The sequence below is a fragment of the Psychrobacter sp. MF31 genome (assembly GCF_012847335.1).
In the GTDB taxonomy this organism is placed as follows: Bacteria; Pseudomonadota; Gammaproteobacteria; order Pseudomonadales; family Moraxellaceae; genus Psychrobacter.
Genome location: NZ_JABBDX010000004.1, coordinates 57672 through 115342, shown reverse-complemented (window position 1 = coordinate 115342; position 57671 = coordinate 57672). Strand labels below are relative to the sequence as shown.

Annotated in this window: 50 protein-coding genes (1 of these 50 only partly in view); 37 read left to right on the top strand and 13 right to left on the bottom strand. The window is 45.6% G+C overall.

The window, feature by feature from the left end; all coding sequences use genetic code 11:
• Positions 1-94: 94 nt before the first annotated feature.
• Together HF322_RS06810 and HF322_RS06805 are read left to right on the top strand one after the other, a co-directional pair.
• Positions 95-610, top strand: coding sequence for a type IV secretion protein Rhs (locus tag HF322_RS06810; protein WP_169392662.1), 516 nt, complete (start codon positions 95-97; stop codon positions 608-610).
• Between the two features lie 30 nt (positions 611-640).
• On the top strand, positions 641-1510 hold the full coding sequence (locus HF322_RS06805; RefSeq protein WP_169392661.1) for a hypothetical protein: 870 nt from the start codon (positions 641-643) through the stop codon (positions 1508-1510).
• Positions 1511-1608: 98 nt separating this feature from the next.
• Here HF322_RS06805 and gltA read toward each other — a convergent pair whose 3' ends face one another.
• Positions 1609-2889: a citrate synthase gene (gene gltA / locus HF322_RS06800; protein ID WP_169392660.1), complete on the bottom strand. Its 1281-nt coding sequence runs from the start codon at positions 2887-2889 to the stop codon at positions 1609-1611.
• A gap of 1005 nt (positions 2890-3894) precedes the next feature.
• On the opposite strand from gltA, the gene sdhC reads away from it, so the two are divergent.
• From sdhC to HF322_RS06735, 13 genes are all read left to right on the top strand, one after another.
• Positions 3895-4284, top strand: a complete 390-nt coding sequence (gene sdhC, locus HF322_RS06795) for a succinate dehydrogenase, cytochrome b556 subunit (protein ID WP_169392659.1) — start codon at positions 3895-3897, stop codon at positions 4282-4284.
• Between the two features lie 2 nt (positions 4285-4286).
• On the top strand, positions 4287-4691 hold the full coding sequence (gene sdhD, locus HF322_RS06790; protein ID WP_169392803.1) for a succinate dehydrogenase, hydrophobic membrane anchor protein: 405 nt from the start codon (positions 4287-4289) through the stop codon (positions 4689-4691).
• Between the two features lie 82 nt (positions 4692-4773).
• On the top strand, positions 4774-6624 hold the full coding sequence (gene sdhA / locus HF322_RS06785) for a succinate dehydrogenase flavoprotein subunit (RefSeq protein ID WP_169392658.1): 1851 nt from the start codon (positions 4774-4776) through the stop codon (positions 6622-6624).
• A gap of 139 nt (positions 6625-6763) precedes the next feature.
• The gene (locus tag HF322_RS06780) at positions 6764-7474 is read left to right on the top strand and encodes a succinate dehydrogenase iron-sulfur subunit (RefSeq protein ID WP_169392657.1); all 711 of its coding nucleotides are present in this window, start codon (positions 6764-6766) and stop codon (positions 7472-7474) included.
• Between the two features lie 792 nt (positions 7475-8266).
• Positions 8267-11113, top strand: a complete 2847-nt coding sequence (locus HF322_RS06775) for a 2-oxoglutarate dehydrogenase E1 component (RefSeq protein ID WP_169392656.1) — start codon at positions 8267-8269, stop codon at positions 11111-11113.
• Between the two features lie 132 nt (positions 11114-11245).
• The gene (gene odhB / locus HF322_RS06770; RefSeq protein ID WP_169392655.1) at positions 11246-12487 is read left to right on the top strand and encodes a 2-oxoglutarate dehydrogenase complex dihydrolipoyllysine-residue succinyltransferase; all 1242 of its coding nucleotides are present in this window, start codon (positions 11246-11248) and stop codon (positions 12485-12487) included.
• 136 nt (positions 12488-12623) lie between these two features.
• On the top strand, positions 12624-14075 hold the full coding sequence (gene lpdA / locus HF322_RS06765; protein ID WP_169392654.1) for a dihydrolipoyl dehydrogenase: 1452 nt from the start codon (positions 12624-12626) through the stop codon (positions 14073-14075).
• A gap of 126 nt (positions 14076-14201) precedes the next feature.
• On the top strand, positions 14202-15371 hold the full coding sequence (gene sucC, locus HF322_RS06760; protein WP_169392653.1) for an ADP-forming succinate--CoA ligase subunit beta: 1170 nt from the start codon (positions 14202-14204) through the stop codon (positions 15369-15371).
• Positions 15372-15468: 97 nt separating this feature from the next.
• On the top strand, positions 15469-16347 hold the full coding sequence (sucD, locus tag HF322_RS06755) for a succinate--CoA ligase subunit alpha (protein ID WP_169392652.1): 879 nt from the start codon (positions 15469-15471) through the stop codon (positions 16345-16347).
• A 126-nt stretch (positions 16348-16473) separates the two neighbouring features.
• Positions 16474-17523 carry a UDP-glucose 4-epimerase GalE gene (gene galE / locus HF322_RS06750; protein ID WP_188211235.1) on the top strand — a complete coding sequence of 350 codons (1050 nt, stop codon included), beginning with the start codon at positions 16474-16476 and terminating at the stop codon, positions 17521-17523.
• A gap of 54 nt (positions 17524-17577) precedes the next feature.
• A complete protein-coding gene (locus HF322_RS06745) occupies positions 17578-18465 on the top strand; it encodes a UTP--glucose-1-phosphate uridylyltransferase (protein ID WP_188211234.1) in 888 nt (295 codons plus the stop codon).
• Positions 18462-20132, top strand: a complete 1671-nt coding sequence (gene pgi / locus HF322_RS06740; RefSeq protein WP_375138532.1) for a glucose-6-phosphate isomerase — start codon at positions 18462-18464, stop codon at positions 20130-20132. Before HF322_RS06745 ends, pgi begins: the two co-directional genes overlap by 4 nt.
• 42 nt (positions 20133-20174) lie before the next feature.
• Positions 20175-21530: a UDP-glucose/GDP-mannose dehydrogenase family protein gene (locus HF322_RS06735; protein ID WP_169392648.1), complete on the top strand. Its 1356-nt coding sequence runs from the start codon at positions 20175-20177 to the stop codon at positions 21528-21530.
• Positions 21531-21612: 82 nt separating this feature from the next.
• Here the strand turns inward: HF322_RS06735 and HF322_RS06730 are convergent, their stop codons facing one another.
• Entirely contained in the window at positions 21613-23100 is a 1488-nt protein-coding gene (locus HF322_RS06730) for a phosphomannomutase CpsG (RefSeq protein ID WP_169392647.1), read from the bottom strand.
• 141 nt (positions 23101-23241) lie between these two features.
• On the opposite strand from HF322_RS06730, the gene mazG reads away from it, so the two are divergent.
• The 8 genes from mazG (at position 23242) to yjgA (ending at position 30491) form a co-directional block, all read left to right on the top strand.
• Positions 23242-24132, top strand: coding sequence for a nucleoside triphosphate pyrophosphohydrolase (gene mazG, locus HF322_RS06725; protein ID WP_169392646.1), 891 nt, complete (start codon positions 23242-23244; stop codon positions 24130-24132).
• Positions 24133-24208: 76 nt separating this feature from the next.
• Positions 24209-24508 carry a ComEA family DNA-binding protein gene (locus HF322_RS06720; protein WP_223193208.1) on the top strand — a complete coding sequence of 100 codons (300 nt, stop codon included), beginning with the start codon at positions 24209-24211 and terminating at the stop codon, positions 24506-24508.
• A 172-nt stretch (positions 24509-24680) separates the two neighbouring features.
• Positions 24681-26699: a polynucleotide adenylyltransferase PcnB gene (gene pcnB / locus HF322_RS06715; RefSeq protein ID WP_169392644.1), complete on the top strand. Its 2019-nt coding sequence runs from the start codon at positions 24681-24683 to the stop codon at positions 26697-26699.
• On the top strand, positions 26696-27241 hold the full coding sequence (folK, locus tag HF322_RS06710) for a 2-amino-4-hydroxy-6-hydroxymethyldihydropteridine diphosphokinase (RefSeq protein WP_169392643.1): 546 nt from the start codon (positions 26696-26698) through the stop codon (positions 27239-27241). Before pcnB ends, folK begins: the two co-directional genes overlap by 4 nt.
• Entirely contained in the window at positions 27238-28047 is an 810-nt protein-coding gene (gene panB, locus HF322_RS06705) for a 3-methyl-2-oxobutanoate hydroxymethyltransferase (RefSeq protein ID WP_169392642.1), read from the top strand. Before folK ends, panB begins: the two co-directional genes overlap by 4 nt.
• A gap of 35 nt (positions 28048-28082) precedes the next feature.
• The gene (panC, locus tag HF322_RS06700) at positions 28083-28967 is read left to right on the top strand and encodes a pantoate--beta-alanine ligase (protein WP_169392641.1); all 885 of its coding nucleotides are present in this window, start codon (positions 28083-28085) and stop codon (positions 28965-28967) included.
• 35 nt (positions 28968-29002) lie between these two features.
• Complete coding sequence (gene rapZ / locus HF322_RS06695) at positions 29003-29941, top strand: RNase adapter RapZ (protein ID WP_223193207.1); 939 nt, start codon at positions 29003-29005, stop codon at positions 29939-29941.
• 40 nt (positions 29942-29981) lie between these two features.
• Entirely contained in the window at positions 29982-30491 is a 510-nt protein-coding gene (gene yjgA / locus HF322_RS06690) for a ribosome biogenesis factor YjgA (protein ID WP_169392639.1), read from the top strand.
• A 129-nt stretch (positions 30492-30620) separates the two neighbouring features.
• On the opposite strand, the gene HF322_RS06685 is transcribed toward yjgA, so the two are convergent.
• Positions 30621-31241: a thiol:disulfide interchange protein DsbA/DsbL gene (locus HF322_RS06685; RefSeq protein WP_169392638.1), complete on the bottom strand. Its 621-nt coding sequence runs from the start codon at positions 31239-31241 to the stop codon at positions 30621-30623.
• A 374-nt stretch (positions 31242-31615) separates the two neighbouring features.
• Here HF322_RS06685 and ubiG point away from each other — a divergent pair, with 374 nt between their 5' ends.
• The 4 genes from ubiG (at position 31616) to HF322_RS06665 (ending at position 34454) form a co-directional block, all read left to right on the top strand.
• Positions 31616-32446 (top strand): bifunctional 2-polyprenyl-6-hydroxyphenol methylase/3-demethylubiquinol 3-O-methyltransferase UbiG, encoded by an 831-nt coding sequence (ubiG, locus tag HF322_RS06680; RefSeq protein WP_169392637.1) that lies wholly within the window; start codon positions 31616-31618, stop codon positions 32444-32446.
• A gap of 94 nt (positions 32447-32540) precedes the next feature.
• Positions 32541-33254: an HAD family hydrolase gene (locus HF322_RS06675; RefSeq protein ID WP_169392802.1), complete on the top strand. Its 714-nt coding sequence runs from the start codon at positions 32541-32543 to the stop codon at positions 33252-33254.
• Between the two features lie 71 nt (positions 33255-33325).
• Positions 33326-34114 (top strand): YciK family oxidoreductase, encoded by a 789-nt coding sequence (locus tag HF322_RS06670; RefSeq protein ID WP_169392636.1) that lies wholly within the window; start codon positions 33326-33328, stop codon positions 34112-34114.
• 73 nt (positions 34115-34187) lie between these two features.
• Positions 34188-34454: a DksA/TraR family C4-type zinc finger protein gene (locus tag HF322_RS06665; RefSeq protein WP_169392635.1), complete on the top strand. Its 267-nt coding sequence runs from the start codon at positions 34188-34190 to the stop codon at positions 34452-34454.
• 98 nt (positions 34455-34552) lie between these two features.
• On the opposite strand, the gene ompR is transcribed toward HF322_RS06665, so the two are convergent.
• Entirely contained in the window at positions 34553-35347 is a 795-nt protein-coding gene (ompR, locus tag HF322_RS06660; RefSeq protein WP_308811485.1) for a two-component system response regulator OmpR, read from the bottom strand.
• 334 nt (positions 35348-35681) lie between these two features.
• Between ompR and HF322_RS06655 the strand changes: the two genes are divergently transcribed.
• On the top strand, positions 35682-38183 hold the full coding sequence (locus tag HF322_RS06655) for a Tex family protein (protein WP_169392634.1): 2502 nt from the start codon (positions 35682-35684) through the stop codon (positions 38181-38183).
• Positions 38184-38299: 116 nt separating this feature from the next.
• Here the strand turns inward: HF322_RS06655 and HF322_RS06650 are convergent, their stop codons facing one another.
• Positions 38300-39148, bottom strand: coding sequence for a hypothetical protein (locus tag HF322_RS06650; RefSeq protein WP_169392633.1), 849 nt, complete (start codon positions 39146-39148; stop codon positions 38300-38302).
• A gap of 313 nt (positions 39149-39461) precedes the next feature.
• On the bottom strand, positions 39462-40892 hold the full coding sequence (locus HF322_RS06645; RefSeq protein WP_169392632.1) for a trans-acting enoyl reductase family protein: 1431 nt from the start codon (positions 40890-40892) through the stop codon (positions 39462-39464).
• 366 nt (positions 40893-41258) lie between these two features.
• Here HF322_RS06645 and HF322_RS06640 point away from each other — a divergent pair, with 366 nt between their 5' ends.
• Positions 41259-41414, top strand: coding sequence for a DUF1328 domain-containing protein (locus HF322_RS06640; RefSeq protein ID WP_169392631.1), 156 nt, complete (start codon positions 41259-41261; stop codon positions 41412-41414).
• A gap of 175 nt (positions 41415-41589) precedes the next feature.
• Here the strand turns inward: HF322_RS06640 and HF322_RS06635 are convergent, their stop codons facing one another.
• Positions 41590-41883, bottom strand: coding sequence for a 4a-hydroxytetrahydrobiopterin dehydratase (locus HF322_RS06635; protein ID WP_169392630.1), 294 nt, complete (start codon positions 41881-41883; stop codon positions 41590-41592).
• Between the two features lie 233 nt (positions 41884-42116).
• Positions 42117-42398: a GNAT family N-acetyltransferase gene (locus HF322_RS06630; protein ID WP_169392629.1), complete on the bottom strand. Its 282-nt coding sequence runs from the start codon at positions 42396-42398 to the stop codon at positions 42117-42119.
• 312 nt (positions 42399-42710) lie between these two features.
• Here HF322_RS06630 and ettA point away from each other — a divergent pair, with 312 nt between their 5' ends.
• Positions 42711-44372: an energy-dependent translational throttle protein EttA gene (gene ettA / locus HF322_RS06625; RefSeq protein ID WP_169392628.1), complete on the top strand. Its 1662-nt coding sequence runs from the start codon at positions 42711-42713 to the stop codon at positions 44370-44372.
• An 83-nt stretch (positions 44373-44455) separates the two neighbouring features.
• Here ettA and plsB read toward each other — a convergent pair whose 3' ends face one another.
• On the bottom strand, positions 44456-47125 hold the full coding sequence (plsB, locus tag HF322_RS06620; protein WP_223193224.1) for a glycerol-3-phosphate 1-O-acyltransferase PlsB: 2670 nt from the start codon (positions 47123-47125) through the stop codon (positions 44456-44458).
• A 201-nt stretch (positions 47126-47326) separates the two neighbouring features.
• Here plsB and ybaK point away from each other — a divergent pair, with 201 nt between their 5' ends.
• Positions 47327-47800 (top strand): Cys-tRNA(Pro) deacylase, encoded by a 474-nt coding sequence (gene ybaK / locus HF322_RS06615; protein WP_169392627.1) that lies wholly within the window; start codon positions 47327-47329, stop codon positions 47798-47800.
• A 40-nt stretch (positions 47801-47840) separates the two neighbouring features.
• Complete coding sequence (locus tag HF322_RS06610) at positions 47841-48245, top strand: 5-carboxymethyl-2-hydroxymuconate Delta-isomerase (RefSeq protein WP_169392626.1); 405 nt, start codon at positions 47841-47843, stop codon at positions 48243-48245.
• A 19-nt stretch (positions 48246-48264) separates the two neighbouring features.
• On the opposite strand, the gene HF322_RS06605 is transcribed toward HF322_RS06610, so the two are convergent.
• Entirely contained in the window at positions 48265-48720 is a 456-nt protein-coding gene (locus HF322_RS06605) for a hypothetical protein (RefSeq protein WP_223193206.1), read from the bottom strand.
• A gap of 244 nt (positions 48721-48964) precedes the next feature.
• On the bottom strand, positions 48965-50785 hold the full coding sequence (locus tag HF322_RS06600) for an acyl-CoA dehydrogenase C-terminal domain-containing protein (protein WP_169392624.1): 1821 nt from the start codon (positions 50783-50785) through the stop codon (positions 48965-48967).
• Between the two features lie 305 nt (positions 50786-51090).
• Here HF322_RS06600 and HF322_RS06595 point away from each other — a divergent pair, with 305 nt between their 5' ends.
• Complete coding sequence (locus tag HF322_RS06595) at positions 51091-52173, top strand: FUSC family protein (protein WP_169392623.1); 1083 nt, start codon at positions 51091-51093, stop codon at positions 52171-52173.
• Positions 52174-52180: 7 nt separating this feature from the next.
• On the opposite strand, the gene aroE is transcribed toward HF322_RS06595, so the two are convergent.
• Positions 52181-53008 (bottom strand): shikimate dehydrogenase, encoded by an 828-nt coding sequence (gene aroE / locus HF322_RS06590; protein ID WP_169392622.1) that lies wholly within the window; start codon positions 53006-53008, stop codon positions 52181-52183.
• Between the two features lie 229 nt (positions 53009-53237).
• On the opposite strand from aroE, the gene HF322_RS06585 reads away from it, so the two are divergent.
• The 4 genes from HF322_RS06585 to tmk all read left to right on the top strand — a co-directional run bounded on the left by HF322_RS06585 (position 53238) and on the right by tmk (position 56890).
• A complete protein-coding gene (locus tag HF322_RS06585) occupies positions 53238-53903 on the top strand; it encodes a hypothetical protein (protein ID WP_169392621.1) in 666 nt (221 codons plus the stop codon).
• Between the two features lie 21 nt (positions 53904-53924).
• Positions 53925-54815 (top strand): aminotransferase class IV, encoded by an 891-nt coding sequence (locus tag HF322_RS06580; RefSeq protein WP_169392620.1) that lies wholly within the window; start codon positions 53925-53927, stop codon positions 54813-54815.
• 123 nt (positions 54816-54938) lie between these two features.
• Complete coding sequence (mltG, locus tag HF322_RS06575; protein ID WP_169392619.1) at positions 54939-56195, top strand: endolytic transglycosylase MltG; 1257 nt, start codon at positions 54939-54941, stop codon at positions 56193-56195.
• 44 nt (positions 56196-56239) lie between these two features.
• Complete coding sequence (gene tmk, locus HF322_RS06570) at positions 56240-56890, top strand: dTMP kinase (protein ID WP_169392618.1); 651 nt, start codon at positions 56240-56242, stop codon at positions 56888-56890.
• A 55-nt stretch (positions 56891-56945) separates the two neighbouring features.
• Here the strand turns inward: tmk and HF322_RS06565 are convergent, their stop codons facing one another.
• Positions 56946-57671, bottom strand: the 3' end of a protein-coding gene (locus HF322_RS06565; RefSeq protein WP_169392617.1) for a sodium:proton antiporter. It continues 1176 nt past the right edge of the window; only the last 726 of its 1902 coding nucleotides appear in the window; its start codon lies beyond the right edge, outside the window — the gene reads right to left on this strand; the stop codon is at positions 56946-56948.

Genomic DNA, 57671 nt, shown 5'->3' with positions numbered 1-57671 from the left:
ACTTGAGACTTAGCAGCGACCAACTTAAGCCATTATCAATGGGGGCTTATTGCCTCAACCTCAAGGGCATCACAGACAAGGTAAATAACCAAAAATGAGCTTTGATTATCTGCGCCGCTTTAAATTGCAACTGTGCTCGTTAACGCACCAAGCATTGTCGCGACCTTTAACCCTTGGTGAAAAAAAGCTTGCCGCCTTTGTGTTTGGTGACAGTATAAAATTAGAGGATATCCGCATCAAAACGGCATGGTGGGTGCTCAAAAATTATGCGGTCAGTCCCAATGGCAATATTTATTTTAATCCAAACGACTATTTGAGCGATTTTAGTAACGCAAGCCTCTCTCACCAAAGTTGGCTGATTCATGAATTAACCCACGTTTGGCAGTTGCAGCAGGGACTAAAAGTCGTTCGCGGCGCGCTCATCAACCGCCGTTATCAGTATGAGCTTATTCAAGGCAAACCATTTTTAAGCTACGGCATTGAGCAACAAGCGCGGATGGTTCAAGACTATTTTATCCGTAAAAAACGCGGTCAAGATTGCCAAGCGTTTATCAGCTGTATCCCATTTTTAACAAGCCCTGATGATTTAAGTATCAACAAATTAAATTAACTTATTAATAACTCATTTTTTAATACCATTATGATTGCAAAAAATTTTAGTGATTCAAAATCTTTACTTTTGGCAGCGTTCGTTACCTCAGCATTGTCGTTGAGCGCCTGTCAGCCTCAATCATCAACCGGTGATTCTGCTGACCCTACTGAAACGGTAACCCAAGCTGATTTGCCTGCCAAAAAAAGCGACTCTGCTAGCGCGCAAATCGCCAAATATCAGCCTATTTTTGTCACACAAATGCAAAACCTTCAGCGCCGATTGCAAGCAGAGTTTGAATCATTAGAAGCCGCTGATAGTGCCGATGATTTAGGGGGAGTAACGCCAACCGATACCAATACTGCTTTGGCAAACGCAAATCCTGATGACAAGGCAGCTTTAAACAGTGACAAAGCTGCTGACACAAAAGCTGTAGATGCGCGGGCAACTGAGGATCAAGCGTCAACTGAAACCAATATCAGTACCGAGGTCGGCGAGCGCGATTTAGAATTGCTAAAACGGGTGACGTTATCCCCAAAAGCGCCCAAACTGTTGCCAGAAGATGAGCTGATTTCGCGCTATCAAAGCGCCTTGAATGCGCTTTATGAGCCAGAATCCAAAGACTTAAGCGCCGAGCAGATCGACACGTTACTAAATATCGCCGCCACAATTCCTGAATTGTTTGACAATCTTGAAATTGCCGAGCGCTTAACCTTAAAAAGCCCAGCGCTTGGACGCTTGGTGGTTCAGTATCAAGTTTGGCAACAAATTGAATCTCAGCAAGCTGAGGATATTGAAACTATGAAAGCGGCGCAAAAAAAGGAATTTGACAACTTGGTCAGCAAATTTGATGAGACGATCAAAGGCTATGATGAGCAAATTGCGCAATATGAAAAAACCCTACAATCGCTTAAAAAGTGATGATGTCATATTTTTGGTTTGTGATTAGAGAAAAAAAATCCTGCGCTTTGGCAGGATTTTTTAGGGCATTATGGCTAAATAGTGGTGCTAAATAAAGCTTATTTGCGGTCTTCGATCGCCACAAAGTCACGCTCAGTTTCACCAGTGTAAAGCTGACGTGGACGACCGATTTTGAACGGTTCGCTGTGCATCTCAAGCCAGTGGCTGATCCAACCTGAAGTTCGCGCTAGTGAGAAAATCACGGTGAACATAGAGGTTGGGATACCGATCGCTTTTAAAATGATTCCTGAGTAAAAATCAACGTTCGGATACAAGTTACGATCAACGAAGTATGGGTCTTCAAGGGCGATTTGCTCAAGTTTCATGGCAAGCTCAAGCTTGGGATCGTTGATGCCAAGGGCAGCAAGCACTTCATCACAAGACTTTTTAAGCACTTGCGCGCGAGGGTCAAAGTTTTTATAAACGCGGTGACCAAATCCCATGAGCTTAACTTCGCGGCGTTTAACTTTTTCCATAAATTCAGGAACGTTTTCAACTGAGCCGATTTCATCAAGCATCTCAAGAACGGCTTCGTTAGCGCCGCCGTGAGAGGGTCCCCAAAGTGCAGCAATGCCCGCTGCGATACAAGCATAAGGGTTGGCGCCGGTTGATCCTGCCAAGCGAACGGTCGACGTTGACGCGTTTTGCTCGTGATCGGCGTGAAGGGTAAAGATTTTATCCATCGCATCGGCAAGGATCGGGTTGACTTTAAAGTTCACATCCGCAGGGGTTGCAAACATCATATATAAGAAGTTTTCTGCGTAGTTAAAGTCGTTTCGTGGGTACATGAACGGCTCGCCTTGCGAGTATTTATAGCTCATCGCAGCAAGGGTTGGCATTTTGGCAATCAAGCGGATCGCAGTGATTTCGCGGTGACGCTCATCGTTGACATCAAAGCCTTCATGGTAAAACGCAGATAATGCGCCTACAACACCAACCATAATCGCCATCGGATGCGCGTCGCGACGAAAGCCTTCAAAAAACTTACGTAATTGATCGTGAACGCCTGAATGCTTGCGAACTTTTTCATAAAAATCTGCTTTTTGCTCGCTGTTTGGCAGATCGCCATGAATCAGCGCATAAGCCACTTCTAAGTATTCCGCTTTTTCAGCAAGTTGGTCAATGGGATAGCCGCGATAAAGAAGCTCGCCTTTATTGCCATCGATAAACGTGATTTTTGACTCAACGGGGGCGGTGACTTTAAATCCTGGATCATATGACCAGTAGCCTGCCTCTTGCAGCGCATCAATATCGATCACAGGTCGCCCAAGCGTGCCCTCAATAATAGGAAGTGGGTAATCCTTACCATCTACAGTTAATGTGGCGTTCTTGTCAGCCATGATGTCCTCTCCATTGGTTTTTTGCTTGTTAGAGTAAAAGTATGAAAAACATTTACCACCGTTTTGATTAGTCAACCTTGCGATTCAAATCTTACCAAACTTAAAAAGGCGTTCCAAAAATCACAGAATTGTCACTAACGTTAAGCGTCAGGCTATCTTAACAGTAATCTATGCAGATTTGAAAAGAGTTTGTTGGACAATCACGGCAACAAGTGGTGATTTAAGGGCTGATTGGTGGGTAATTTTTGTATCAAAATATGTCTGCTCTTCTTTTTCGCGCTTCAGTCATACTTTTTAGCCGATCTAAGATTAGTTACTATTTTGATAAACGCCATCTCTTTTTACCTTATTTTATTATTATTTTCGTTTAAAAATAATGATCTTTAAGTGATAGAATATAGCGGTCAACGAAATGATAATTGAAATTTCATTTCGTAGCGTGATACCTAATTTTGCTTAAAAATGGCGTTATCTTTAAAAAAATGTGAATAATCTGATCTAAATTATTATTTTAGGGATAAATTTGTAATTGTTAGGCTGACATTTTATAATTGTTGCTAATGACTGCTGCAAAACTTGCTCAAAGTCGCTAGATAAATGATTCTTCAGCGCTCTTTTATCGAAATAATAAAGTAAGCTAATTTTTTATAAACAAAAGTTTATGAAATTTACTGGTTTATTAAAAAAATTACGATTGAGAAGCTGAAAGCAAACAGTAAAAATGATATTAATGATAACAGCCGTTTTTAAGGTTATATTTAAGTTAATCTTAATAAACAAAAAGGAATGGGTGAGCCTGATTTGCTAAATTACTATTAACATTTGATAAATTGCTCACAGCTTTATTCCTTATTAATCACTGTCATTATCTGGTGCTCGTATGAGCCATAAATTTGCAAGGTCAGCTAGCTCTTCCTGACTTAATTCGTCTTCGTTAGAACTCAGTGTATGGGGCAAATGGTAGCCCAATCATAAGTTACTAAAGAAGTATAACCACAAAAAAGGATGCCCGCTGTGAAAAGCAACCGACCGATAAATCTGCCATTGAGCCAAGTGATTAGCGTGAACGCAAAATCACCGATTGCGATTGCCTCCATCATGCATCGTATATCCGGCGTTATTTTATTTTTACTCATTCCTGTCATTCTGTGGTTATTGCAGACGTCCCTAGCTTCTCCTGAAAGCTTTGAGGTGGTATTTGATAATATTATCATCCGCTTTATCGCTTGGGTTTTTGTAGCTGCGACCGCATTTCACTTTGTGATGGGTGTTAAGCATTTGATTGCGGATATGGGGATGACTGAGGAGCTGAAATCTGGACGCACCGCCTCAGTGGTCAGCTTTGTCATTGCAGCGATTTTGATTGTCGCGTCATTTGTATGGGTGATGTTCTAATGATTAAAAACGATTCAAACGTTAAAAGCGCCACAGGGCTTACCGGTTCAGGATCGCGCGATTGGGTAGTTCAGCGTATCAGCGCGGTAGTTCTTGCGGTATATAGTGTGGTGCTTTTGGGATTTTTTCTCACCCATAGCAATGTTGATTTTGTTCAGTGGTCAGCGTTTATGACCAGCCTTCCGATGAAGCTGTTTAGCTTGGTGGCGATCATTGCGCTTGCAGGTCACGCTTGGGTTGGCATGTGGACGGTATTTACCGATTATATTACTTTAAATCAGGTCGGCTCAAAAGCGGCAGGAATTCGTCTGGTGCTTCAGTCGTTGATGATTATCGCCATTTTAGTGTATCTATTTTGGGGCATCATGATTTTTTGGGGTAACGGCTTTGGCGTCGTTGCTGTTTAACTGGTCAACGGACACCGAACACTCTTGTAATTAATTCTAAATCCTGAATTCACAAGCTTGACTAGGCATTAGGAATCATATAATGGCAACAAGACAAGATAATACCATCAGCAATATCAAAACCTTAACCTACGATGCGGTGATTGTCGGTGGCGGCGGCTCTGGAATGCGCGCCTCATTGCAATTGGCAGAAGCGGGGATGAAGGTTGCGGTATTGACCAAAGTATTCCCAACGCGATCGCATACCGTGGCAGCCCAAGGCGGCATTGGCGCAAGCCTTGGCAATATGAGCAATGACAACTGGCATTTCCACTTTTATGATACGGTAAAAGGTTCGGACTGGCTTGGCGATCAAGACGCGATTGAATATATGTGCCGTGAAGCGCCAAAAGTCGTTTACGAGCTTGAACATATGGGAATGCCGTTTGACCGTAACGAAGATGGCACCATTTATCAGCGCCCGTTTGGGGGTCATACTTCAAACTATGGTGAAAAAGCGGTTCAGCGCGCTTGTGCCGCCGCTGATAGAACAGGTCACGCGCTCCTGCATACCCTTTATCAAAAAAACCTTGAGCAAGGCACTGAGTTTTTTATCGAGTGGATTGCCCTTGATTTGATTAAAGATGAAGACGGCAACATCAACGGCGTGATTGCCATTGAGCAAGAAACCGGAACCGTTGCGGTATTTCAGTCACCCACGACCATTTTGGCAACGGGCGGCGCGGGACGTATTTTTGCCGCGTCAACCAATGCTTATATCAATACGGGCGATGGTATTGGCATGGCAGTTCGCGCAGGCATTCCACTGCAAGATATGGAGTTTTGGCAGTTTCACCCAACCGGCGTTGCTGGTGCGGGCGTATTGTTGACCGAAGGCTGCCGCGGTGAAGGCGCTATTCTTCGCAACAAAGATGGCGAGGCGTTCATGGAGCGTTACGCGCCAACGGTTAAAGACTTAGCGCCGCGTGACTTGGTATCACGATCGATGGACCAAGAGATCAAAGAAGGTCGCGGTTGTGGTCCTAAAGGTGAGTATATCGTGATGGACATGACCCATTTGGGCGTTGATACTATCATGAAGCGCTTGCCCTCGGTGTTTGAAATTGGCAAAAACTTCGCCAACGTTGACATCACCAAAGAGCCAATTCCGGTGATTCCAACCATTCATTATATGATGGGCGGCATCCCAACCAACATCCACGGTCAGGTGACCATTCCAGATTTGGAAGCGGGCGTCGATGACGAAGGGCTTTATGATAAAGGTCGCGTGGTTAAAGGGCTTTATGCCATTGGTGAGTGCGCTTGCGTAAGTGTTCACGGGGCTAACCGTTTGGGAACCAACTCTTTACTTGATTTGGTCGTCTTTGGTCGCGCCGCCGGAAAACATATCGTTGATGAGTACCATCAAACGGATCACACTTATAAGCCGCTTGATATTCATGTTCTTGATTTTACTGTCAGTCGCTTGAATAAACTTCAGCAATCGACCCAAGGCTATAACGCTCAAGAAGTGGCAGACGAAATCCGTGCCATTATGCAAAAACATGCCAGCGTATTTAGAACCCAAGAGCTGATGGACGAAGGGGTTGAGCGCATTTTAGCGCTTGAAGATAAAGTCAACAGCATCCATTTGGCGGACAAATCGCAAGTGTTTAACACCGCAAGGATTGAGGCGCTTGAAGTTGCCAACCTTTATGAAGTTGCCAAAGCCACCATGATTTCAGCGGCGCACCGCCATGAAAGCCGAGGCGCCCATAGCGTTCTTGACTATGACCGCCCTGAAGATGATGACTATGCGCCAAACGGTCGTAATGACCATGAATGGATGAAGCATACGCTTTGGTATTCTGAGGGCAACCGCATCATTTATAAGCCCGTTCGCAAAAGCCCATTGACCGTTGACTATATTGAGCCAAAAGTTCGCGTTTATTAATCGCGAATTTGCCCAAACGACGATTTTTATTCATTATTTAAGGTGATGGCAAGCAATCTTAACCATGCGACTTAACTTAAGAGACTGAGCTTAAGATTTGTGGAAGATTGCGCCTCACCAACGTGTGGAGTTTAGCATCATGAGCCGAGGTACTCGCACCATTGAAATTTACCGCTACGATCCGGACAAGGATTCAGCGCCTTACATGCAGTCTTATACGGTTGAACTGTTAGAGTCTGACCGCATGCTGCTTGATGTGTTACTACGATTAAAAAAAGAAGATGAAAGCCTCACCTTTCGCCGCTCTTGCCGAGAAGGCATTTGTGGCTCAGATGGCATGAACATCAATGGCAAAAATGGTTTGGCATGTTTGATTAACATGAATACCTTGCCTGAAAAAGTCACCATCCGACCGTTGCCAGGGCTTCCTGTGGTTCGCGATTTGGTGGTAGATATGAACCAGTTTTATGAGCAGTATGAAAAGGTTCATCCTTATTTAATCAATGATCAACCAGCGCCGCCGACTGAGCGATTGCAATCTCCTGAGCAGCGTGAAAAGTTAAATGGGCTTTATGAGTGTATTTTATGCGCTTGCTGTTCAACCAGCTGCCCCTCATTTTGGTGGAACCCTGATAAGTTTTTGGGACCCTCAGCGCTGCTTCATGCTTATCGCTTTGTTGCCGATAGCCGTGATAACGACACCCAAGCACGTCTTTCTCGCCTTGATGACCCGTTTAGCCTATTTCGCTGCCGCGGAATCATGAACTGTGTTTCTGTTTGCCCTAAAGGCTTAAATCCAACCCAAGCCATCGGTCACTTACGCAATATGTTGATTGATTTGGCAGGTTAAAAATCTTTTCATATTAAAGTTAATAAAATCGTCTCCTTATCGAGGCGATTTTTTTATGAAAATGGAAAAATTTTTGGCTTTTTTTGCGCAAATCAAAAGTTCTTTATAAAAAAAGCGCGATGAGCCGTGTTATAATATTGCGGGGTTTATAAAAGCGCTTTAGGCGATTAGCTGCGAACTTTGAAATCAAAAAAGATAAGCCAATTAAGCTCATTGATTTATTGAAACAATAATTAATGAGATTTTTGCTTAAAAATCTTATTTTAGCGGTAATTATCGGGATTATTTTGCCCGTATCTTACAAAGCTTAAAGGATTGGTATCTTCTGGTTGAATTTAAAGATGAGCTGGCTGATAATACCGTGGCTAACTTTTATTATCAAAGGTGATGATTTTGATAATGAGTATTTATTACATAAATACCTAGTATTGAACAAACAAACTATGTCAAGAAATTCAACCGTGATACCCTAGTTAGCAATGTACGTTTGGCATAAAAAACCGCATTTTTCGTCAGGGAATGACCTTTGAGGCTTTAAAAGTGGCATCGTAAAAGCTCGCTTTTTTTATGGCACAAAGTAAAAGACATCACTATTGGCAGGCTTGGTCAATAGATTGCTCGATGGATTGCCTTTAATTTAGGCAGCACACTTGCGATCTGTTTTAGGGTTGCCAAATTAGCCACGCCTTTTTGTCCTCATCATTCCGATTATCACTGATGCCGCCGCCAATCTTACTCTTGATCATAACAACGACCAACTCCATTCATTTATCTATCAAATAGACGGTTATTATGAATAGTATAACTAAAGATCCAGCCGCAGCGACTGAGCTTGCTGGTGATAACGCCCTATATATTGAGTCCCTTTACGAGCAGTTTTTAAGCGATCCGGATAGCGTCGATGCAGATTGGCAAGCGTACTTTAAGCAGTATCAGTCGCCAAATGATGCACCGCACAATGCCATTAAAGATCAGTTCTTATTATTGGCGCGCAATCAAACTGCCAATAAGCGCGTAGATGGTGAGATCACCTCAAGCGCAAACTGCGCTGATCCTAAGCAAATGGCAGTTCAGCAATTGATTTCGGCGTATCGTCGCCGTGGTCATCGCCGCGCCAATCTTGATCCTTTAGAGCTGCACCCTCGCGCTGAAGTTGAAGATTTAACGCTGGCTTATCATGGCTTATCTGAAGCAGATTTAGATACCGTTTATCCAACTAGCGATCTGAATATTGGTAAATCAGAAGCCACGCTTCGCGAAATTATCGAGATCATGGAGCGGGTATATTGCCGTTATATCGGCGTTGAATACATGCACGTGACCACCAGCACTGAAAAGCGTTGGATGGAAAAATACCTTGAGTCAAACCTTGGTTATATCGAATTTGATAAAGAAAAGCGCTTATCGATCCTTGAGCGCCTGACCGCCGCTGAAGGTCTTGAAAAATACTTGGCGCGAAAATATACTGGCGTTAAGCGTTTTGGTCTTGAGGGCGGCGAAAGCTTTATTCCAATGGTCAACGAGATCATTCAGCGCGCAGGCGGCTACGGCACCAAAGAGATGCTTATCGGCATGGCTCACCGTGGTCGTTTAAACCTATTAGTGAACATTTTAGGTAAAAACCCTGCCGATTTGTTTGATGAGTTTGATGGTAAAGTTCAGCCAGAACGAGGCTCAGGCGACGTTAAATACCACAACGGTTATTCATCAAACGTCATGACTCCAGGCGGCGAGGCTCACTTAGCGCTAGCTTTTAACCCATCGCATCTTGAGATCGTCTCACCCGTACTTGAAGGCTCAGTCCGTGCGCGTCAAGTTCGCCGCAATGATACGACGGGTAATTTAGTTTTGCCAATCGTTGTTCACGGTGATGCTGCTTTTGCAGGTCAAGGCGTGGTTCAAGAAACGTTCCAGATGTCGCAAACGCGCGCCTACACCACAGGCGGCTCGATTCATATCGTCATTAACAACCAAGTTGGCTTTACCACCAGCCGCCAAGAAGATGCTCGCTCAACCGAGTATTGTACTGACGTTGCCAAAATGGTTCACGCGCCAATCTTGCACGTGAATGGTGATGATCCTGAATCAGTTATTTTCGCCTCTCAGCTTGCCCTTGATTACCGTCATGAATTTGGCAAAGACATCATCATCGATCTGTTCTGCTACCGCCGTAATGGTCACAACGAAGCCGATGAGCCGTCAGCCACTCAGCCGCTTATGTATGCGGTCATCAAAAAACTGCCCACCACACGAACCATTTATGTAAAAAAATTGGTTGATGCTGGCGTGATCAGTAATGATGAGGCCACCAAACTTGAAGATGAATACCGTGAATCTTTAGATCGCGGTGAATATGTGGTCAACTCTTTAGTGCTTGAGCCAAACACGGACCTGTTCGTTGATTGGACGCCATATTTAGGTCATGATCTTGAAGATGACTGGGATACCAGCATCGATATCGAAAAGCTAAAAGCTTATGGCAAAAAAATGGCAGAACTCCCTGAAGGCTTTAAGCTTCAGCGCCAAGTTCAAAAAGTGGTTGAGCAGCGTCTTGCCATGCAAACGGGCGAAGAGCCTTTAAACTGGGGCGCTGCTGAAACGCTAGCTTATGCCACCTTAGTTGAAGACGATATTTTAGTTCGTATCACCGGTGAAGACGTTGGTCGTGGAACGTTCTCGCATCGCCATAGCGAATTGTTTAATATCAATGATGGCAGCATGTATGTGCCATTAGCCCATATGAGCGAAAACCAAGCGCGCTTTGCCACTTACAACTCTTTGCTTTCAGAAGAGGCAGTGCTTGCGTTTGAATATGGTTATGCGACCACCGTTCCTAATGCTTTGATCATTTGGGAAGCTCAATTTGGTGACTTCGTTAACGGCGCTCAAGTGGTGATCGATCAGTTTATCTCAAGCGGCGAGACCAAATGGCAACGCGTTTGTGGTTTGACGATGCTTTTACCGCACGGCTTTGAAGGTCAAGGTCCTGAGCACTCTTCAGCTCGTCTTGAGCGCTTCTTGCAGCTTTGTGCTGAAGATAACATGCAGGTCATCACCCCAACAACACCTGCTCAAATCTTCCATGCGTTACGTCGTCAAGCCATCCGACCAATCCGTAAGCCTTTGATTGTCATGTCACCAAAGAGCTTGCTGCGTCATAAGCTTGCAACTTCGACACTTGAAGAGCTTGCTAATGGTAAGTTTGAAACGGTATTGCCAGAGATTGATACTTTAGATAACAGCAAAGTAACGCGTTTGGTGCTTTGTGGCGGTAAAGTATATTACGATTTGCTTGAGCAGCGCCGTGCTTTAGGTCTTGATCATGTGGCGATTGTTCGTATTGAGCAGCTCTACCCATTGCCAGAAGAGCGCCTCAATCAAGAGATCAGCAAATACGAAAACTTAGCTGAGATCGTTTGGACGCAAGAAGAGCCATTAAATCAAGGCGCTTGGTATTACTTAGCTCCTGATATGTTCCGCATTGTGATCCCGCATCCAACCAAAGCTCGTTTGCTTGATCCTGTCGCGCGTCCTGCCAGTGCCGCTCCTGCAACTGGATCATCAAAGCTTCACATTCAGCAGCAGCAAGCGCTTGTTGCCGGTGGTCTTGGTATTTCTGTGGACGACTTAGCAAAATAAGCAGTAGCAATTTAATAAACTCTGACCGCTTTACCATCAAACGATTACTTTTGGCAGGACTTCTGTCAAAGATGTTAAAGCGGTTTTAAAATTTCATAAATATCGTTCAATTTATCTCTAAGGAGTATATCGATGGCTGAAATTAAAGCCCCCGTTTTTCCAGAATCTGTTGCTGATGGTACCATCGTTGAGTGGCACGTGAGCGAAGGTCAACAAGTTAATCGTGATGATTTACTTGCCGAAATCGAAACCGACAAAGTGGTTTTAGAAGTTGTTGCTCCTGACAATGGCGTTGTTACTAAAATCGTAAAACACGTTGATGACACTGTATTATCAGACGAATTAATCGCTGAATTTGAAGCGGGTGCAACGGCAAGCGCCAGCGCTTCTGCTGCCGATTCAAGCGAAGCGCCTGCTGAAAAAGCGCCCGAGCAAGCCGGTTACGGCGATTTGCCAAACCGTCCAGCAGCGCCTCATGTTGAAGAAAAAGACCACAAAGATCAAAGCCCAGCGGTCAGAAAAGCAGCTAAAGAGTCTGGCGTTGATCCAAGCAATGTTGAAGGTTCAGGTCGCGGCGGCCGCGTTACCAAATCTGACATGGCAAACCCAACGCTAAAAGCTGACAGCAGCATCACAACTGACAGTGGTCGCCCTGTAGCAGAAGCCACTGGCGAGCGTAGCGAAAAACGCGTTCCAATGACCCGCCTTCGTAAGCGTGTTGCTGAGCGTTTATTGTCAGCCTCACAAGATACTGCCATGCTCACCACGTTTAACGAAGTGAACATGAAGCCATTGATGGACCTTCGCGCCAAATACAAAGACCGCTTTGAAAAGCGTCATGGCGTTCGTCTTGGCTTTATGTCTTTATTCGTAAAAGCCGCCACCGAAGCCCTTAAACGCTTCCCTGCAGTAAACGCTTCACTTGATGGTGATGACATCGTTTATCACGGCTACTATGATATCGGCGTTGCCGTATCTTCTGATCGTGGTCTTGTCGTGCCAATCCTTCGCGATACCGATCGCATGACCATGGCTGACGTTGAAGGCACGATTCGTCAGTTTGGCAAGCGCGCTCAAGAAGGCAAGCTTGGCATTGAAGATATGACAGGCGGCACGTTCACCATTTCAAATGGCGGCGTATTTGGCTCGCTTATGTCAACGCCGATTTTGAACCCACCTCAAACTGCGATTCTTGGTATGCACGCAATCAACGAGCGTCCAATGGCAGTTGACGGTAAAGTTGAAATCTTACCAATGATGTACCTAGCGCTATCTTATGACCACCGAATGATCGATGGTAAAGAAGCCGTTCAGTTCTTGGTCACCATCAAAGAGCTTATCGAAGACCCAGCAATGCTGTTATTGGATCTATAATTTTAAAAAGCTTGCATCAATATCCACTGATGCAAGCTTTTTAGCAACTTAGTCGCTTAAGCGGTAAGGTTGCTGATCATTACTTTAGTAATGATTGTTTAAAAAATAATTGAACATTGAACCACGGAAGACGATTATGAAAGACAATTACGATCTCGTCGTTATTGGCGGCGGTCCTGGTGGCTATGAGGCAGCCATTCGCGGCGCTCAGCTTGGCATGAGCGTGGCTTGTATTGAAAAGCGCACTTATAAAGGTGAACCGGCGCTTGGCGGCACGTGCTTAAACGTCGGCTGTATCCCATCAAAAGCCTTGCTTGACAGCTCACACCGCTTTGAAGCTACCAAGCACGAGCTTGGCGAGCACGGCATTAGCACCGGGGATGTGAGCATCGACATCAATCAGATGATCGAGCGTAAAGAAGGTATCGTCAAGCAGTTAACCGGTGGCGTTGCAGCACTATTAAAAGGCAATGGCGTTGACTGGCTTCAAGGCTGGGGAACGCTTGTTGATGGTAAAGGCGCTGACAAACAAATCAAATTTACTGCTCTAAGTGATGACAGCGAAACTACCATCACTGCTAAAAATGTGATTTTAGCGTCAGGATCAATCCCTGTTGAGATCCCTGTGGCGAGAACGGATGGCGAGCGTATCGTTGATTCAACAGGCGCCCTTGATTTCACTGAAGTTCCTAAGCGCTTAGGCGTGATTGGTGCCGGCGTTATTGGTCTTGAGCTTGGTTCAGTTTGGCGTCGCCTTGGTAGCGAAGTGATCGTTTATGAAGCGCTTCCAAGCTTTTTAGCGGCAGCTGACAAAGACATTTCAAAAGAAGCGGCTAAACTACTTAAAAAGCAAGGTCTTGACATTCGTGTTGATACCAAAGTGGTTAAAGCGGAAGTTCAAGGTGATGAAGTTGTGGTCACCAGCGAAAACAAAGGCGAAACAAGCGAGGAGCGCTTTGATAAGCTGATCGTTTGTGTGGGTCGCCGAGCTTATGCTGAAAAACTTCTTGGTGAAGACAGCGGCATTAACTTAACTGAACGCGGCTTGGTTGACGTTGATGACCAATGCAAAACCAACCTTGATGGCGTTTATGCCATTGGTGACTTGGTTCGCGGTCCAATGCTTGCTCACAAAGCCATGGAAGAAGGCATGATGGCGGTTGAGCGCATTCATGGCGAAAAAGCGCAAGTGAACTATGACACGATCATTAACGTCATTTACACGCATCCAGAAATTGCTTGGGTAGGCTTAACCGAACAAGCGGCTACTGAAGCAGGTTATGAAGTTAAAACCGGCTCGTTTAGCCTAGCCGCTAACGGTCGCGCTTTGGCTCAAAGTGAAGCTCAAGGCACCATCAAAGTGGTTGCTGATGCCAAAACTGATCGCTTACTTGGCATGCATGCCATTTCTGTTGGCGCAGGCGACATCGTTCATCAAGGTATGATTGCGATGGAATTTGTTTCAAGCATCGAAGATCTGCAATTAATGACGTTTGCTCACCCAACCGTTTCAGAAGCCGTTCACGAAGCTGCCCTTTCAGCCGATGGTCGTGCCATTCACGCCATTCAGCGTAAACGCCGTAAATAAATCAATGGTTTTAAATTGATGATGGCGCTTTTGGTTGTAGTTTGACCAAAAGCGCTCCTCAAAAGCTTGCGATTGATTCACGCAAGCTTAGCATTTACTTTTATCAAAAAATAAAGGATACAATCAATGAATTTACATGAGTATCAAGCAAAAGAGCTATTAAAAGGCTACGGATTGCCAGTTCAAGAAGGCATCATCGCTCATAATGGCGAAGAAGCTGCTGAAGCTTTTGACAAAACCCCAACCGATATCGCAGTTATCAAAGCTCAGGTTCACGCTGGTGGTCGCGGTAAAGCAGGCGGCGTAAAACTTGTTAAATCACGCGAAGAAGCCAAGCAAGTTGCTGAAGAATTAATCGGTAAAAACTTGGTTACTTACCAAACTGATGCTGCAGGACAACCGGTAAACTTCGTTCTTGTTGCCGAAGACATGTATCCTGTAAAAACTGAACTTTATCTTGGCGCCGTTGTTGACCGTTCATCACGCCGAATCACTTTCATGGCATCGACTGAAGGCGGTGTTGAGATTGAAAAAGTTGCTGAAGAAACGCCTGAAAAAATCTTCAAAGTAAACGTTGATCCATTAGTAGGATTAATGCCTTACCAAGCTCGTGAAGTGGCTTTCAAACTTGGTCTAGAAGGCAAACAAATCAACCAGTTCGTAAAATTAATGACTGGCGCTTATCAAGCGTTTGTTGACAACGACTTTGCCCTATTTGAAATCAACCCACTTGCCGTTCGCGAAAATGGCGAAATCGTTTGTGTTGACGGCAAAATCGGTATCGACTCAAACGCCCTTTATCGCTTGCCAAAAGTTGAAGCGCTTCGCGACAAGTCTCAAGAAAATGAGCGCGAGCTAAAAGCTTCTGAATTTGATCTTAACTACGTTGCTTTAGAAGGTAACATCGGCTGTATGGTGAACGGTGCCGGTCTTGCCATGGCAACCATGGACATCATCAAGCTTTACGGCGGCAAACCAGCTAACTTCCTTGACGTTGGCGGCGGCGCAACCAAAGAGCGCGTGGTTGAAGCGTTCAAAATCATCCTTGAGGACAGCAGCGTTGAAGGCGTGTTGATCAACATCTTTGGCGGTATCGTTCGCTGTGACATGATTGCTGAAGCGATCATCGAAGCGGTGAAAGAAGTGAACGTTCAAGTTCCTGTGGTTGTTCGCTTAGAAGGCAACAACGCTGAAAAAGGCGCCAAATTGCTTGAAGAGTCAGGATTGAAACTGATTTCAGCCCAAGGTCTATCAGACGCGGCGCAAAAAATCGTTGACGCTGTTAAAAAAGCATAAGCCTCTTATTATAAAGTTGGCAGCTTAAATCTTTTATTGATATTCAATAAACCAATAAGCTGTCCGCTTTAGTAGACAACAGATTAAGGAAAACATAATGAGTGTATTAATTGATAAAGACACCAAAGTATTGGTTCAAGGTTTTACTGGTAAAAACGGCACGTTCCACTCAGAACAAGCCATTGAATACGGCACCAAAGTGGTTGGCGGCGTAACCCCAGGAAAAGGCGGTCAAACGCATCTTGGCTTGCCAGTTTTTGATACCATGAAAGAAGCCATGGAAGCGACTCACGCTGACGCTTCTGTCATCTACGTTCCAGCACCTTTTGTTCTTGATTCAATCATCGAAGCGGTTGATGCGGGCGTTAAATTGATCGTAGTGATCACTGAAGGCGTTCCAACGATTGATATGCTAAAAGCTAAGCGTTACATCGAAGAAGCGGGCGACGTGAAAATGGTTGGTCCAAACTGCCCAGGCGTGATCACACCAGGCGAATGCAAAATCGGTATCATGCCAGGTCACATCCATTTGCCAGGAAAAGTGGGCATCATCTCACGCTCTGGTACTTTAACTTATGAAGCTGTTGCTCAAACCACCAAGCTTGGCTTTGGTCAGTCCACTTGTATCGGTATTGGTGGTGACCCAATTCCTGGTATGAACCAAATTGATGCGCTTAAACTGTTCCAAGACGATCCACAAACTGAAGCGATCATCTTGATCGGTGAAATCGGTGGTACTGCTGAAGAAGAAGCGGCAGCTTACATCAAAGAAAACGTTACCAAGCCAGTTGTAGGTTACATTGCAGGCGTAACTGCTCCTGCAGGAAAACGTATGGGTCACGCTGGCGCGATCATCTCTGGTGGTCAAGGTACTGCTGAAGATAAGTTTAAAGCCTTTGAAGATGCTGGTATCGCTTATACTCGCGATCCATCAAAAATTGGCGAAAAACTTAAAGAAGTGACTGGCTGGGAATAATTTCCTTGCAAAGATAGGAGTTGAGTATTAACTTACAAGCAAACTATTGTTTTTAATATCATCTTGCTATCGATAAAAGACACCTCTACAATAGGGGTGTCTTTTTTTATGATAATGATAACAACCATGACCAAAAATTCAGAATTATCCCAAAAGGTTCTTGTTACTGGCGGCGCCGGCTATATTGGCTCGCATACTTGTATTGCTCTGCATCAATCAGGATACGAAGTCGTTATTTATGATAACCTCTCAAACAGCCAAAGCGAAGCTGTTGACCGGGTTTCAAAATTAATCGACCATCCTATTACCTTTATCAAAGGTGATATTCGAGATGAGGTGGCATTAAAACAGGTTTTTGGCGATCACGAATTTAGTGCGGTGATCCATTTTGCCGGATTAAAGGCAGTTGGCGAATCGGTTGCCAAACCACTTAAATACTACGACAATAACGTCGCCGGAACCGTGACTTTATTAAAAGTCATGAATGAATTTAACATTAAAAACCTCGTGTTTTCTTCTTCGGCTACCGTTTATGGCGATCCAAAAACACTGCCTATCGATGAAACCGCCCCGCGATCATGCACCAATCCATATGGTCAAAGTAAGCTTATGATTGAACATATTTTGGAAGATTTAACCGTTTCAGACGAAACTTGGAATCTAATTTCTTTGCGCTACTTTAATCCGGTAGGCGCGCATCGCTCAGGGCAAATTGGCGAAGACCCCAATGACATTCCCAATAATCTGATGCCGTTTATCTCGCAAGTGGCGGTTGGTAAGTTACCGAGGCTGAGTATTTTTGGCGGCGATTATGAGACCATCGATGGTACAGGGGTTCGCGATTTTATTCATGTGACCGATCTTGCTGAAGGTCATGTGGCAGCGCTGAATTATTTAAATAAGCAAACCTCATCTATCGGTTTTGTTCCTATAAATCTTGGTACAGGAAAAGGGACGTCGGTATTGGAACTGGTCGCTGCCTTTGCCAAAACGACCGGAAAAGATATTCCATATACTATGGCGGATAGACGCCCTGGCGACATTGCAAGCTGCTTTGCAAGTTGTGAGAAAGCTCAAGATTTGCTTAGCTGGCAAGCCCATCTCGACATTGAGCAAATGTGCTCGGATGCTTGGCGTTGGCAAAAGGGCAACCCGCAAGGCTATCGCTCTAAATAAAATGTTAATTTTTAAACCATCACGAACTTTTGATAATAACTAATGACAAAAATTATGACCACTTCTATCTCTCATGCCGTCATTCCCGTGGCGGGTTTTGGCACAAGAATGCTGCCATTGTCCAAATCTGTTCCCAAAGAGCTGCTACCGCTTGGTAATAAACCTGCCATTCATTATGTGATCGAAGAGGCGATTGCCGCTGGCATCAAGCATATTATTTTGGTGGGGCACGCGCAAAAAAGCGCCATTGAAAACTATTTTGATGTGAACGCTGAGCTTGACACCCAATTGCGCCAAAAAGGTAAAGACGATCTTGCTGACAGTTTAAACTGGCTGCCAAGTGATGTCAGCGTGTCGATGATTCGCCAAGGAAAGCCATTGGGGCTTGGTCATGCGGTGCTTGCCGCAAGACCGATTGTTGGCGATCATAACTTTGCGGTGCTGCTTCCAGATGTGGTTCTCAATCCTTTTATCACGGATTTAAGCCAAGATAACTTAGCATTTATGATTGATGCGTTTAACCATAATCAGCAATCACAAATTTTGGTCGATCAAGTTGCCGATAGCGACGTTCATAAATATGGCATTGCAAAGCTTTGTGAGGGTCAGTCAGCGCCAACAATCAACCAAAATAAACTATTGAAAAATAAAAGCTTTGGTGTGGCAGGATTCGTTGAAAAACCAAACTTAAAAGATGCTCCATCAAGGCTTGCTGTGGTTGGGCGTTATGTATTTGACAACCGTATTTTTGATTATTTGGCAACCACTCAGCCCTCCGTTGGTGGTGAGATTCAGCTGACCGATGCCATTGATGCGTTAATTAGTACCTCAGGCGTTCAAGTGACGACAATGACAGGGGACAGCTTTGATGCCGGCGACATGACGTCTTATATGCAGGCGTTTATTTATTTTGCTAAGCAGCAATTGGCGGGCAATCAATGATGAGCAAAGCATTATCAGCTCAATCAGGAGCGCAGCCTTTAAGTGCGCGCGACTGTGCGCATTGGTCAGCGCTTGAGTGTTTAGCCAAAAAAACGTGGTCACTGCCCAAGCTTTTTGACCAAGATAAGACTCGTGCTAAGCGCTTTCAAGCCACGGCTTTGTCCTTATATTTGGACTATAGCAAGCAGTGTATTGATGAGGAGGTATTCAACCATCTGTTAGCGCTTGCTGATGACAGCAGATTAAAGCGTAAAATTGATGATTTATTAAGCGGTATCAAGGTGAATACCAGTGAGCAGCGCGCCGCCCTTCATACCGCCCTTAGGCTTCCCAAATCTGCAAGCCTTTTGGTTGAGGGCACAGATGTGGTCAAAGACATCCATCAAAGTTTGGCTAAGGTTGAGCATTTATCCGAGCGCATTCGCAGTGGCACTTGGCGCGGCTTTTCAGGAAAAGCGATCACCGATGTGGTCAATATCGGCGTTGGTGGCTCAGATTTAGGACCGTTAATGGCAAGCGCGGCGCTTGATGAATGGTCAGATAGCGACATTGACGTTCATTTTGTGTCGAACATGGATGGCAGTCAGCTCGATAATTTGCTCAAATGGCTCAATCCAGAAACGACATTATTTATCATTTCATCCAAATCCTTTGGCACTGTAGATACGCTATCGAACGCCGAAACGGCGCTCAACTGGCTGCTCACAACCGCAGCAACGCTGTCAGGGTCAAAGCAAAGCGTGCTTCGGCGTCATTTTATTGGTATTTCTGCCAATCATGAGAAAATGAGCGTTTGGGGCATTCACCCTGAGCATCAGCTTGAGCTTTGGGAGTGGGTTGGCGGTAGATTTTCGCTGTGGTCAGCCATTGGACTTGCGATTGCCATTGCGATTGGGGTGCCAAGATTTTACGACTTGCTTGCTGGCGCTCACGAGATGGATGAGCATTTTGCAACGACCGATTTTGCAGAAAACTTGCCTGTTTTGCTGGGTCTTATTGCCGTTTGGAACAGCAGTTTTTTACAAATCCATGCCCATACCGTGCTGCCTTATGATGGCAGACTTGCATATTTGCCAAGCTATTTAACCCAGCTTGAGATGGAAAGTAACGGCAAATCAGTCACCCATGAAGGTGCAAAAGTTGATTACAATACTTGCCCGATTTTGTGGGGCGAGATTGGCTCAGATGCTCAGCATGCGTTTTATCAGCTCTTGCACCAAGGCACTCAGCAGGTGTCTTGCGATTTTATTGCTTGCGTTCGTCATTACAGTCATGAGGCAAAGTTTGCTACCTTGCGGCATCAACATGAGCTTGCGCTATCAAATTGCCTGGCGCAAAGCCGCGTGCTTGCGTTTGGCAATGCCGCCGTGGAAAATACCGCAATGGCTTGCGTTACCGATAAATTTAAAAATTATCGCGGCAATCAGCCCTCAACGACGATTTTAATTGATGAGCTGACGCCAAAAAGCTTGGGATCGCTCATTGCGCTTTATGAGCATAAAGTTTATGTGATGGCTTGCATTTGGGACATTAACCCGTTTGACCAATGGGGCGTTGAGATGGGAAAACAGATGGCAGAATCGGTTTATCAAGCGCTCAGTCAAGATGACCGTCCGTTTGATGGCTCGACCAATCAGCTGTTAGACCAAATTCAAAAGTTGTCTTAACACTCTGAGCGCAATGTTTTTTAACCTTTAAAAGGTCAGCTTATGCCTTATTCACAATTGGCGCCAAATGCAATAGCAACTGCTTCTGACTCCAAAGTTTGCATTATCATTGGTCATAGCATCGATGCCATTACCACAGCTGTGGTACTCGCGAGCCTCAATCAGCGCGTTCACTTGTTTGCCAAGTTATCAGAGCTTCATAAAACGCTTGGTCAATATAGTTTTGAGCATCATTTGCAAGCGCTTTGGCAGCTTTATTCTAGCCAAAACCAGCTTGAATGCTTTGAGTTGCCAAATGAGGCAACTGCCGTTATTGACCGTTATCAACTGGAAAATTCAGCCGTCCAAGGTCAATCGGTTGAGCTTTACTGGTTGTTTTTAAACAGTATTCAACCTCACTGGTCAGATGACACATGGATTACCGCGTTTAACCACAGTCAGCAGCAATCAAGCCCGATTATTTTAAGCGGAACGGCAAAAATTGGTCAAGTTAGCGCTTTTGCTGAAAAATTGCTACGAGCTTGGGTGTTTTATGTGCCGTTTGTATTTTTGCAAGATGGCGCAGCGTTTAGCTCCATGCTCACCCCAATGCTTTGGTTATTGGGAGAAAAAACGCCAAACAGCAGCGGTCGCCTTAATGTTTTGCGACCCTTAATGCAGCAAGCAAAAGCGTATCATCACGCCGATATTGCAACCATTGAGTTTGCGCGAAGCAGTATTATGGCAATGCTTGCAACCCGTGTTAGCTTTATGAATGAGATGTCAAGGTTTGCCGATGTTAACGGCGTTGATATTCAAAAGGTCAGCCAAATCATGGGGCTTGATGATCGGGTTGGTGGCAGTTATTTGACCGCCGGTTGGGGATTTGGCGGCAATACGTTGCCGCTTGAGCTTGAAGCTTTGCAGCAATCAAGCGCGGATTGCCAGATTGCGATGCCGCTGATCAAGTCGGTCATTCATATCAATGACGACCAAAAAGAGCTGATTTTTCGCAAGTTTTGGCAATATTTTGATGGTTTTATCGACAATAAAACGGTGATGATTTGGGGTGCAAGCTATAAAGCCGACTCAGGGCGAACGGCAAACTCTGCCATCCATCCCTTATTGGCGCTGCTTTGGTCGTATAACATCAAAACGCGCGTTTATACGGATAAAGCAAAAGGCGAGCTGCTAGCGCGCTATCCAAATGAGCCGCTGCTTGAGATTATCGACTCACCTTATGACGGTATTCAGGGCGCCCAAGCAATGTTTTTATTAAGCGTTTCTCATCAAGAGCCCATGGACATTGCTCAGCTTAACCAATCTGGTTTGCCAGTATTTGACGCCCAAAACGTGTTAACGGGCGCGCAAATTGATAACTTGGTTGGTGAGTATATCGGTCTTGGTCGCAGTAAATAATCGAAATGAATCTGCTAAAAAGCGTTAAAAAACCGCTCAAATTGTCTTGGGCGGTTTTTTCATAATGACCTTATAAAAGCGTCTAGGCAGGAATTGCGCCGCGACCTTTAAGCCAAGTGACCAGTTCTGCCGTTTTTTCTTCAAGTAACTTAAGATTGCCTTTAGCTTCAATATTTAAGCGGATAAGCGGCTCGGTATTTGATGCTCGTAAATTAAAGCGCCAGTTGTCAAAATCAAGACTTAAGCCATCAAGCGTTGATTTTTCAGGATTTTGAGCGGCAAAATACTGTTCAATGTCATGGATAATGGTTGGGGCGTCACTGTCTGTTAAGCGAAAATTCAGCTCCCCTGAGCTTGGATAGTCATCAAGGTATTGGTGGACAAGCTCGGATAACGTTTTACCGCTTGTGGATAACAGCTCAATGGTCAACAACCACGGAATCATGCCGCTATCGCAGTAAAAAAAGTCGCGAAAGTAGTGATGCGCGGACATCTCACCACCGTAAATCGCGCCGGCGTCGCGCATTTTTTGCTTGATAAAGGAGTGTCCTGATTTACTCAATACGCCATTACCATTAAATTTTTCAATGACGGCTTCGGTGTTAAAAATCACCCGTGGGTCGTAAACGATGGACTCACTCGGATGCTTTTGTAAAAACGCTTGCGCGAGCATACCAACGATATAACTGCCATCGATAAAATTGCCAGTTTCATCAAACAAAAAGCAGCGGTCAAAGTCGCCATCAAAGGCAATGCCTAAATCGGCGTTATTTTCAATGATGGCATCGCGGGTGGCACTGCGATTTTCCAAAATCATGGGGTTCGGAATACCATTTGGAAAGCTGCCGTCGGGCTCATGATGCAGCCTGATAACTTGTAGGGGCGCGCCTTGTTGTTGTAAGTTGTCAACCAATAAATCAACAACAGGGGCGGCGCTGCCGTTGCCGCAATTAATAACCAGTTTAAGCGGTTTTAACTTTTTAGCATCAATAAAGGTCAGTAAATGCTGAATATAAGCCGTTTTATCAGTTTTTAATTGAATAGTGCCAAGCTTGGTAGGTTTAGCAAAGTTTCCCGACTCAGCAAGCGTTTGAATTTCTGCCAAACCGTCATCCGCGCTAATCGGCTTTGAGTGCTCTTTAACCAGCTTTAAGCCATTGTAATTAATCGGGTTATGGCTTGCCGTCACCTCAATGCCGCCAAGTGCTTGGTAATGACTGGTGGCAAAATAAACCTCTTCCGTTCCGGTCATTCCCAAATCAATCACATCGATGCCTGCGTCAACAATGCCCGAAATGGTGGCGGCTTTTAACGCTTCACTTGAGGGGCGAATGTCGCAGCCGATGACAATGCAGCGGTTTAGGGCTTTATTTTCGATATTGTTATTGTCATCATGATCATCGTCTAATCGCGCCGCCAAGATTTGTGCAAAGGCGCGACCAATGCGATAAGCAATGTCCTCATCAAGATTGACGCCAAGCTCACCGCGAATGTCATAAGCTTTAAATGAGGTGATGGATCGCGGCTCAAATTGCGGCTCGGGTTTTGAAAAGTGCTGAGTTGTGGTCATTAAACCTCCTTTATTTTTTTTTAAAAAATTAGAATAAATACTGTTGGTTAATCTAAATATGATGGGCTAAATTTTGTACCGATTAATGATACACTAACCCTGCCGCGCCGCCTATGATGGCAACGAAATCAGGACGATATTATGACCAAGACTCACGCTTTAACCTCTCAAAATAATCCAAAAACGAGCGTTCGCGTTCCTGCACCTTTAGAGGGAGCGCCAACCGCCACAGGCGAGATTACCGATTTAATCGCATTGATGGCAAGGCTTCGTGCTGATTGCCCTTGGGATAAAAAGCAGACCAACCAAAGCTTGATTCCCTACGCGATTGAAGAAGCTTACGAGCTTGCCGAGGCAGTTCAAGATAATGACGACGAGGACATCAAAGGTGAGCTTGGTGATGTCCTCTTGCAAGTGATTTTTCATTGTCAGCTTTATGCTGAGCAAAACCGTTTTGATCTAAATGACGTCATCCAAACGCTGCAAGAAAAGCTGATTCGCCGTCATCCGCATGTGTTTGATAAGGACAATTTGCCCGATGATGCGGCAGTGAAAGAACGTTGGGATGAAATTAAAGCCGAAGAAAACGCCGTCAAAGCCGCTCGCGGCAAGCCCAAACGTCGATTGGACAATATCAAAGCCGGAAGCGCACTCATGCAAGCTCAAGAATTGCAAAAACAAGCCTCAAAGCTTGGTTTTGATTGGGAGGGCGTCAGCGGCGCACTGGATAAGCTTGATGAGGAAATAGGCGAGCTAAAAGCCGAAATTGAAAACAAATCCAAAGCTGAGATTAAAGCCAACAAGTCCGTGATTGAAAAAGAGCTTGGCGATTGTTTTTTTGCTTTGGTCAATATCGCAAGAAAGCTTGATTTAGATGCCGAAGCGGCAACGTTAACTTGCGTTCATAAGTTTAAATCGCGGTTTGGTTTTATTGAAAATGAGTTGTTAAAGCTCAATCAAAGCCTTGAGGACAGCTCGCTTTCTGAAATGGAGCAGCTTTGGCAAGCGGCAAAACGTTATGAAAAGGACTAAAACTTTTTCGCTGCCCGTTTTTTCATTTTCTGCTTTTTCATTAACCGCGTTTTTATTGTGTTTATCATTGATGTTGATGACGCCGAAAATAAGCCTTGCCGCTATGTGTTTTGGCGACCCAAAAAATGCTTATCAGCAGTTAATTCGCCAAGAAAACTTGGCAGAGCAAGCGGTAAAATCGGCGCTGGTGAACCTCAATACGGCAACCGAAGCCGAATTGGTATCGCTTCATGGGATTGGCAGCAGCAAAGCGCAAGCGATTATTTTATACCGTGAGATGTTTGGCAATTTTAATAGCATTGATGACTTAGCAAAGGTGAAAGGCATCGGTGTCAAAACCATTGAAAAAAACCGCTCGCGGCTGCGAGTTCGCTAAACAATACCAAGCCGCTGGTTAAAAAACACCTAAAAGATTTAACATGACTGATGCGGCAAGATCACACGTGGCGCGTAAAATTTGTTAAACTAGCGCTGACATCCGCCTGAGGCGCTGCTGCTATGCGCAGAGCTGATCCATCATGCGGTTTTGACCGGCAAGGAGTAGATGCATGGCCGAGCGCGCCGCCAAGCAGTTAGCGTTACACAAATCTGAATTACCCAATTCCATCATTGAAGTGATTGCCACGCTGGCACGAGCCGGTTTTGAGGCATTTATCGTGGGCGGCGGCGTCCGTGATACCCTGCTTGGACTTAAGCCTAAGGACTTTGATGCTGTCACCGACGCCAAGCCGCATGAGGTCAAAGACGTGTTTGGCAAGCGCTGCCGGATTATTGGTCGCAGGTTTCAGCTCGCTCACGTGTATTCAGGTCGCGACTTGATTGAAGTGGCAACTTTTCGCGCGCCGCCCAAAAACGACGCCAACATTACCCAAGATGGTATGCTTATTCGTGACAACGTTTGGGGCGATATCAAGCAGGACTTTGCCCGACGCGACTTTTCAATCAATGCCTTATATTATCAGCCGTTAACCGGCGTCGTTCACGATTTTTGCGGGGCGATTGATGATATTAACCATAAAATCATCCGTCTTTTAGGGGACGCGCAAACCCGAATTGAAGAAGACCCCGTTCGGCTGCTTCGAGCGCTGCGATTTAAAGCCAAATTGGGATTTGAATTTGATGAGGCGCTTGCCCGTCAATTTCGACCTGAAAACTGGGCGCTTCTTGAGCAAATCTCGCCGCACCGCCTTTATGATGAAACGCAAAAGATGTTCACTGGCGGCTATTTGGTGCCGTTGTTGCCCTTATTATTTGAATCCGGTGCGATTGAGCATTTGGTTATTTATCCACCAAAAGCCCCAAGCCCATTGGTTCAGCAAGTGGCTATTAACACCGATAAGCGCATCAAAGCCGGCAAAAGCATCAATCCGGCGTTTTTTTATGCCGCGCTGCTTTGGGAAAACTATTTATATCAGCTTGAAAAATTTAAAAAGCGCAACATGCCGTTTGCTGAAGCGCAATTGCAAGCCGCTAGCAAAGTCATTGATCGCCAACGGATAAAAACCGCCATTCCAAAGTTTGCCGAGCAATTTATCCGCGATATTTGGCTGCTTCAGCCGCGACTTGCCGCGCCAAAAGCCAAGCAAATCGAAGGATTGTCCGAGCACCCACGCTTTCGTGCCGGCTTTGATTTTTTATTACTTCGTGAGGAGTGCGGCGATAGCGAACACCCGTTGTCCGAGTCGACCAACGGCATGGGCGAATGGTGGCAAAATTTTCAATTGCTTAGCGACAAGCAAAAACAAAAAGCCATCGCAAGCTTTGATGACAGCCGCCGCAGCGCTCAAAAACGTGGTCGCAACCGCAACCGGCAAAAACAAAATGAGAATATAGAAAGCGTTGAGGTCAAATCCGGCGTAAGCAACTTTGAAGCTGCTGAAAAAACGGCTCATCACCAGCGCTCGCAGCATCAGCCCAGTAATCAAGACAAAAGCGAACTAAATCAGCTGCATCAATTGGCGCTGCCCACTCAAAAAAGTGCGGCGCATCCCAAGCCGTTATTTGTGATTGAGCATCAAAGCGTTGTGCCACCGTTGCAAAAAAGCTTAACCGGTAAAAAAGGCACGTTGCAAAACGACCCATCTGAAAACAACCAACCTGAAAACAGCCAATATGAGAACAATAAAATCTCTCAGGTTGATCGTGCGCCAGTAAGTAAAAAAGATAGCGAAAAAGAGCCACCACGCTATTCCGCCACTGCGCCAAAGCCTGCACCAACCAGTGATGCTGTTCCCAGTCAGCGCCGCCGCCGAGCGCCAAGCAGTGATGTTCTTGCGGTTCGTGAAAAAGCCAACAAGCCGCGCGTCGTTGTTAAAAGCTTACCGGAAGCTGATATTGCAGCAGAATTTTCAAAAAAAGCAGCGGTTACCAAAGACGCTGAAAACCAAGCAAAAAATGCAGTTGATTCTAACGCAAAAGCAAATGCTGATCGTTCAAATGAGCATGCTCAAGTTAACGATAATATGAGCAATAATAAAGGCGCCATTCCTGCCACGCGCCGCCGCCGAGCGCCAAGCAGTGACGAGCCTGCCGCCCGCATCAAGCAAAAAAAGTGGGGCGTATCATGAGTGCTGAAAGCCAAACGCCAAATCAAAATTGGACTCAGTGCTATTTAGGACTTGGCAGCAATCTAGCCAATGAGCTTGGAACGCCGATTGAGCATTTAACCCGCGGCATTGCTAAGCTTAAAGCCAATAGCCAAATTCGAAATTTGGTTGCGTCCTCTTTTTATGGCTCAATCCCAATGGGACCTCAAGACCAGCCGGATTTTGTCAATGCAGTGGTTGGCTTTGAAACAAACTTGACGCCGATTGCCCTCCTTGATGTTTGCCAAGCGCTTGAAACAGATGCAAGACGCGAGCGGCTTCGGCATTGGGGCGAGCGCAGCTTAGATGTTGATGTTCTATTGTTTGGTGACCAAGAGATTCATGAGCCGCGATTGATTGTTCCGCATTTGGGGATTACCGAGCGCAATTTTGTCCTTGTGCCGCTGATTGAAATTGCACCGAATCTTATCATCAATGGCACTCCCATCAGCAGTTATCCTGAGAGCCAAAATCTAAGCGGCATTCACCGAATCTGCGACGCCGATCAGCGAGGTAAATTATGACCACGTTAGCCACTTTATCACAGTTTAAAAAGTCCGGAACCAAATTTAGCTGTTTGACCTGCTATGATGCAATGTTTGCGCGAATGATGGCGCGAGCTAAGATTGACGCGATTTTGATTGGCGACAGCCTTGGCATGGTGGTTCAAGGTCACAATTCAACCTTGCCGGTCACCGTTGCTGACATGGCATATCACACGGCAAACGTTGCTCGCGCCAACAGCGAGGCGCTCATTTTAGCTGATTTGCCATTTATGAGTTACGCGCTATTAAATGAGGCGGTTGCCAACAGCCGAACGCTGATGCAAGCCGGCGCTCATGTGATTAAAGTTGAGGGCGGATTTGAGCTTTGCGAGCTGATCAGCACGCTTGCTCACGCCGGAACGCCCACTTGCGTTCATTTAGGATTGACGCCGCAATCGGTCAACGTGTTTGGCGGTTATAAAGTTCAAGGTCGCGGAACGGACGCGGCAGCCAAGCTCTTAAACGATGCTAAAGCCGTGGTCGAGGCGGGCGCGGCAATGCTGGTGTTAGAGTGCGTTCCAAGTGAGGTTGCCAAAGCCGTTACCGAAGCGGTCAGCGTTCCGGTCATTGGCATTGGCGCAGGCGCGGACACCGACGGTCAAGTTTTGGTGATGCACGACATGCTTGGAATGACTCACGGTCGCACCCCACGATTTGTTCGTGACTTTTTAACCGATCCCAAAAATGACGCTCGCAGCATTGAAGGCGCGTTTGCCTTATTTCAAAGCGAAGTTCGCGCGGGCAATTTTCCGCAAAGTCAGCACCAATTTAGCAATGATGCTTAATTCATACGGCTTTTAAGATAGTGATGTTTTAAACCATGAGCAATTCCCCAAAAATTTACCACCAAATTAAAGCGCTTCAGCAAGATTTATTGCCAAGTCGCGCCACCAAAACCATTGCCCTTGTGCCAACGATGGGAAACCTTCACGAGGGTCATTTAGAATTGGTAAGAATTGCTAAAACGCGCGCCGATATTGTCGTGGTCAGCATTTTTGTCAATCCAACGCAGTTTGGCGTTGGCGAGGATTTTGACAGCTATCCACGAACGCTTGATGACGATGTGGCAAAGCTTGCAAGGGTTGGCGCAGATTTGGTATTTGCGCCAAGCGTTGATGAGATGTATCCGGTCATGCCGCCGCCAACGCAAGTGCTCACCGGCGACATTGCCAAGCTGCTTTGCGGTCAATCGCGACCCACCCATTTTGATGGCGTTGGTATTGTGGTTTGCAAACTGTTTAACATCATTGCCCCAAATATCGCCATTTTTGGTCAAAAAGACTATCAGCAATTGGCAATTATTAAGCAGTTGGTTCTCGATTTAAGCTATCCGATTGAAATTATTGCCGCGCCGATCATCCGCGCTGACGATGGCTTGGCGTTGTCCTCGCGAAATCAATATTTAACAGCTGATGAGCGCAAAATCGCGCCAAAATTACAGCAAGAATTGCAGAATTTAGCTGAACAATTAAAAGACAATTCTTCGAAAAAATCATTAAATGAGCTGATTGATGATAGTAAAACTAAGCTCAATCAAGCCGGATTTTTGGTAGATTATTTAGAGATTAAATCACCGACTTTAGCACCCATTGCAAGCGAAAAGGCTTCGAACGTCTTTCAAAATGACGCGCCGATTGTGATTTTAGTTGCCGCAAAATTGGGTCGCGCGCGACTTTTAGACAACTTGATCGTCACTCAATCGTAAGTGATGATCTTTATTAAAAAGGGATGACAAGCGCCATGGAAAATTCAAGCACTAGCAATGCAAATTTTCATTGTGATGACGATAAGCTCAGCATTTTGGTGATCTCAGGGCGCTCAGGGTCGGGCAAAACCTCGGTACTCAATATGCTTGAGGACTTGGGTTATTACGCGATTGACAATTTGCCGCTGGCATTGGTTCCGGATGCTGCTTTTAAGCTAACTCGCGAAAGTGGCGTTTGTAAAATTGCGTTGGGCGTAGATATTCGCTCACCGCGCGCCGATTTATCCAAATTTGCTGATATTTATCAGGCCCTTAAGCAAGCGTATGGCGAGCATCAAGTTCAGGTGATTTATGTCACCGCTCAAGAAAGCACGCTTGTGGCACGATTTAACGCTACCCGCCGCGTTCATCCTTTGATGGCAACCTCAAATACCGCGCTTCTTGAGCCTGCTTACAATTTGCCCACCGCCATTGAAAAAGAAGCGGAGCTGCTTGAACCCATTGCTTATTGCGCCGATATTAAGATTGACACCAGCAAACTTAATATTCACCAGTTAAAAGAGCGGCTTCGCGAGCATATTGGTGCTGACAATAGAGTCGTGGTGAATTTATTGTCGTTTGGCTTTAAATATGGCAGTCCTATTGATGCCGATTTTGTGTTTGACGTTCGCATTTTGCCCAACCCGCATTGGAATCCTGCACTGCGCGCTGCCACGGGTCTTGATGACAGTGTGAGCGATTTTTTTGCCGATTATCCAGAAGTTAGTGAGATGACGCGCGATATCGGCACGTTTTTGCAGCGCTGGCTGCCAGAGTTTTTGCACAACAACCGCCATACGGTCACCATTGCCATTGGCTGCACCGGCGGCAAACACCGCTCAGTATTTGTCACCGAGCAGCTTGCTAAAATGCTGGTAGATTTACCAAATTCGCTAGTGGTGGTTGCCAAGCATCGCGAAAAACGCCGCTGGTAAGTTTTTCGAACATTAATAAATTCAGTTTAAAAGGGTAGTTATGATTAATTGGTCTGAGCACGACATGCGCGTCTCTCGAACGGAGCTAAAAAAAGCTCATGAGCGCTTGCAGCAGCTAGCCGTGCCATTGGCAAGTTTGTCCAAAAAGCAGCTCAAAGCGCTGCCAGCAAGTGATTATTTTATGGCAGAGCTGCTTGCCCTTGCTGACATCACCAACGCCAATGCGCGCAATCGCCAAACCAAGCGCGTCGGCAAATTGATGGTGGAAGAAGATCGCCATGTTTTGGTCGAGGCGCTTTTTAAAGCCGTGTTTGCCAAAGAGCAAATCGCGAAGATTGAGAGCTGGCAAGAGCGGCTCAACCTTCATGATGAGGGTACGCTTAAGCAATTTACCAAGCAGTTTCAAGCTTCTGAGCGTAACAGCCTTTATCAGCTCTTGCTTTGGATTGAATATGCCCGTCATTTGCAAGATGATGAATTGCTTGCCGAGTCCGTTGCCGATTTGCAAAGCTATATTCGCGAAGTGGCGTTGCTGTCTCAGCTCAAATAATTATTCCAACTTAAATAAGTGGCGTTGATATTTTTGATTTATTGTTTCTAATCATTGACTTGTTAAAAAAAGTATTAAAAAAAGCCAATCGTTTAGGATTGGCTTTTTAATTTTAAACCCAGCTTTTATTTATTTTTTCTCAGTTCGGACTTTTTTCACCAAGTAATCGACCACTTTTGGCACTTCTGCGCTCTCGCCAGTCACGACATATTTGCCTTGAACGACAACGGCAGGAACGCCTGACAACTGATAGCGTTTTGCGCCGGCTTGAGAGCGCCCGATTTTAGTGCCAACAGCAAATGAGTTGTAAAGGCTGTTAAATTTCTTTTGGTCAACGCCTTTTGAAGCGTACCATTTGCTTAAAGAGGCTTGGTCAAACAGTTTTTTGCCGTCTTTTTGAATGGCATCAAATAAAGCATCATGAGTTTTGTTTTCAAAGCCTAGTAATTGCGCGGCGTAAAATCCACGAGCATTGGCTTCCCAAACGGGGTTGAGCGCAGCAGGCGTCTTAAAAAATGCCACATCTTTAGGCTTGGTTTTTGCCCATTTTTCCATGTGCGGATTTAGGTTGTAGCAGTGCGGGCAGCCATACCAAAAAAACTCGCGAACAATGATGGCATCCCCAGTGATGGTTTCAGGGTTGTCAAGAACGCGGTAGTCCTTTCCGGCGACATAATCGGCGGCATTTGCGCCCATCGCGGCAAGCCCGATCGCAGCCGTCAGTCCAGTCAGAGCAAGAACACGTTTCATACAGATTCCTTAAGCGCTTGATAAGTATAGTGGCAGATATTGATAAATGAAGGCGGTGACAAAATGATGAGTCACACCAACCAAAACGATAATGATTAAAACAGCTCATTGCCCTTAAACTCAACTATAATAACGCAAATCTTAGGGAGTTGTGAATCACAATCTTAACCCTAAGTTGTTAAACGGTGAGCATTTTCAAGCGCAAGTTAAAACTTAGCAACACATTCGCCTGCTTGTCACCCTAAGTCACGATAGATAAAGGACAAAATTCAGCGCTCATGCTACCATGATGGCGAATGATTGGGAATTGGCAATTGCAAAGATGATGCTCAGCCCAATGACGCCGATTATAATGACAAAAAAAAGGATCAATGATGAGCCAAATTGAGGCGGATAGCCAAAAAACAAATAACCATACTCAAAAATTTCAACAAAGCCCAACTACCCACACGACTCAGCCTAAAACCAATGTCGATCCTAGTGAAATTGCCAAATTTAATAATTTAGCCAAGCAGTGGTGGGATGACTCAGGTGCGTTTGCCACGTTGCATCAAATCAACCCGCTACGATTGAACTGGATATCGGAAAATGCAGCTCGGGTTTATAATTCAGATGACAATGCAGCGTCAGACGTTTTAAAAGGTAAAAAAATCGTCGATATTGGCTGCGGCGGCGGTATTTTAGCTGAGTCCATGGCGCGGCGCGGCGCTGACGTATTAGGAATAGATTTGGGTGAGGAAAACCTAAAGGCAGCAGCGCTTCATGCTAAGCAAAGCGGTCTTGAGCACACGTTGCGATATGAAGCTATTGCCGCAGAGTCGCTGGCAGCAAATCACACCGGTCAGTTTGATATCGTCACTTGTATGGAAATGCTTGAGCATGTCCCAAACCCTGCTGCCATTGCAAAAGCTTGCTTTGATTTGCTGGCACCGGGCGGCGTTTGTGTGCTCTCAACCATCAATCGCAACCCCAAATCGTACTTATTTGCCATTATCGGCGCTGAGTATGTCTTGCGTCTTTTAGACCGTGGCACTCACGATTATGGCAAATTTATTACCCCAGCTGAGCTTGACAGTATGGCAATTAAAGCAGGGTTTGAGCGCCAAGACATCATTGGGCTGCATTATAACCCCATCACCAAACGCTATTGGCTGGCGCAAAACGTCGATGTCAATTATATGCTGGCGGTACGAAAGCCGTTATGATGGCAAATAAATTGAGAATGAAACCTCAGTTTGGTTCAAATTTAATGTTAATAAACCGCTAACTTTTTGAGCAGTAACTATGAAGCCAAAAGCTATGAGCCGAAAAATAAACGCCGTTCTTTTTGATTTAGATGGCACCTTGATTGATACGGCTGCCGATTTTGTGCGCATTATTGGTAAAATGAGCGCTCAAAATGGCTGGCAAGTTCCCGATGAAGCCTTAATTCGCGAGCAAGTTTCGGCGGGCGCGTCGGCGATGGTCAAATTGATGCTTCGGCACAATGAGCAGCTCAGCCTTGATGAGGCAACCTTACTTGGCTTTCGTCAGCAGTTTTTAGATAATTATGCCGCGGATATTTGCGTGGACAGCGGTTTGTTCACCCGCCTTGATGACGTTTTGGCATATTTTGAAGCCAAGGATATTCCTTGGGGCATTGTCACCAATAAGCCGCGCTATTTGGCAGAAGCCTTGTTATCGGCATTAGCTTTGGATCAGCGCTGCTCGGTGCTCGTTTGCCCGCAAGATGTGACCAAAGCTAAGCCCGATCCTGAGCCGATGCTGCTTGCCCTTGATAAGCTAAACCTTTCTCAAGAAGTGGCGCAAAATGTACTTTATGTTGGCGACCATGTTCGCGATATTGAAGCGGGCGCAGCAGCAGGAATGCCAACGATTTTAGCCGCTTATGGTTATATTCCGCCTGAAGATCAAGACAGATTGGCAGAGTGGGGCGCAGATTATATCATTGACACACCAGAAGCCCTTTATGAGCTGCTATTGTCCGATGAATTTGACTACGTTGCCGCTTAAATTTTAAATTAAAACTAAGTTTTCAACCACTGAATTTGTTAACCCACAATGATGCCAAAGTGAGCGCTTTAATGACTGAACCTAATAACTTAACGTTGAGCCACGACGACATTCGCAATTTTGTTCCCAAAGCTGACAGCCTATTGGGTAAAAGCATTTTGGTGACGGGCGCAGGTGATGGGATTGGTCGAGTTGCCGCGCTGACCTACGCAAGCCTTGGCGCAACGGTGCTGCTGCTTGGTCGCACCAGTAGCAAGCTTGAATACGTTTATGATGAGATCGAAAGTATGGGCGGCGCTCAACCTGCCATGCTGCCGATGAACCTTGAAAATGCCACCTTTACTGAGATGCAGCAGCTTGAGGTGATGATTAATAAAGAAATTGGCGCGCTTGATGGCTTACTTCATAATGCAGGAATATTGGGAAGTCTGACGCCGCTTGAGATGTATGACGCCGATTTGTTTGCAAAAGTGATGAAAGTGAATGTCACCTCAACGCTGATGCTGACCCAAGCCATGCTGCCACGGTTAAAAGCTGCGCCAAATGGCTCGATTGTATTTACTTCAAGCTCGGTTGGCACACATCCGCGAGCATTTTGGGGCGCTTATGCGTTATCCAAGCAAGCAGTTGAAGGCATGAGCGATATTTTCACTCAAGAAACGCAAAATACCACCAATTTGCGCTTTAACTGCATCAATCCGGGGGCGACCCGAACCAACATGCGCGCTCATGCGTATCCGGGGGAGAATCCGCTGAGCCTTAAAACCCCTGAGGACATCATGGCAGGCTACGTTTGCCTGATGAGTGATGACAGCATCAACGTTCACGGTCAAGTGGTGGCGCTTCAGCCGAAAAACTAGCCATTGAAAATTGAGAAATTGCCGCCATCTTATTGTTATTCAACTGTTTTTATAAAATAACAAGGATAATGATATGGCAGGAGGTTGGTCACGAGATGGCGCTGAGCATGAGCAAATGGACGCCACGGTCAATGATGCGCTCTACCGCGCTCGGCGGGCGCTACCAACGGGGGATAGCGCAGAATACTGCGATGAGTGCGGAGAGGCGATTCCGGAGGCGCGCCGAAAAGCTTTAAAAGGCGTTCAGCACTGCGTTCGCTGTCAAAGCGCGCTTGAAAGTCAGGCGAAAAAAATTGAGCTATTTAACCGCCGCGGCAGTAAAGACAGCCAGCTTCGTTAACGGTTTCATGGTTTTAAACCATAAAAAAATAATAAAACCGATGGCATACTTGATGACCATCGGTTTTTTTAGGGTTAAATAATGGCTAAGCTTGAGGATCAAGCTTCAGGAGATACGGCATTTTCTGAAATTGCTTTATCTTCTGCTGAGGTTTCATCCGGAACAAACACATAGCCCACGCCCCAAACGGTTTGGATATAGCGCGCTTGTGAAGGATTGTCTTCAATCAAGCGGCGAAGGCGTGAGACTTGAACGTCAATTGAGCGCTCCATTGCGCCCCATTCACGACCGCGAGCCAAGTTCATAAGCTTATCGCGGGTCAATGGCTCACGCGGATGCTGAACTAATGCTTTTAATACGGAAAATTCGCCCGTGGTTAAAGTGACCACGTTGCCGTCGCGTTTGAGCGTTCGGGTGGACAAATCAAGCGTCCAAGGTCCAAATTCAACAACTTCTAATTGATAGCTTGGCGCGCCTGGAAGCTCGCGGTTTTGACGGCGTAACACCGCTTTGATTCGCGCCAGCAGCTCTTTTGGGTTAAAGGGCTTGGGTAAATAATCGTCCGCGCCTGCTTCAAGACCAGCAATGCGATCGGCGTCGCCACCTTTGGCGGTGAGCATAATAATCGGAATGTCAGCATTGTCTTCGCGTAAGCGCTTACAAATGCTGATACCGTCCTCACCAGGCAGCATCAAGTCAAGAACGACCAATGAGAACAGCTCACGCTGCATCAGTTTGTCCATTTGGCTGGCATCATGCGCGGTGCGAACCACAAAGCCGTCGTCCTCTAAAAACCGCTGAAGTAAAGAGCGCAATCTGGCATCGTCATCCACCACTAAAATGCGCTGAGTCATGTTGTCCATATTGATGTTGCTATTGGTATTGTCCGTCATGCAAATATCCCCTAAAAAACCGTTATTATTGTCCATTTTGTTCTGGTTGCCGCTTTTGTTTTGGTGTTATCGAACCGTTATCGTGCTGCAATGATCCTCACTGCCTGAGCAAAACTAAACTTTGGCAAAAAACCTTACTTACCACTTTAGTTTATAAGATTGTACAAACTTTTGCATCACTTAGGCGCATATTTGCTGTATGCGTTTGTTTACCGAAAGGCGGTCGGCAAATTTGGCTTAAAACATGGCGGATAAACGGAAAAATAAAAATGATTTTTATTCAAGCACTTTTTGCTATAATGCCAAATTATATTTTTTAACGATTGATACGGTTATGAGTAGCACTGATTCCCAAACGTCTTTTCAAGATCAGCTGACAGCTGACCAATCGGCTTTGATTCATGCCAAATTAGCCACTCAGCTTGGAATTACTCAAGCTCAAGTGGCGGCATTTGTTACCCTTTATGATGAAGGGGCGACTGTGCCCTTTATTGCCCGTTATCGTAAAGATAAAACTCAAAATCTGGATGATATCAAGCTGCGAGCGCTTGAAAAAGCCCTCAATTATGAGCGCGATATGGCAAGCCGCCGCCAAAAAATCATCGAACTTTTGAGCAATCAAGGCAATTTAACCGATGAATTGACGCGCCGAATTGAGGCTGCCAAATCAAAGCTTGAGCTTGAAGATATTTATTTGCCGTATCGACCGCGCCGCCGGTCACTGGCTGCAAAAGCTCGCGCCGTAGGGCTTGCGCCAATTGCCGAATCGATCTTAACCACTAACGTTGAGCCAATCGCCGCGCTTGCCGATTATCAACTGCCAGCAGCGGCGGACGATGCTGAAAATCAAGATGTTGATTTAGAGGCATTTAACAACAGTGACAAGCAGCTTATTGGGGTTCAAGCGATCATCATTGATGACTGGACGCAAGCTTTAGATTTACTTGATGAGCTTCGTCAAAGCTTTGCCAAAACCGCGCAAATCGTTTCAAACGTTGCAAGCGATGACAAACGTGAGGTCGGCGAAAAATTCAAAGACTACTTTGAGCATTCAGAAAGCCTAGCGCGCCTTCCGAATCACCGCTTGCTTGCCATGCTTCGCGGTCGCCAAGAAAACGTGCTTGGACTTAAAATCGATGGCGAAGATGCGCCGTTTATTGAAAAAATTGTCCGCCATTTTCATTTGGCACAAATGGAGCCAAGCGCTCGCCGCGATTTTTTGTTAGAGGCGGCAAATAAGCTTTGGTCGGACAAATGGCGACCGCATATTGAGCATCGATTGCTCACAGAAAAACGCTTAGCAGCAGAAGCTGATGCCATTGACGTGTTTGCCAATAATTTGCAGCACTTATTGATGGCAGCGCCAGCTGGTCGCAAAGTGATCTTGGGCGTTGATCCGGGCATCCGTCACGGTGTCAAAATGGCATTGATTGACGACCAAGGTCAGGTCATGACGGACAAGGATGGCAAGTTTGTTACGGCAACCGTTTATCCATTTGCGCCTGACAATAAAATGACGGAAGCTCGAGCGGTCATTGATGACTTGTTAAGCAGTTACAATGTCGATTTGATTGCTATTGGTAACGGTACGGCAAGCCGCGAAACTGATGCCATGATCAAAGAGATATTAGCCACAAACAGCGATTTAAAAGCGCGAGCGGTCATTGTTAATGAATCAGGAGCGTCCGTTTATTCAGCAAGTGAGCTTGCAAGCGATGAGCTGCCAGAATTAGACGTTTCGGTTCGCGGTGCGGTATCAATTGCGCGCAGACTTCAAGACCCCTTGTCGGAATTGGTTAAAGTCGACCCAAAAGCCATCGGCGTTGGTCAATATCAGCACGATGTGAACCAAAATCAGCTTGCTGACAGCCTAGATAAAGTGACTCAAGATAGCGTCAATAGCGTAGGCGTTGATGTGAACACCGCAAGCCCTGCGATTTTGGCGCACATTGCGGGACTTAACCGCAACGTAGCTCAGCAAATCGTCAATTATCGCCGCGACAATGGCGCATTTTTAAGCCGTGAAGATTTAAAAAATGTTCCAAGACTTGGCAGCAAAACCTTTGAGCAAGCTGCCGGATTTTTGCGGATTCGCTCAGGGGACAATGCCCTTGATGCCACCGGCGTTCATCCTGAAAGCTATGCGCTAGTCAATGAGCTGCTTAGCCAATCAGGATTAAGTATCGGTGACGTGCTTGGCAACGTTGAGGCGTTGAGCCGCTTGGATACCAAAGCCGTCAATGATGACAGTGGCGTTGGCATCAAAGCGATTATTGATGAGCTTGCCAAACCTGCTCACGACCCAAGACCTGAATTTAAAACGGCAAAGTTCCGCGATGATGTTAACAGCATCAAAGACTTGACTGAAGGCATGATTTTAGAAGGCGTGGTGACCAACGTTACCGCCTTTGGCTGCTTTGTTGATGTGGGCGTTCATCAAGATGGCTTGGTTCATATCTCGCAGATGGCAAATGACTTTGTTGCCGACCCCATGAACCGCGTCAAACCCGGTGATATCGTCAGCGTTCGCGTCATTTCTATCGATGAAGCTCGCGGTCGCATTGGCTTTAGCATGAAAGCGGAGCAAGAAAAATCGGCGCAATCGTCGAAAGCTGAGCCATTTCAAAGCGCCCCAAAAGCCAAAGCTCAATCTGATCAGCCACGCCAAGCCCCGCAAAATAAAGGCGGCAAAAATCACTCAGCGCCGTGCAAAGACAGCAACAATAGCCGTCCAAAAGCCACAAAAGCTGCCAAGGCAAAATCTGAAGCCCCAGCAAAAATTGGTACGTTTGGTGCGTTATTACAAGAAGCTGGCGTGAAAAAAGGCAAAAAATAGCAACAATTTAAAAAATAGGACTTTTAACAGTTCAATAAAAAGCGGCTTCATTAATGAGCCGCTTTTTATGTTTATAATTGCGATTAGTTAACTGACAACTATCCTGTCAATTACCCTTATTCAATAATCACAACCTCATCAGCATCCGCTTCTACCAAGCGCTGAGTAGTTCTAGCATTAGGAACTTGAATCACCGGAAAAGTGCCATCAATTTCAGTATCATTTAAAATGGCTTCATCTACCTCTTGACCAACGACCACCGCTTTTTTGCCATCTTCGATAGCAATTGCGGTTCCGGCATTGGTATTTACCCGCTTAATTTGTGATTCAGGGGCAACGATCACCTCTTTCACGCGGTATGCTGTTGTTGATGGGCGAATCACGCGATTGGTTTCAACGACGATCGGCTCGACGGTACGCGCCTCTTGAATTGCAATTTCGGCATCAGGAGCAGGCGCTTCAGTGCTTTGAGCGGTGTAAGCAACTGGCATGGGGAACTTATTGCTAAAATGGTTATCACATTGCTGCATAGTCACTCGAACTGGATTGCCTTTTTTATCCATATAAACGTTGACTGGCATGTCTGCGGCAATCGGCACATATTTGCCAACCAAAGCTCCTGAAACGCCATAACGACCGTTTGACTGACCAACGCCCAAATCACAAGCACCACCTTTATAATGCTCAGCTTTTAAGGATTGACCGCTGATAATGTGCTTAGGAATTGCCACATCGGACAAGCGCATTTTTTTGACGCTTGCTTCGCCAGCTTGGCGCTTGGGTTGTTGATACGTATAAGGGGTATAAAATTTGGCTGAACCATCTTCAATAGCTGCCACGCACTCTTCATACGTATCATAACCGACGTTACCGTGACCATCTGTTTTCATCGCCGCATTTGCAGAGCTTGCTGCCATGACCAATCCGGCAGCCATCACCGCGCCAGTCAATACGTTCATTTTCATTTTTTCCTCCTAAACTGTCATTAAGAACTATCATTAATTCATTATAGCAATAAGGTTTTGCCAGATATCATGGTAAGCCAAGCGTTTGAGTTTCACTGTATGATTACGCTAATAATGTGTAGTGATATGTAGCAAAAGGCTCAAAAACAGCAAGACTATTTACTTAAAGCATACGATGAAAAACAGTGAAGCGAGACTAACCAATGCCAAATGCCAGCCATAAAAAAACCGCCTAAACTAGACGGTCTAATTAAGGAATATGGAACAAATTGATATCAGTACTAAGAATTATCAGTGCCAAGCTTTATCAGTGCTAAGCCTTTTCTTCACTCACTGAAAAATGAATCCCAGCAAAAGCTTCTAAGCGCTCAATCAGCTTGTCCCCAAGCGCTGAAGCGGGCGTCCAAAACCCCCCTTGAACGTCAGATTTAGCAACATCTAAAGCCAAGCACAATGCAGATTGCGCCAGCATCCTTGAGGTGCTGCCGTAGCCGGGGTCTTTATCACCGGTGACTTGGGTTGCGATCAATTTTTGATTTGGAGTTTGACCAAAAAAGCGAATGTCAAAATAGCCTTGATCTTGATCGGTTTTAGAAGGTCCCGTTCCAGATTTTGGCAAAACGTGATCCGATAAAAACTGGCGGCTGGTTTTATTACCCATGGCGATCGCAAACGCTATGATTCCGGCGCTCATGCCAGCGCTCATCAGCTGACCTTTGATGCCATCGCTCATCCAAACGGCTTCATCATATTTAAAATCGCGACCATAAGCATAACCTTGCAACTGATTGCTGCGATGAACGATCCTTGAATTGATACTTTCCATCACAAACGGCGCAAGCCAGCGATTATGGTGGATATCATATTGCGGTTTATTAAGTTTTTCTTGGCGGACGGTTGGGGCGTTGGGGTCATCATTTAATAAATAAGGATTGGCAAGCTGGCGGCGGCGCGCTTTATCATGACCAACTTCGCCAAATATCGTTGCCATAGAGGCAACCGTTCCGCCCGAAAGTCCACCTTTGGCGGCTTTTACGCGCATATGAATCTCAGAGCAAGGTTCATCAAACTGCGCGTTAGCAGTTTTCTGAGTAAAATAAACGCCTAAATCTGAGGGAATAGAGTCAAATCCGCAAGAGTTTACAATTCGCGCGCCGCTACGTTTTGCGGCATCTTGATAGCGATCCATCATGTCTTTAATAAAAATTGCTTCGCCGGTCAAATCAACATAATCGGTGCCACAATTGGCGCAAGCTTTGATCAAATTTTCGCCAAAGGTTAGATAAGGTCCGACAGTTGAGATGATGACTCGGGTTTGTTTGACCATTGCCTCAAGGCTGCTTTCATCATCACTGTCAGCAATAATAATGGCAATATCAATATCTTGTGATGTTTTATTGATCGCCTTTTTTTGATCATGATTTGCCAGCAGCGATTGTTTTAACGTTTCAAGCTTGGCGTTATCGCGACCGGCAATGGCAAAGCGCAAAGTCGTGGTTGAATGGTCTTGGCTTGAGGTCGGCGTCAAGTCAGCATTTGGGAACCATTTGCCGTCTGCCAAAAATTTTGCCAAGTATTCTGCGGTCAGCTTACCAACAAAGCTCGTTGCGCCAAATAATACGATATCAAAATTGCGATCTTGATCGTTATTGTTATTGGGTTGAGCCGTGTTATTTTTTAAGGTTTGATGAGTTAAATTGCCGCTTTGATTGATATTATTATCTATTTTTGAGGGGGTGGTCATTGCCGACTCCTTATCTTAATTGGTCATAAAACGCTTTTTTGGGGTGAAATTTGACACACAACGCTTGATCAGTATAAGCAAATACTGTCTGAATCCTCAATTTCGCTACAATTCTTGTAATACTACTACACAGATTACATAACATAGCGTCATCCTTACTAAAAGGAACGCAGAATATCAAAAAATATTGCTACTCTACTTCCATGGTCTAAGCGCTGAACAACATCGGGTGCTGTTTTAACTACCATCAATAAACTGCATCTAATCTGATGAAGACAAACAATAACAGATAAGTAACGTCAATAAGCCAATTTATTGAGCATCAAATTAGATGAGCAATATCAACCATTTATGAGGAGAAGAGTTATGTTTCAGTGGGCTATTATTTTCGCAGTGATCGCTTTGATCGCAAGTGCGTTAGGTTTCGGCGGTGTGGCGGGTCTTTCATCAAACCTAGCTTATATTTTCTTAGTTGTTGCGGTGATTTTGTTCATCGTCGCTTTTGTAAGCCGCAGAATGTAATGCGGTTTGGGCTAACATTTAATTAGCTTACAAAAAATAGTTTCAAAAAAAACGTCCTAAGTTTAGGACGTTTTTTTATGCTTGATGATGTAATTACAACTTTTTAAAACTGAATGATTTGAAAACTACCTATTATCAAAAGCTGTTTTCAAACGTTGTTTTCAAATCAGCTAATTTAAAAATGTTTCGGCTTTAAGATATATTCCATTCGTTTTGCCAAGCGAATGTCGTGGCTGGTGATGCCGCCAGTTTCATGACTCATCAAGCGCACCTCAACGACGTTATAAATGTTACGCCATTCTGGATGATGTTCCAAAGCTTCGGCATAAAACGCCGCTTGGTTCATAAAGCTCATCGCTTCAATAAAGTCATTAAAATGATAGGTCTTAACGATGCTGTTGCCATCGCGCTGCCAGCCTGCCAAGTCCTCGAGCTGCAAGTCAACTTGGTCGTCAGATAAGCTACTCATACTATTATCCTTATAATTTGGAAAAAAATGGCTTGAGGTTGGGCAAAAAACCCAGCTGTCGCCGCGTTTGCTTGTTGCTTTTTTAACATCACTAAAAAGTGGCATCAAAAGGCGAGGCAAAAGCGGTCGGACAGTCGGGCTTTTAGGATTAACGGTTAAAAATAGTTAAGGGTTAAATGCTAGTGGTGTTCCGTGATTGCCTGATCATTAAGTAAAGCATATTAAGCAAAGCATTATGCTTTTAAATCTTGATATTCAGGGTGCTTGCTTAAGTAATTGGCAACAAATGAGCACTGTGGAACGACTTTTTTGTGCTGATCGCGGGCAAAATCAAGACCGTGCTTGACCAGTGCTGAGCCAACACCGCGACCACCAAGCGCTTGTGGGACAATGGTGTGATCAAACACCAAGCGATCACCCAAATCTTGATAGCTTAAATAGCCTGTTTTACCATCGATAGTGATATTGAAGCGCTGAGCTGATTGGTTATGCGTGATATTCATGGCGTCTGTCATGAGGCAACTCCTTATTATTATACGACTATTATACTGGCGTTTTTTGATTGGATTTATTGTTATTCATACCAAGATTATGCCAATTTTTGGATAAATTATCAAAACATTCATTTTGAGGATTGAAAATTGCCTCGAAATCAGTAAATTGCTGAGCCTTGCTTGCAGCCGCCGCCCCACAATGCGATAATGACGAACAATTTTTATGGCTTATTGTAAAAGCTTAAAGCGATTGTTATTGTTAATTTTTTTGCTCATCGCTTTGTGTTTTTCAGCATTATCGCTGTTAACCTTTAGCTGACCATCGGAGAATCAATGGCACAATATATCTACACGATGAACAACGTGTCAAAACTTGTTCCGCCTAAGCGCGAAATTCTAAAAAATATCAACTTATCCTTTTTCCCTGGCGCCAAAATCGGCGTTCTTGGGATTAATGGCGCGGGAAAATCAACCTTGCTGCGCATCATGGCAGGGGTGGATAAAGACTTCAGCGGTGAGGCGCGAGCGCAAACGGGAACCAAAGTCGGTTATTTGCCGCAAGAGCCGCAATTGGATGAAACCAAAGACGTTCGCGGTAACGTTGAAGATGGTATGCGTGAGGCGCTAGATGCGCTCGCGCGACTTGATGCCATTTATGCCGAATATGCCGAGCCTGACGCTGACTTTGACAAGCTTGCCGAAGAGCAAGGCAAGATGGAAGACATCATCCAATCTTGGGACGCTCATAATTTAAACAATCAGCTTGAAAAAGCGGCGGATGCACTTCGACTGCCGCCTTGGGATGCTGACGTTAGCAAATTATCAGGGGGCGAAAAACGCCGAGTTGCCCTTTGTCGACTACTTTTGTCGCGCCCAGATATGCTGCTTCTTGATGAACCAACCAACCATTTGGACGCCGAATCGGTCGCTTGGCTTGAGCAGTTTTTACAAAATTACAGCGGCACGATTGTTGCCATTACCCATGATCGCTACTTCTTGGACAACGTGGCGCAGTGGATTTTGGAGCTTGATCGCGGTCATGGTTATCCTTATGAGGGCAACTATACCGAGTGGCTTGAGCAAAAAAACAAGCGCTTAGAGCAGCAGCAAAAGCAAGAAGAATCGTTTGCTAAAGCGCTTAAAAAAGAGCTTGAGTGGATTCGCAAAAACCAAAAAGGTCAGCAAGCCAAGTCTAAATCTCGCGTTCAGCGCTTTGAAGAATTGAACTCAAAAGAGTTCCAACAGCGTAACGAGACGGCGGAAATCTATATTCCACCAGGTCCAAGATTGGGTAACAAAGTCATTGAAGTTAATGACATCTCAAAATCATTTGGCGACCGACTGCTTTATGAAAACTTAAGCTTTAACGTTCCTGCGGGCGCGATTGTCGGGATTATTGGTCCCAACGGCGCGGGGAAAACCACGCTATTTAACATGATTACCGGTAAAGACAAGCCGGATACCGGTTCGGTGGACTTGGGCGAGAGCGTGAGCGTCGCTTACGTGGGTCAGGTTCGCGACAACTTGGACGACAAAAAAACCGTTTGGGAAGAGGTGTCAGACGGTCTTGACATCATCACTGTTGGCGATTACACCACGCCAAGCCGAGCTTATATCGGTCGCTTTAATTTTAAAGGTCAAGATCAGCAAAAATACGTCGGTCAACTGTCCGGCGGTGAGCGCAACCGCTTGCAACTGGCAAAAACGCTCAAACAAGGCGCCAACGTCATCTTGCTTGATGAGCCGTCAAACGACTTGGACATCGAAACTTTGCGCGCCCTTGAGGATGCCATTCAGGTGTTCCCCGGTTCAGTCATGGTCGTGTCGCATGACCGCTGGTTCCTTGACCGTATTGCCACTCATATTTTAGCCTTTGAAGACGAAGGTCCGATTTGGTTTGATGGCAACTATTCTGAGTTTGAAGCTTATCGTAAAAAACAGCTTGGCGATGATGCCACGCCAAAACGCATGAAGTATAAAAAAATTGCCAGTTAATAGATAAATGGTGAACATTAAAAAAAGACCGCTCAATTTAAGCGGTCTTTTTTATTGTTGGTATTTCAATTAACTTTTTTTAATTAGCGTTTTCGGCTAAAAAGCGATTTTTTCTTATTAATTTCCGTCATCGCATGAGTCATCGCGACCTCATCAAGGCTTGCCACTTGCTTTAAAATTTGCATCACATCGGGGCTAAGCACATATTTGGCATAATAAGCAATGTCATCAATGCGCTGATCAAAGCTTAATACGCCCGTTGCCTCATCTTTTTGCAAATAATCTAAACGAATCAGCGCATTCACAAAGCTGATAAACAGCGATCGGTCAAAAAAGTCTGGAATATCATCAGCATAAAGTACGGACAAGCGCTGACCAAGCAAATGACACAAATCAATAACTTCATCGGCAGTCAAATTGCCCGAGCCTTGCTGCGATAGTAAAACAAGGGTCATAAAATAGCGCTCAAGGCTTTGCGCCACGGGAGCTGCCAGAACTTCTAACTGCTGATAGTGACGACTATTGGCATCCGGAATGCTCAAATAGCCATCGCCCAAATCCACAATCAATTGATGCTCAATGAGGTTGTCAATTTTTTGATTAAGTACCGCCATCAAACCGTGCGCCGGATAATATAAAAATAGCTCGCTTTGTAAAAACGGATAAAGTCGGGTGACGATCTCATCAAATCGGCTGCGTTTAATGCGACCGTTTCGCGCCACAAGCGCCGCCAAAAACGATAGCAAAATAAACACGTGCAAGATGTTATTTCGGAAATAGCTGAGCAGCGCGGCTTGCTTATCGGCAACTTTGATAATATCGCCTAACACGTGCGGCGTTCGCTCAATAAGTTTAAGCTTAATGCCATAATCGATGATTTGCTGCGGCGTCAACTCGGTGATGACGGTATCATCGGCATACGGCATCGCTCGGGCAATACCTTGATAAAGGGCGATTTGCTCGCGGCAAACGTTTTCATCAAGGGCGTTTTTTGGTGCGGATAATAAGACCAGTGAAAGCAGTGACACCGGATTAATCACCGCCGCTTTATTGATATTTTGCATGATTTTCACGCCGATATTATCCACCATAGCGCTGGCGTTTTTATCAAATGGCGTGTCGGTGCGATCGGGCGGCAAGCTGTTTGGCGCGACATCAAACTTGGTCATAAAATCGCTTAAATACAAGGGCGTTCCAAAGCTTAAATGAACATCCCCAAAAATACGCTCGATTTTTCGGCTGACCTTTAACAGTCCCATGAGTGACTCGGACTCTTTGGGTTTGCCTTTAAGCTCGCCAATATAGGTGCCGCCTTCCATGATGCGCTCATAGCCGATAAAGGTGGGGATAAAGACCACCGGTTTATTGGTTTTACGAAGTTGGCTATGAACCGTCATCGCGAGCATGCCCATTTTTGGCGGCAATAGCCGTCCTGATCGTGAGCGACCACCTTCAATAAAATATTCAATCGGCGTATTTCGAGTGATCAGCGTGTGCAAATATTCACGAAGCACCGCCGTATAAAGGGCATTGCCGCGAAAGCTTCGGCGGATAAAAAACGCCACCGCGCCGCGAAGTAGTGACCCTAAAACCGGCGCGTCCAAATTGTCACCGGCAGCAATGTAAGGGATACTCAAGCCACGCTTATAAATCACGTAGGATAGCAATAAATAATCCACATGGCTGCGATGACAAGGCACATAAATGACCTCATAATCCGCTGCCAATGCCCGAACGCGCTCAAAATGATGAACCTCAACGCCATCATAAAGCTGAGTCCAGAGCCAAGTCAAAAACTTATCAAACACGCGGATGATCGGATAAGAGTAGTCATTGACCATCTCATAAGCATAGCCGCGCGCCCGAGCCCGAGCTTCTTTTTCGCTGATGTTTTCTTCGTCGGCTTCACGCTCGATGGCATGTTTGAGCGCCGGCGAGTAAATAAGTTTGTCCACCAAGTTGCGCTTATCGGACAAATCAGGACCCAGCATACAAGCGCGCTGCTTATCCAAATAGCCGCCCAGTTGCGATTGTAAATGCTGAACCAACTCGCGATTGGCAATATCGGTGCTAATAAGGTCGCGGCTACTGGTTGTTTGATGAAGATTTGAATTGACCAAATCAGTTGGCGCGTCCTCACCGTCAAATAAATAATCTTGAATCAACGCCCGCAACTCCTGCGGCTCATGAAACTGAACAAAAGTATCGCGACCCATCACGCCGATATTAAACAGCTGCTTGCTGATGCTTGGGTCTTGCCAGTTGTCCGCGACCAAAAGTTTAAACAGCGAGTCCTCTTTTTCAGGGGCGCGACCCCACAAAATGGACACCGGAACCAGTTGAATGTTGAGTTCAGGAAACTGCAAACTTGCCGCCACAAGCCTTGCTAATCGCGGAGAAAGCTGATCATTTTTGGCTTTGGGATGATGCAAAAAGACAATCGCCGCGTTTTCATCGATGTGGTGCGCGGCATCTTGAACTTGAGCAAGCGCTGGCGGCAAGCCATACTCTTGTGACTGCAAATCGATCAAAATGCTGTTCGATCGCGAATAATCTTGCAGCACATAAAAGGTAAGCGTGCCGTCATCAATAATATTTGGCAGATCGCCAAGCAATTTTGGCTTGACCGCCACATCAAGCGCTTGTCCCGACAGCTTTCGGTACAGCTGATTGATGGGCGCATTGGCGTAAGGCAGTGGCAATGTTGTTTTACTGACCTTGCGCTTGGCTTTATTTTGTAAAAATTTTGGCATCATCATAGATTAATCATAACTAAAAAAGTGGTCAAATGGGCAATAGCATGCTGATTATGATGCCATAAAAGCCATCAAAGCGATATATACACTTTATTAACCAGCACTTAAAATGGTTTATTTCAGCATCTATTTTGCGTAAGATGAGATGACTTTAACAATTTTTTAGCCGAAATTTTGTCGTATTTTACTGGAGAATCAATGACGCCTGCCATTAACCTTGCTGATAAGCTCAAATTAACCTACCGCATTCATGAGTTCGACCACGACAGTAACGCCGCGTCGTTTGGGCTGGAAGCCGCTGAAAAAATGAATAAGGATGGCGCGCAGATTTTTAAAACGTTGGTTGTTCAAACCGACAGCAAAGCGCTTGCCGTAGCGATTGTTCCAGTCACCACGACGTTAAACTTTAAAAAAATGGCAAAAGCACTTGGCTGCAAAAAAGTGCAACTGGCAGACCCAAACTTAGTGCTCAAAAGTACCGGTTACGTTTTGGGCGGCGTGAGCCCCTTAGGTCAGAAAAAACGACTACCAACGGTGATTGACACGACGGCAAATAACTTTGCCACCATCTTTGTCAGCGCCGGTCGCCGCGGTTTAGAAATTGAATTGTCCCCAAAGGATTTGGCAACGGCTTTAACGGCTAAATTTGCTGATATAGCCGAAACCTCTTAGTAGTTATTACAACAATAATTGATTATAACAAGGAAAAATGATGCCCCATTTAACCATTCAAGCCACGCCAAATGTCGTCATTCCCCACAGCGAGCAGTTACTTAAAACACTCAATAAAGCCCTTTGGGACAGCGGTCATTTTAAATCAGCCACCGATATTAAATCGCGACTGCTCAGCGTTCCAAGTTTTTTGGTGGGCGTTGAGGACGATGAGCAAGCCCAAGGCTTTATTTACGCGCAATTAAAAATCATGGCAGGTCGCGATGAAGATATTAAAAATCAGCTTGCGGCGCTGTTGGTCACGACCATTGAAACGGCACTTTGTGATTCGCAGTCCGGTCGTGCCACCTTGCAAATTTGCGTTGAAGTTGAGGACTTAAGCGACATTTATCATAAAAAAATCTTGGCAAGTTGCCCTGCGCCGATTACCGATTTGTTCATTTAGTGCCGTTTAAGCTGCAACACTAATTGCAAAGCTCACGGCTGGCGTATTCTGGAAAAATAATCACTTCAGTTCGGTAGCCTGCCGTTTTGCCATGAGTTGCCATCAAATTGCGACCCATTTTTAGCTTATAAGTGCCAGTTTTTGGTAGACAACCTTGATAAACGATGCCGCCTTTATTGCCGTCATAGCTGCCGTCAGGCATGTATAAAACACCAACGTTGGCGGTCTCAGACGTTCCTGCAAGCAGCGTGATATTAATCAGCGCAAATTGACCGGCGGTTGCTTTAAATTGATACCACTGAGCGTCTTGCTTTGGCAACAGCTTGCCGCTGATAACGGTGCTGACTTGACCTTTGGTAAACTGAATGGGCGTTGCCGTAGCCGCCGTATTTTGAGCTTGGGCGGTCATGCTCAAGCTTGCCAATAAAAGTGCTGACGATAGCACTACGGCGCTTAAACTTTTAAAAGTTCTCATTTTAATTGACCTCATTATTTCTTTGATAGTTATCTTTTAAATTTTTCGCTGTTAATTTAGCTTAAAAAAATAATCTGCTATTCACAATGAAGGTTTGAGACGTTCGTGATGCGCTTTTGTAAGTTTGCCTTAATACAATTTTGCGGTAAAAAATTTGCTGAAAGTTCAGTAGTTACCATTAAAAAAGCGCCCAACTTGAGCGCTTTTTTAGAACTTATTATTCATTAGCTAATTAATTAGTTAATTAATCAAGAAACGCAAAGCTGTCAATATCCATTGCCATCATGCTCTCGCTTGGGGCAACCATGCCTTCAGCGTGACCTGAAGTTCGCGGCAAAATTTTATCAAAGTAAAAATCAGCCGTTTGCACTTTGGCGGTGTAAAATTCGGGCGATTCCGTGCCGCCGTTTTTGAGCTTGTCATAAGCAATGGCTGCCATCCGCGCCCAGTGGTAGCCCATCATGACGTAGCCTGAATACATCAAAAAGTCATCCGAGGCGGCTGAGATGATCTCGCGGTCTTTTCGAGCCATGAGCATGAGGCGGACGGTTAGGGTGTTCCATTCGGCACAAAGCTTGGTGAGCGCCCAAACAAATTTGCGCATGTCTTTATCAAGGGCATACTCGCCGCACCATTTCATGATGTTTGAGGTGTAATCGCGGATGATCTTGCCTTTGGACTGCAAAATGACTTTGCGACCTAATAAGTCAAGCGCCTGAACGCCCGTGGTGCCTTCGTACATGGTGGCAATTCGAGCATCACGCGCAATCAGCTCCATACCCCACTCTTTAATATAGCCGTGACCGCCGTAAACTTGCTGACCATGTTTGGCAGCTTCAATGCCAAGTTCGGTCAAAAAGCCCTTTAAAATCGGCGTATAAAAGCCAAGCTTGTCATCCCATTTGGCAAATTCTTCATCATCGCCATTAACGATACCTTGGGTCATTTTATCGGCGTAGCGCCCCGCATGATAAATCATCGAGCGACCGCCTTCAGCAAACGCCTTTTGGGTCAGTAGCATCCGGCGAACATCAGCGTGATGAATGATGGCATCGGCAACTTTTTCGGGGTCTTTAGCGCCTGATAACGCGCGCATGGAGCGGCGCTCTTTGGCATAAGGCAAGGCGTTTTGAAAGGACAGCTCGGTATGCGCAAGACCTTCAATTCCGGTACCAATGCGAGCGGTGTTCATAAAGGTAAACATGGCTTTTAAGCCTTTGTTCGGCTCACCAATCAAAAAGGCGGTCGCGGCATCAAAGTTAAGCACACAAGTGGCGGATGAGCTGATGCCCATTTTGTGCTCAATCGAGCCGCAAGTGACGCCGTTTCGTTCACCAAGTTCGCCTGCATCATTGGGCAAAAATTTTGGTACAATAAACAACGAGATACCTTTGGTGCCTTCAGGCGCATCGGGAAGGCGTGCCAGCACAATGTGAATGATGTTTTCAGTTAAGTCATGCTCACCGCTTGAAATAAAAATCTTGGTGCCAGAAAGCTTATACGTGCCGTCGTCCTGCGGAATGGCTTTGGATTTGACCTGACCTAAATCCGTGCCACATTGCGGCTCGGTCAAGCACATGGTTCCCGACCAGCTGCCTTCAACCAGCTTTGGTAAATAGGTGTCTTTTTGCGCCTGCGTACCGTATTGTAAAAGGGTATTGATGCAGCCTGTGGATAGCCCCGGATACATCGCCCAAGGCCAGTTTGCCGTCCCAATCATTTCAGCTTTGATTAGGTTTAAGGACATCGGCAAGTTCATCCCGCCGTATTCTTCAGGATAAGAGATACCCTGCCAGCCGCCCTCAACAAACTGCTGATAAGCTTCTTTAAAGCCCTTTGGGGTGGTGACCTCGCCGTTATTAAAGTGACAGCCTTCAGCGTCCGCCGGTTGATAAATGGGCGCCAAAACGTTTTCAGCAAAATCTGCCATGCCTTGCAAGATCATATCGACCGTTTCAGGGTCAGCGTTCGCGCCGTTATCAAGGGTTTTGTAATGGGATTGATAATCAAAAACGTCATTAATCAAAAATTTGATATCACGAAGCGGGGCTTTATACGTTAACATATTCATTTCTCTTATTATTTAAAAGGTGAGTGTGATTTAAAAAGTTAAAATTTTTGATATAAAACAATTACTTTAAAGCACTTAGTTTAAATCTAAAGGTCAGCATGGCTTTTAGTATAAAAGCTTGATCGCTGTAAAACTACTATTTATAATTTTTATTCATGTAAATTTAAGTAAGCAATAAATTTTTGTTATTTAAAATCTAATACTTGCTGAGGGTATCTAACTTAGCTTGTCCTTACCATTCCTATTAAGCTACGCCTAAACCAACTAAAGTCAAGTTAACAACCTTAGGATTTTCGTTTATGAGTTACGACCGCGCGCGCCAATTGCTTCAAGATGAGCTGCGCCACCTAACGACCATCAACCAAAGCCGCAGACCGTGGCATATGCCGATTGTGGCGGCGCTGACCATCAGTTTTCCGGTGTTTGTCGGCGCGTATTTTGGCGCACTGCCCTCGGGCATCAAAGCCTCCTTAGGAGCGATGGTCATTTTAAATACGCCCCTTGTCGGTAAGCTTGGCGACAGAATAGTGACGCTGATGGCTTGGGGCTTTGCTATGGCGTTTTGTTTTGCGCTTGGGCTTATCACTCAGCAGCTGCCTTTTTTAAGGCTGCCTGTATTTGCGATGCTTGCCTTTGGGGTGGTGATGTTTGGTCGTTATTATCAGCAAGCGCCGCCAGCAGGATTGTTTATTTTGATGGCAGCGGCGATTGCGCTATTTATTCCGGTGCCGCTTGAGCATCTGTTTGTGGCAACGGGGATGGTGATGCTTGGCAGTGGTTTTGCAATCGCTATGGCACTGCTGTACTCGCTATTTTTGGTAGCAACGCGACCTATTTCGCCCAAACCCGAACTCAGTTATCGCCCTGATACGATCAGTGAAAGCTTGATTATCACGCTGTTTGTGATTGTGGCACTCAGCCTTGCCATTGCTTTGAAAATGAGCAATCCCTATTGGGCCGCGGTGAGCTGCTTTATTATTTTGCAAGGCATTCATTTGCGATCCATGTGGATCAAGCAGTTTCATCGCTTGCTTGGGACGATGATTGGTATGCTGCTGGCAGGATGGTTGCTCAGTCTGGGACTTGGTATTTGGGGAGTGGCAGTGGCGATTTTGGCAATGATGATTTGTATTGAATCGATGATTGATCGCCATTATGCCATTGCGGTGATTTTTATTACGCCCTTGACCATTTTGATTGCTGAATATGGCAGCGGTCTGCCGGTGATCGCGGCGCACTCACAAGCTATCATTAACGCCAGGCTGATTGATACCGCGCTTGGCTGCGTGGTGGGCTTGGCGGGCGGCTGGGTGATTCACTCCTCCAAATTGCAAGCGCCGTTTCAAAAAATTGAGGCGTATTTATTGGCAAAATTTAGCTAACGGCAGCTTAATGATTCAAGGCGTTACTTGCTTGTTTAACATCGGCCGCAAATCCTGTCCAAAGTAAAAAGCTGAGTGCCGCTTGAGCTAACAGCATGCCAAAGCCGTCAGAGGTTGCCGCGCCTTTACTCTCAAAATGAGTCAAAAACGGCAAGCTTTTACCATACATCATGTCGTAAGCCGCGCCGCAAGTTAGATCGTCTGACAGCGGCAATTTGTCACCGGTAAGACCAATGGAGGTGGCATTAATAATAATGTCAAAATCACCCGTTAACGCGCTAGTTTCGCAAGATCGAATGTCGGCAGCGCTGATTGCCGCGTTATTTTCGCGCAACTCATCAATCAATGCTTGAGCTTTGCTTGGCGTTCGATTGGCAAGGGTAATGCTCGCGGCTCCGGCGTTAATGAGCGGTAAAATTGCCCCACGAGCCGCGCCGCCTGCGCCAATAATCGCAATATTTGCCCCCAACAGTTGCCAATCCATACTTAACATATGATTGACCAACCCTTGACCGTCCGTGTTGTCGCCGATCAAAACGTCATTTTCATAATAAAGGGTATTGACTGCCCCTGCCGCTGCGGCATTACTTGACAATTGACCGTTTTTTTGGCAATACTCAAACGCCATTTGCTTAAACGGTACGGTGACATTTGCGCCAATACCGCCGCCATTAAAAAACGCTTCAATCACCGCAATAAAGCTTGCGTCATCGTTTGGGCAAAGTTGCCGAGCGTAGCGAATATCAAGCCCTGCTTGCATCGCGAACGCTTGGTGAATCTGTGGGGATTTACTGTGGGCGATCGGATTGCCAATCACCATAAAATGAGCGGTCATAACTGAGCCTTATAAAATCTGCGATGGCTCATCATAATCAATCTGAGGCTTTTTAACAAACTGGCTTTAACTATCTTGCTTTAACCCATTGGCAGTAACAAATTTGCTCAATCCTTGATGACTATCTGTAACCTAAACGCTAGTCAAGGGCATTAGGGTTCGGTAAACTGGCAGAGGGATGTTGCCCTTGTTTTTTTATTTTTCATCGTTGATATCGAGACTTACGCCCATGTGGAACCCGCAATTAAAATCCCTCGCGATTGGTTTGAGCGCCGCCGCCGCGCTTTTGATTTCGGCTTGTGATAACAGCAAACAAAGCGTCATCGAGGAGGTCGCATCCGACATCAAAGGCGACCCAAAAGCGGCAACTGATGACAGCGCGACCGACAAAACCGCAACTGAAAATACTGCCGATGCTCAAAGTGAGGTCACAACCGACGCCGTTCCGGTAAGCTATGACGTCAGCCGCTGGTCGAATGAAGCGGTCAGCCCCATCACACTCAATGACTTGGACGACATCAAAGCAACCCTTGGCAAAGTCGTCACCACCGATGACAATAGCCTTGATTATGCCAGCAACATCGCTACCAAATACCGCTTTATGAATGATGACGCGCCGTACTTGGACTTGATTGACTCGGACAAATATTTAGAAGTGGGTTGGTATTTTGCCAACCCAAGCGACTCGGATAAAGAAAAAGAGATCAGCAAATCACACGCCAAGCACGCCTATACCTTAGCGCGAAAGCTGATGGGCGAGGATGGCGGTCGCACGGTTGCCGATATTTTGGGCGGTCAAGTGATTAAAAATAAAGTCATCGGCGGTCAAAAAATCGAATTGGCAAAATGCGAATTTTACAGCTGTATGATGGTTTTAAATAAATCGGCAGGGTAACAATCGCAAAGGCTGACAATCATGGCAACGCTGATTTATCCAAATAGCGCTCCCGACCAAATCACCCTAGACAACCGCGCTTTGGCTTATGGCGATGGTTTTTTTACCACGATGGGCGTCATAACTGGCAAAATTTTATGGGAAAGCTACCATCAATCGCGGTTAATCAATCATGCCTTGGCATTGCAATTTGATTTGCCTATTTATAAATTTTGGGGAAAAGTTAATGATGCTGCCAAAAATTTGGGTGAGGGCATCATTAAACTTATCGTTCACCGCGATGCCCAAAATGTCCAAGCCGTTCGTGGTTATGGGTTTAGCGCCAATGACCAAGGTCGCGCTTGTCAAGTTTGGCTTAAAGTAACCAAAGCTAGTATTGCGACCGATAGTTACTGGCAGTTAAGTCAAAATATCAAGATTCCCATTCAGCCTTTTGGCGAGGCGATTTGCTTAACCGCTCAGCTTGCGCAATTGCCAAAGCCGCTAGCTGGAGTCAAAAGTTTAAACTGCTTGGACAATGTGATGGCGGCAGGCGAGTTGCAAGCTTTGAAAGTCAATCAGCCGCAGCTTAGTGAAGGCTTGGTTCGTGACCTAACTGGCAATTGGGTTGAAGGGGTGATGAGCAATATGTTTTATCAACTTAAAAATGATAAACGCGACTTAAATAACAACTATTTTTCGGGGCAATGGTTGACGCCGCCGATTGAGCATTCCGGCGTTGATGGGGTCATGCGCCGCGTCATTATTGATAAAAGCCAAAAAATGGGTCAGCCAATGATTATCCGAAAGCTTCAAGATGAAGATTTGCCACGACTGTCAAAACTGTTGTTTTGTAATGCCGTTCGCGGGGTGATGCCGATAGACAAACTTTGGTTATCACAGGATGCGGCGGTTGATTTAGTCCAATTTTAACCGTTCACTTAACTCACAATCCGCCATTAAATCGGCAGCTTTGGCGCTTGGTGCTGATAATTTCCATTGAAAAGCGGCGCGTTCAGTGCTAAATTCTAGCAAACTTCTGCCTTTTGAGTGGCCATGACCAATCCGACAAACCGTCCCGACCCGAAAGACAATGCCCCTGATTCTTCTTCTAAGCCGTCGCCAGAAGATCCTAAAGCCCATCCAAAGCGTGACAATGGCGCCCCTGAGGATTTTTTAATCAGCGGCGAGGGCAAAAAGCGACAGTATAAAAAAGACAACCCGTCCTTTTTTATGCAGCGCGGTTATCAGGTGTTGCTCGTGGCAGGACTGATTGCCGCGTTTTTACTGGTGATTATTTACCAGACGCTGTTTGGGCGCATCACTCAGCCTGAAAAAATGGTGACGATTGATGAAGGTCAGACCTATTATGGCTTGCTGCCGCAGTGGCAATCGGTGCCGCTGTTTTCGACCACTATTGCCAAATTGTATATCAAGTCGCAGGTTGACGCGCCGCTTCATGCCGGAACGTATAAGTTGCCTGAGAACCCAACGATCGCAGAAGCGCTGCAAGTGCTCGCTCAAGGCGCCAAAGCTGCCGTTGTCAAAGTGCAAATCGTTGAAGGCAAAACCGCCAATGACTTGTATCAAACGCTCAGAGACAATGACGCCATCAAAAAAGAAGTTTTGGTCGATGGCGCGGACAATGCCAGTATTGCCCGAGCGCTTGGCATGGATGACGCGCTGCCAGAATCGGTCAAATCAAGCCCCGATTTTATCGTTAATCACAACCTTGAGGGCTGGTTTGCTCCCGATACTTATTATTATGGCGCAGGAACGACCGACAAACAGATTTTGACCGACCTTTATAAGCGCCAAAAAGCGGCTCTTGATAAGGCTTGGCAAAGCCGATCGCCTAACTTGCCGTATCAGTCGCCTTATGAAGCGCTGATTATGGCGTCGATCATCGAAAAAGAAACCAGCGTGAGCGAGGAGCGACCACTGGTGTCCGCTGTATTTAACAACCGCTTGAAAAAAAGCATGCGACTGCAAACCGATCCGACCATTATTTATGGTATGGGAGCGCGCTATGAGGGCAACATTCGCCGCCGTGATATTGATGAAGTGACAAGCTACAATACCTATCAAATCGACGGCTTACCGCCAACGCCAATTGCGCTACCGTCGGCTGCGTCCATTGAAGCGACCTTGCATCCCGCAAAAAGCGATGCGCTTTACTTTGTGGCAACCGGTCATGGCGGTCACAAATTTACCAGCTCGCTAAGCGAGCATAACCAAGCGGTCAAAGATTATCTTGGCGTGATGCGCGATAAAAAGGCGCAACAAAAACAAGCCGACGCCACTCAGCCGTAACCTGATCGTTTGCTAAACCCCCAAATAAAAGTGGTAACATCACCATGAGTCAGCCCAACTATCCTGCCCGATTTATCAGCTTTGAGGGTACCGAAGGCGTCGGGAAAACCACCGCCATCAAAGCACTTGCGGCAAAATTTGACGCTTTGGGAATTGATTATATCCAAACTCGTGAACCCGGTGGCAGCCCCTTTGCTGAAAAGTTGCGAGCGCTGCTACTAGACCCTGCCACCCAAATCAATGACGATACCGAATTGCTGCTCATGTTTGCCGCTCGCAGTGACCATTTGCAATCGGTGATTCTACCGGCGCTCAATCAAAATCAATGGGTAATTTGCGACCGTTTTGTCGACTCAACCACCGCTTATCAAGGTTTTGGTCGTGGTTTTGGGGATAAAAAAATCTTGGATAAAATTGCTCAGCTCACCGAAAATTTTGTGCCAAAACTGCCTGATTTGACGCTTTGGCTTGATTTACCGGTAGATTTAGGCATGGCGCGAGCGGATAAGCGCAGTAAAGCCGACCGCTTTGAGCAAGAGCGGCAAGACTTTTTTAATCGCGTTTATGAGGGTTTTGCAACGTTAGCAAACCATGAGCCGCGATTTTGCCGAATTGATGCTCAAGGTGAGAGTGATGAGGTCGCTTTAAAAATTTGGCAAGCCGTTCAATCAAGGCTTTTTGCCAATTCTAATTAATGCTTAATTAATGCGGCTTTCAAAATACTCTAAATTCATTTACGAATAAAGCCATTTACAAGTTGTTGCTCAGATCCATCTCTTTGCGTTTAACGGGCGCTTTGACCTGCTCATCAAATTTGGCATCAGCCGCCGCCCTTGCTTGTTCTTGTTTTGCCGTCACATCAACGGGCTTTGGCTGAACCTCATCATCAACGACCAAAGCGACCAATTTACAATCCATCGGGATTTGGTTGTCAAATTTATCCGTAATGACGTTTAGCTTGCCCTCTTTATCAATGGTATAAAGCGGCACAAATTGCTTATTATCGGCTTTATATTGCGCAAAGCTATAGCTGTCGGTGAGGTTGGTGATTTTAATTCGCGCCTTTTTTGACAACATGCTGGCAAGCTTGGTATAAGTCACATCTTTGCCAAACAGCCAGTTGGATTGAAAGCTGCGCTGCTTATCATCGCGCTCATTTTTGACTTTTTCATCACTAAATTTGAGCCGGAAAATCTTTTGTTCGCCAAATTCGTGACGGTAATAAATTTCAGATAAGGTGTTCAGCTCGCGGTCGGTGCTCATCGCAAATAAGCGCCCAATGCCAATCAAATCCAAATGATGCGAGGCGTGCTCGGATACTGGATTGCCAAAATAGGTTCGAAGGCCACTCATTCGTGCGCGAGCAATGTTGGTGTAGTTGTTATGAGCAACGATAACATCAAAGCCTTGGTCTTTTAAGGATGTAGCAACCAGCAGCGCGACAGGGTTTGAGCCGACAATCAAAATGCCGTTGGT

Bases quoted from the DNA above. Each gene is read 5' to 3' on its own strand.
- HF322_RS06720 (WP_223193208.1), top strand. From the start codon at position 24,209: ATGACGCCGAAAATAAGCCTTGCCGCTATGTGTTTTGGCGACCCAAAA.
- HF322_RS06635 (WP_169392630.1), bottom strand. From the start codon at position 41,883: ATGAGTAGCTTATCTGACGACCAAGTTGACTTGCAGCTCGAGGACTTG.
- HF322_RS06665 (WP_169392635.1), top strand. From the start codon at position 34,188: ATGGCAGGAGGTTGGTCACGAGATGGCGCTGAGCATGAGCAAATGGAC.
- lpdA (WP_169392654.1), top strand. From the start codon at position 12,624: ATGAAAGACAATTACGATCTCGTCGTTATTGGCGGCGGTCCTGGTGGC.
- HF322_RS06685 (WP_169392638.1), bottom strand. From the start codon at position 31,241: ATGAAACGTGTTCTTGCTCTGACTGGACTGACGGCTGCGATCGGGCTT.
- ettA (WP_169392628.1), top strand. From the start codon at position 42,711: ATGGCACAATATATCTACACGATGAACAACGTGTCAAAACTTGTTCCG.
- galE (WP_188211235.1), top strand. From the start codon at position 16,474: ATGACCAAAAATTCAGAATTATCCCAAAAGGTTCTTGTTACTGGCGGC.
- sdhA (WP_169392658.1), top strand. From the start codon at position 4,774: ATGGCAACAAGACAAGATAATACCATCAGCAATATCAAAACCTTAACC.
- pcnB (WP_169392644.1), top strand. From the start codon at position 24,681: ATGGCCGAGCGCGCCGCCAAGCAGTTAGCGTTACACAAATCTGAATTA.
- HF322_RS06610 (WP_169392626.1), top strand. From the start codon at position 47,841: ATGCCCCATTTAACCATTCAAGCCACGCCAAATGTCGTCATTCCCCAC.
- HF322_RS06650 (WP_169392633.1), bottom strand. From the start codon at position 39,148: ATGAAAATGAACGTATTGACTGGCGCGGTGATGGCTGCCGGATTGGTC.
- HF322_RS06775 (WP_169392656.1), top strand. From the start codon at position 8,267: ATGAATAGTATAACTAAAGATCCAGCCGCAGCGACTGAGCTTGCTGGT.
- ubiG (WP_169392637.1), top strand. From the start codon at position 31,616: ATGAGCCAAATTGAGGCGGATAGCCAAAAAACAAATAACCATACTCAA.
- rapZ (WP_223193207.1), top strand. From the start codon at position 29,003: ATGGAAAATTCAAGCACTAGCAATGCAAATTTTCATTGTGATGACGAT.
- panB (WP_169392642.1), top strand. From the start codon at position 27,238: ATGACCACGTTAGCCACTTTATCACAGTTTAAAAAGTCCGGAACCAAA.
- ybaK (WP_169392627.1), top strand. From the start codon at position 47,327: ATGACGCCTGCCATTAACCTTGCTGATAAGCTCAAATTAACCTACCGC.
- mltG (WP_169392619.1), top strand. From the start codon at position 54,939: ATGACCAATCCGACAAACCGTCCCGACCCGAAAGACAATGCCCCTGAT.
- HF322_RS06655 (WP_169392634.1), top strand. From the start codon at position 35,682: ATGAGTAGCACTGATTCCCAAACGTCTTTTCAAGATCAGCTGACAGCT.
- HF322_RS06605 (WP_223193206.1), bottom strand. From the start codon at position 48,720: ATGAGAACTTTTAAAAGTTTAAGCGCCGTAGTGCTATCGTCAGCACTT.
- sucD (WP_169392652.1), top strand. From the start codon at position 15,469: ATGAGTGTATTAATTGATAAAGACACCAAAGTATTGGTTCAAGGTTTT.
- plsB (WP_223193224.1), bottom strand. From the start codon at position 47,125: ATGCCAAAATTTTTACAAAATAAAGCCAAGCGCAAGGTCAGTAAAACA.
- mazG (WP_169392646.1), top strand. From the start codon at position 23,242: ATGACCAAGACTCACGCTTTAACCTCTCAAAATAATCCAAAAACGAGC.
- yjgA (WP_169392639.1), top strand. From the start codon at position 29,982: ATGATTAATTGGTCTGAGCACGACATGCGCGTCTCTCGAACGGAGCTA.
- HF322_RS06640 (WP_169392631.1), top strand. From the start codon at position 41,259: ATGTTTCAGTGGGCTATTATTTTCGCAGTGATCGCTTTGATCGCAAGT.
- HF322_RS06780 (WP_169392657.1), top strand. From the start codon at position 6,764: ATGAGCCGAGGTACTCGCACCATTGAAATTTACCGCTACGATCCGGAC.
- gltA (WP_169392660.1), bottom strand. From the start codon at position 2,889: ATGGCTGACAAGAACGCCACATTAACTGTAGATGGTAAGGATTACCCA.
- HF322_RS06675 (WP_169392802.1), top strand. From the start codon at position 32,541: ATGAGCCGAAAAATAAACGCCGTTCTTTTTGATTTAGATGGCACCTTG.
- pgi (WP_375138532.1), top strand. From the start codon at position 18,462: ATGATGAGCAAAGCATTATCAGCTCAATCAGGAGCGCAGCCTTTAAGT.
- HF322_RS06630 (WP_169392629.1), bottom strand. From the start codon at position 42,398: ATGACAGACGCCATGAATATCACGCATAACCAATCAGCTCAGCGCTTC.
- HF322_RS06580 (WP_169392620.1), top strand. From the start codon at position 53,925: ATGGCAACGCTGATTTATCCAAATAGCGCTCCCGACCAAATCACCCTA.
- sdhC (WP_169392659.1), top strand. From the start codon at position 3,895: ATGCCCGCTGTGAAAAGCAACCGACCGATAAATCTGCCATTGAGCCAA.
- ompR (WP_308811485.1), bottom strand. From the start codon at position 35,347: ATGACGGACAATACCAATAGCAACATCAATATGGACAACATGACTCAG.
- HF322_RS06730 (WP_169392647.1), bottom strand. From the start codon at position 23,100: ATGACCACAACTCAGCACTTTTCAAAACCCGAGCCGCAATTTGAGCCG.
- tmk (WP_169392618.1), top strand. From the start codon at position 56,240: ATGAGTCAGCCCAACTATCCTGCCCGATTTATCAGCTTTGAGGGTACC.
- HF322_RS06745 (WP_188211234.1), top strand. From the start codon at position 17,578: ATGACCACTTCTATCTCTCATGCCGTCATTCCCGTGGCGGGTTTTGGC.
- odhB (WP_169392655.1), top strand. From the start codon at position 11,246: ATGGCTGAAATTAAAGCCCCCGTTTTTCCAGAATCTGTTGCTGATGGT.
- aroE (WP_169392622.1), bottom strand. From the start codon at position 53,008: ATGACCGCTCATTTTATGGTGATTGGCAATCCGATCGCCCACAGTAAA.
- sucC (WP_169392653.1), top strand. From the start codon at position 14,202: ATGAATTTACATGAGTATCAAGCAAAAGAGCTATTAAAAGGCTACGGA.
- panC (WP_169392641.1), top strand. From the start codon at position 28,083: ATGAGCAATTCCCCAAAAATTTACCACCAAATTAAAGCGCTTCAGCAA.
- HF322_RS06585 (WP_169392621.1), top strand. From the start codon at position 53,238: ATGTGGAACCCGCAATTAAAATCCCTCGCGATTGGTTTGAGCGCCGCC.
- HF322_RS06600 (WP_169392624.1), bottom strand. From the start codon at position 50,785: ATGTTAACGTATAAAGCCCCGCTTCGTGATATCAAATTTTTGATTAAT.
- HF322_RS06595 (WP_169392623.1), top strand. From the start codon at position 51,091: ATGAGTTACGACCGCGCGCGCCAATTGCTTCAAGATGAGCTGCGCCAC.
- HF322_RS06735 (WP_169392648.1), top strand. From the start codon at position 20,175: ATGCCTTATTCACAATTGGCGCCAAATGCAATAGCAACTGCTTCTGAC.
- HF322_RS06810 (WP_169392662.1), top strand. From the start codon at position 95: ATGAGCTTTGATTATCTGCGCCGCTTTAAATTGCAACTGTGCTCGTTA.
- HF322_RS06805 (WP_169392661.1), top strand. From the start codon at position 641: ATGATTGCAAAAAATTTTAGTGATTCAAAATCTTTACTTTTGGCAGCG.
- HF322_RS06670 (WP_169392636.1), top strand. From the start codon at position 33,326: ATGACTGAACCTAATAACTTAACGTTGAGCCACGACGACATTCGCAAT.
- folK (WP_169392643.1), top strand. From the start codon at position 26,696: ATGAGTGCTGAAAGCCAAACGCCAAATCAAAATTGGACTCAGTGCTAT.
- HF322_RS06645 (WP_169392632.1), bottom strand. From the start codon at position 40,892: ATGACCACCCCCTCAAAAATAGATAATAATATCAATCAAAGCGGCAAT.